Raw genomic sequence first — 57,671 nt, 5'->3', positions numbered from 1 at the left:
CGATGACTCTGGGGCAATACGACGGAAGTTTGTCCCGGGTCGAGCGCGGCCAGCCGTCAGCGGGGCGACGGTGACGGATAGAGGCCGGCCAGCCGTGCGATCAGGACGCCCACGTAGAAGACGCCGGTGAACTCTTCGATCATCACCAGCGAACGGGCGTGATTGGTCAGGGGCACGATATCGCCGTAGCCGGTAGTGGTGAGGGTGGTGAAGCTGAAGTAGATCAGCTTGAAGAAGGTGCCGGTCTGCGTGAAGTCCAGGCGGGTGGGGCCGAAAGCGCCGGGAATGGTCATCTCGAGCTGGGCGTAGAGGAAGGACCAGGCGAAGGCCAGCATGATGTAGCCGGCCAGCGCACCGTGAAGTTTGTCGGCGGTAATCTGCCCGCGCTTGAGCACGTAGCGAAGCACGCCGGAGATCGAGACCAGCAGTGAGAGCGCATAGGTCATGCCGGCAAGGTCGAGCAATATCAGGTTCGAGGTCCACAGCGCCGTCCACTGCAGGCCGATCCCCAGCAGCGCCAGGCCCACCTTGAAGATGAGCGAGCGCCGGGACTGCGGGGCTGCGAAAGCTCCTACCAGCAGCACACTCGAAAACAGGATGCCGAGCAGCATGCGGGGGAACAGCCCTTCCTCCAGGAAGGGGAACACCAGGATCATGCCGATCAGAAGCAGCAACAGATAGGTGCAGGGGCCGAGGCCGATGATCATCTGGGACAGGTCGGCGTCGGATTCTGTCGTGTCTTTCGCTTGCGGCATACCGGTTTCCTGAGGGGGTGAACGATAACCCGCAACAGGGCGTTGCAGGGCGGGCGGATATTGACGGGAGAGCGTTGGGCAAGTCTAGACGGCGCTATGCAGGACGAAGCGCGATTCGGGGTGGACGGACCTCATTGCGCTTTCGGTCGAGCCGTGCGCGTCGATCTCTCAACTTCCATGCAGCCGGCGTTCAGGCTTCAGCCACGCCGAATGAGCCATTGCCGGACGCTGTGCGTCCTGGATGGCGAGGGCTCGGGCGGAATGGCCCCAAGGTGCAGTCGCTGCGCTGTCGGCTGCCGTCCTCAGCCAACGCCCCGGTCCTGTTTTCCCTGTCAATGAGATGTGCGTCACATTTTATTGTTTCCGGGCAGAGTGGTATGGCAGTTCTCTATCGCCTAATGTGTGAACCATTCGCGTCCCTTGTGAGAACAATCAGACAAGGGGGATATCGGAGCTGCCCGAAAAACCAGATCGCCGCGGTGTACAGGGTTCAGGAACATGCCACTCAAAGGGACTTTATCGATGCAAGCCTGCCCGAAAGACAAAGCCATGCTCACCCAGGGCGTGCGCGTCGCTGGCGCGGTGGGTTTGCCCTGTGCGCTTCCCGCGTGCCGGCAGCCAGAGCTATCCGTCGCCCGCCGCCGAAGCCGGCGCCGATGGTTCCACCACGGTCTACTTCGCGCCGGAGCAGCCCAAGGGCGTGGCGCGTGGCAACTGGATCCAGACCATGCCGGGCAAGGGCTGGTTTGTCATCTTGCGTCTGTACAGTCCGCTCGAGCCGTTCTTCACCAAGCAGTGGCGTCCGAGCGAAATCGAGTTGCTCAAATAGCCTTTTCCCGAACCAGCCCCGTTTGTTCTGTATATCAACCAATAGGAAGTGGACGATGAAGTCGAAATTTTTGCTGGCCTCCCTGTGCGCCGGCTCGCTCGTGTTGTCTGGTTGCGCAAGCAAGTATGTCGAGCCGGAGCAGTATTCCGGTTTCCTCAAGGACTACAGCGTTCTGAAGGAGGAGAAGTCTCCCTCTGGCGCGGCCGTGATGCGCTGGGTTCAACCCGGCCTGAATGGCAATAGTTTCACCAGCGTCTACCTCGAACCCAGCCAGCTCTACCCGCAGCCCCAGGCCACGGAGCAGGTTCCCCAGAGTACGCTCCAGGGGGTTACCCAGTACTACGACCAGGCCCTCAAGCGCGAGCTTTCCAATGTACTGCCGCTGGCAACGACCCCCGGCCCGGGCACCCTGGTCGTGCGCCCGGCGATCACCGCTGTCACCGCCTCGACCGAAGGCCTGAAACCCTACGAAGTGATCCCGATCGCCCTGATCGTCGCGGGCATCACCACGGCTACTGGGCATCGTGACATGGACACCACCATCGCCACCGAAGCGGCCTTCATCGATGGCGGCAGCGGCAAGGTGGTGGCCGAGGTCGTGCGCAAGGGCGCCGGCACCGAGCTGGAAAACTCCTCCCAGGTGATGACGGCGAAGGATGCCAAGGCTGTCCTGGATGGCTGGGCATCGGACCTGGGCAAGTCGATCCGGGCGCTGCAGAGCCAGCAGTAAGTCCGCAGGGCACCTGGCCGTTCCGGCCAGGTGCTCGCTTTCACGTCTCTCTCCGCCACTGGCCCGGCTCGATCAGGATCGCTCCTGATGGACCGGGCTGCACCCCTCGGCTCAGGCAACGCCTTGTGACGCGTTTCTCCACTGCTGTGGAGACGATCCCGTCCAGGTCCTGAACGCGCGGGAGAAGGCATTCGGGTCCTGGTATTGCAGCGACTGGGCAATCAGCGAAACCGGCAGGTTGGTATTGCCGAGGAGTTGGAAGGCCAGGCTCTGCCGGGAGGCGGTGACCAGTTGTTGGAGATGGGTACCTTCGGCCTCCAGGCGGCGATGCAGTGTCCGGATGTGCAAGCCGACCCGGCTGGCGATCTGATCGGCTCGGGCCTCGCCCGCCAGTAGCAGGGGGTGAAGCTGATGGCTGATCTGCTCGGCCAGCGTCAGGCCGGCGGCGGTGGCCAAAAAGGCTCCGTGCAGCGAGCGGTGCAACTGCGGATTCGCGGTTGTGAGCTTCTGGCTTAGTTGCGGGTTGGCGATGATGAATCCCGACACGTTTGCATTGAATTGCACCGGGCAGCGGAAGGCGCGCAGATAGGCCGCGGCGTCGGATGGCGTGCGATAGGCCAGTTGTATCCGCACGGGTGTCCAGGTGGGGCTGTGCAGCTCGCGCATGATCTGCAGGCCGATCATCACGGCTGTATCGATGAGTGGCTTGGGGTCTGCGAGGTCGTGGCGGTGAATCACATAGCCGAACAGGCTGAACTGCTCAGTCAGGGGCAGGAGCATCAGCGCCGAGCCCCGGTCATGCAGTTGCGCGTGGGTGACCAGGTCGCGCAGGGCATCGCCCACCGTCTCGGCGGAGCGCATGAGCGCACCGACCTGCCCCAGGTCGTCGAGGCAGACACGCCGGCCTACCAGCATGCCCAGGTGCGGGCATTGCGTATGGCGCATGGCGGTGGAAAGGAGGTGGGACGTCTGGGCGTAGTCCAGGCACTGTTCCCGGTCGGCGACGAAGTCGGCCAGGTCGATGTCCGCGGCCCTGAATACGCGTTGCGGGTCGCCGCCGAGTGCGCTGATGACCTGCGGCAGAACCTTCACAGGGCCGGTGCGTACTTGGTTGGGATTGCAGGCGATCAAGGGGGAGCCCGGGATGTCTTGGCCCGGCTGCTCGGGGGCAGCAGCGGTCAGGAACGCGTCGCCAGGGGTGACGCCGATTGCATGCGGGGCAGCAGGAGGTTGGCAGTTGCGGACCACACGGGTTGCCTCTGTCGGTTCTTATTCGAATTGGCCGGGATGTTACACCACGGGGCCTGGCGGGGTGTCCGAAATTGCAAGATGCCTTTCCGCCGGCTGCAGTAGAGTCCGGCCAAAGTGTTTTCAACAGCGGTTATTCCGTAGCCAAGAAGCTCGGGACTGTTTTCCAGATGTCCGCCGTTTGCGCAGGTGGGGACCAGATGCTGTTCCCGGCAAGCAAATGCCGCAGGAGCAACTATCCTGCCTGCGATGGCCCTTTGCTCCATGGATGGCATCGCTATCCATCGGGCGGCGGGCCACGGCGCATACAGGTCTATCTCATAGCCAAGGAGAATGCATATGAGAGTAATGCCAACAGCCGTACTGGCTTCCGCAATCAGCCTTAGCCACGTCGGCTACTCGTCGGCAGCTGATCAGGATGAACTACTGCAGATTGCCAAGGACGCGTACGTCTACGGCTATTCGCTGATCACCACCGAGGTCACGCGCGTGCAGATGTCCAACGTGGACAAGGTGAGCAACACCCACGCGCCCATGGGGCAGTTCGCCAATGTGAGGCGCTATCCGCCGGCGGATTATCGCGGTGTGTCCGCGCCGAACGCCGATACCCTCTATTCACTCGCCTGGGTGGACCTGAGCGAGCCGCAGGTATTCAGCCACCCGGACATGGGCAAGCGCTATTACCTGCTGCCCATGTACAACCTGTGGATGGACATCTTCGATTCCCCCGGCGCGCGCACTACCGGTGGCGCCGCGGCGAAATACCTGCTGACCGGGCCGGGCTGGGAGGGCAAGGTACCCGAGGGCATGACCCAGGTGAAATCGGCCACTCGCAAGATGCTGATCCTGGGGCGCACCTACGCCGACGGCACCGACAAGGACTACAAGGCGGTCAATGCGCTGCAGGCGCAGCTCAAGATCACCCCGCTTTCGGCCTGGGGCAAGCCCTATACGCCCAAGGCGCCCGCCGTGGACCCGAACCCGGGCTTCAGCATGACGGACAAGCCGCAGGAAGTGATCCTGGCCATGGGTACCGAGGGCTACTTCAACAAGCTCGCCGACCTGATGTGCAAGGACGCGCCGCCGGCCGCCGGGGATGCACCCATGCTGGCGCGCATGGCCAAGCTCGGCATCGAGCCTTGCAAGCCGTTCAAGCTCTCCAGCCTGGATCCGGCCCTGCAGGCCAAGCTGGCTGATCTGCCGCAGGTGGCGCTGAAGGAAATCGGGGCCAGCCAATCCACGCTGGGTCGTGAGGTCAAAGGCTGGACCTTCACCTCGGGCCTGGGCGTGTACGGTACCGACTACATGAAGCGCGCCGTGGTTGCAGCCTTCGGCTGGCCGGCGAACCTGGAGAAGGACGCGGTTTATCCTTACACCCTGATCGACAGCAGCGGCCAGAAACTCGAGGGCAAGAACAAGTACACCCTGACCTTCGCCAAGGACCAGACGCCTCCGGCGAACGGCTTCTGGTCGATCACCATGTACCAGATCGACAAGGGCTGGTGGTTCGTGCCGAACCCGCTGAACAAGTTCACCGTCAGCGCCCGCAACGACCTGCACTACAACGCCGACGGCTCGCTGACCCTGTACTTCCAGCACGAGTCTCCCGGCAAGGACAAGGAAGCCAACTGGCTGCCTGCGCCCAAGGGTGAGTTCATCCCGATGATGCGGATGTACTGGCCGAAGGAAAGCGGCCTCTCCATCCTGGATGGCACCTGGACTCCGCCGCAGGTCCAGAAGGTCGAGTAACCCACCGAAGCGGGCCCCGCTGCGCCATGCAGTGGGGCCTGCGCAACTTCATGTAATCAATTCCCGGATCGCAAGGATGCAGGTCTTTGCGATCCTGTCTTTTCTCCCATCCGCTGCTCGCCAATCCAAAGTTTGCCGCGCCATTGGCTATCCTCCTGGTGTCCCGCGAGAGAACCGCCTGTAGTCAGCGATGACGGCTTGGCGGAGCGTCATTGCCTGGAACAACGCTGAAAGGCACAGGAGTATCTGCCTGTCCGAGACATAACAAGTGGAAAGAATGAAGCCTGAGCTGGTACTCAAGACCACGCCGCCGAGGAGCCACAAGACGGCCTTCCGGCGCGAGCGCCTGAGCCTGGAGGTGGATGAGCTGGCCTCGCGCACGGCCGTCTCGGTGCACGCGCCGGCGGGGTTCGGCAAGACCTGGCTGCTGTCGCAGTGGCGGCGGGAACTCCTCTCGCGCGGCGCAGTGGTCGCCTGGCTGACCGTCGATGGCCGTGACGACAGTTCGAGCTTCGTCCAGGGCCTCGCGGCGGCGATGGTGGTGGCCAGCGGGCGGCAGGCTTTCGTGAGCACCTCCAGTCACGCCGACGCGTTGGGCGAGCTGACGGAGTGGCTGGCGGAGGTGGCCGACCTGGGGGGCGAAGTGGCGCTCATGCTCGACGAGGTCGACACGCTGCCCGATGCCACCGTTCGCCTGGCCCTGACCTACCTCCTGCACAACGCCCCGGCGAACCTGCGCGTGCTGATGGCTTCGCGTCGCCGGCTCAACCTGCAGACCACCGAGTTGCAGGCGCGGGGCATCTTTCTCGGCCTGGGCCTTGAACAGCTGCGTTTCCGCGTCGATGAAACCATCGCCGTGCTGGGCAACCGTTTTGGCGACGGTCTCGACATCGATCTCAAGGTGGTCCTGCATGAGCTGACCGAAGGCTGGCCGCTGGGGCTGCAACTGGCGATTGCCGCCATCGAACGCAGTGCCGCGCCGGAGCTGGCCATCGCTGAACTCAGGGCCTGTACCGGCGACATCCAGCGCTATTTCGTCGACAGCCTGGTGGCGACGCTGCAGCCCGAGCAGGTCGAGTTTCTCACCTGCATCGCCGTGCCGGAAAACCTGCACCCCGACCTGTGCGTGGCGCTGCTCGACGATGCCCGCGCGGGGACGTGGATGGCCGAGCTGTGCGCCAGCATGCCGATCTTCTCCGAGGGCCTGGGCAGCGACTGGGTTCGCATCCATCCGCTGGCCCGCGAGTTTCTTCAACAGCGCGTGGCCATGCTGCCCCAAGCACATCGCTGCGAGTTGCACGAACGGGCCGCCGCATGGCTGGAATCGCGCGGTTTTTTCGAGGAAGCGGCGCGTCACTACCTGAGTGCCGAGCGTCCTGCGCAGGCGTACGGCATGATCGAGCAATGCCTGTATGAGATCGTGCTGCGTGGGGAGTTCGGCCGGGTGATCGAATGGGTGGGGGCTCTCCCCGCCGAGGAAGTGGAATCGCGGCCCCGCATGTGCCTGGCGGCAGCCTGGGCGCTGGCCATGAGCGATCGCTCCGGGGAGGCGAGGCATCTGCTGGCCAGACTGCAGCTCGATCCGGCAACCGATGAGGAAGTCCTGTGCGAAGCCGCGGCCATCGCCTCTGCCGCGGCTTATTTCTCCGACCTGCCCGACGAGTCCCAGGCCATCCTCAGCCGCTGGGACGAGTCGCTGCCCAACCAGACCGTCAAGGTACAGGCCATCGTCGCCAACAGTAAGGCGCGCCTGGCGCTGTGCCGCGGCCAGCCGGAAGTGGCGCGGCGTATCTGTCGCAAGGCGCCGCGCTATAGCTGGGCCGAGGGCCTGGATGCGATCCGGGGTGTGGCCGAATGGGTATTCGGCGTCACGTACCTCTGGGAGGGGCGGATGCTGCCGGCGCTGGAGTCCCTGCGTAGCACCCTGCAGCGCGCCGAGCAGGACATCGGCCGGCGCAGTTCGGTGGCGGCTTTGCTCGCCTGCCCGTTGGCCGCGGTCCTGCTGGAACGCAACGAACCGGGCGAGGCGGCCACGGTGCTGGCGAACCGACTGGATGTGGTCGAGCGTCTGGCCAGCCCGGATGCCATCGTCTTCGGTTTCGTCACGGCGGCCCGGCTGGCCGCGCTGCAGGGGCAGGCGCACCGGGGCAACGATCTGCTCGAGGCGCTCCACGCCCTCGGCGAGGAACGGCAAATTCCCCGCTTCTGCATCGTGTCGCTCGGCGAGCAGATTCGCCTGCATGCGCTGCAGGGCAGGGTGGATACCTGCCTGGTTCTCTGGCGCCGGCTGGAGGGGGTGATTCCCCCGTGCATCGATGATCCCGACAGCCTGCTGGGGCCGGAACTGCGACTGCATGTGGGAGTTGCCCGAGCCTATGTATCGCTGGCGAAAATGGACTGGGCCGAGCTGCAGGCGGAGGCGGAAGCGCTCCATGAGCTGGCGAGCAGGCTGCAGCGCGGCCGGGAGCGCATTCAGGCGCTGCTGTTCAAGGCCCTGGCCCTGCGCGAGAGCGGGGGCGATGGCCAGGCCAGCCTGCGGGAGGCGCACAGCCTGGCGGAGGAGTTCGGCATGCGGCGCATCCTGGCGGACACCCACCCGCAACTGCTGCGTTGGCAGCAGTCCATGGCAAGCCCGGAACCACTGGCGCCCAGGGCTCCGGCAGCGGAACCCGCCGCCCGCACGCCGGTGGCAAAGGTGGCGCCCAGCCGCTTGCTGACACCCAAGGAGCAGGAAGTCCTGCAGCTGCTGGCGCGCAACCTCTCCAACAAGCAGATCGCGCTTGCGCTGAATGTGGGCGAGGAAACGGTCAAGTGGCACCTGAAGAATCTCTTCGGCAAGTTCCAGGCCGGCACGCGCCGGCATGTGGTGGACCGCGCCTACATGCTGGGCATCCTGGAGACGGAACACTAGCCGACTCCCGTCCCCCCCATCCGTAACGCCCCCCCAGGCGATGGGGGGGGCATCCGTGCCGTCCGCGCATACCTTCCCCTCAACAGATTTCGAACCTGACGGGAGCCTCCCGCCGGGTCGTTGACCTGGGGAAGCCAGCATGCCGGAACGAGTTCTGATCATAGGGGTAGGGGTGACGCCGTTCGCTGCGCCGAGCGCCCGCACCCCCTTGCTCGATCTCGTCGGGCAGGCGGCGCACATGGCCCTCGAGGATGCCGGCATCGACGGCGACCTGGTCGACCAGGTCTTCATGTCGAGCGCGAACAGCGGTGTCGGGGTTTGCGAACGGTTGCTGGTGCAGACAGGTCTGGCCGGCGTTCCGATGTTCTGCATCCGTGATGGCGGTGCATCCGCCAGTACCTCGGTGCACCTCGCGCGCAACAGCATTCTGGCGGGCGAGGCGGAGGCGATCCTGGTCCTGGGTTTCGAGGATCTGCAGACCGGTCTGTCGAAGCAGAATCTATTCGGCCTGGACGGATACCCGAACCGGGAGCGGGGCGAGTGGACCCGGCTCGACAATCCGGCGGCCATCATCGCCCAGCGTGAGCACCCGGCGGCCCTGTACGCCGCGCAGATGAGCTGGTTGCAGGCACGCCTGGGACTCACCGACCTCTGTTTCGAACGTGTCCTGGATCGGGCCAGTGCCCAGGCTCGCCTCAACCCGACCGCCTGCGCGGACGCCCCTGAGCGGGGAGTATGGTTCCCGCCCTACCTGAGTCCGCCAGCCCATGGCGCGGCGGCGGTGCTGCTGTGCTCGGAGGCCTTCGCCGCCCGCTATGGCTCGCGTGGTGGCATCGGCATCCTGAGCAGCACCCGGGTGGGTGAGTCGGTTTGCGAACTGGCCGATGGCAACCCGCTCGATGTCCTCGGGCGAGCTGCGACACGTCGCGCTGCCGAGCTGGCCTACGCGGAGGCCGGGATAGGCGTCGAGGATCTCGACGTCGTCGAACTGCATGACCAGAGCGTGGGGGACTTCCTGGTCTTCAGTGCCGCGCTCGGTCTGTGTGAGGAACAGGGGCTTGCCGAGTTTGCGCTTTGCGCCCGGACCAGGCCGGCCGTCTGCCCCTCGGGTGGGCTGCTTGGCTGCGGTTTCGTGCCAGGGGCGAGCCCGCTGGCGCAACTGGCGGAGCTGGTCCGCCAGCTCCGTGGTGAGGCGGGCGACCGGCAGATGCCTGGGGCTCGAACCGGCCTCCAGCACAGTGCCGCGATCGGGCGCTCGGTCACCGTGGCGATTCTCCAGCGCCATTGAAGTCTTGCCTGCAACAACGTCACAACAACTCAACGAGGATGACGATGAAGAATAAGAACAATAAAGCCGGTCACCACCTGGCGCCGAGCCTGCTGGCCTCGGCCGTACTGGTCGGTCTAGGGATCATGCCTGCGCACGCTTTCGATTTCGACACGGGCGTGGAGGACCTCCAGGTACGCTTCGACAACACCGTCAAGCTGAACTATGCGCAACGTGTGGAGAGTGCCAACTCCAAGCTGGCGAACGCCTGGAACAACAACGACGGCAACCGCAACTTCTCGGCCGGCAGCCCGGTGTCCCAGCGCGTCGACGTGCTGCATGAGCTGGATGTGGTCTATCGCCGCCAGTACGGCTTCCGCGTGAGCGGCAACACCTGGTACGACCACGCCTACGACAAGGTCGGCAGCTACAACCCGGCGACCAACCAGCTGCAGGACGGCATGCCCGATTCGCACCACCTGAGCAGCTACGCGGAGCGTTACTACAACGGGCCGTCCTCGGAATTCCTCGATGCCTTCGTGTTCGGCAGCATGGATGTCGGCGAGGAGTCGCTGCTCAGCGTCAAGGCGGGGAGCCACACCCAGTACTGGGGCGAGAGCATCCTGGCGTTCGCCCATGGCAACAGCTACGGGCAGTCCGGCCTGGACATCGCCAAAGCCCTGGCCGTGCCGGGAACCGAGGCCAAGGAGCTGTTCATTCCGCGTGACCAGATTTCCATGAACTTCACGCTGAACCCGGAACTGTCCTTCGGCGCCCAGTACTTCCTCGGCTGGGACGCCTCGCGCCTGCCCGAGTCCGGTACCTACCTGGGCTTCAACGATGCCATCCAGCATGGCAGCGACGATCTCTCGCTGATCGCCCAGCCCAACCCCATCTACGGCCTGCTGCCCGGCGCGCCGCAGTACCTGCGTCTGACCGGCGGGCATACCTTCACGCCCGACAACAGCGGCGATTACGGGGTGATGCTCAAGTGGAGCCCGGAGTGGCTCGACGGCACCTTCGGCCTCTACTACCGCAAGACCTCCGACATCCTGCCGAACATTGCCTTGCAGCCGACGGCCGTGGGCCTTCCGCAGCTGATGTCGGGCGTCGTCGGCAGCTACAACCAGTTCTATGTCGATGACATCGACATCTATGGCCTCAGCCTGTCGAAGAGCATCGGCGGCGTCAGCGTCGGCATGGACCTGAACTACCGCGAGAACATGCCGTTGCTCAGCGTGCCGGCCACCGTCAATCCGAAGGCGCCCGCGGGTACTCCCGGCACCATCGCCAGCTTCGACGGCGAGAACGGCGTGGCCCGCGGCAAGACCGTCCACGCGGTGGTCAACGGCCTGACCACCTTCGCCAACACCCCGGCCTGGGACAGCGCCTCGCTGCTGGTGGAACTCGCCTACAGCCGCTGGCTGGACGTGACCGACAACAAGCAGCTGTTCAAGGGCGAGGACTGGTACCGCGGCGTGGACAAGGTCACCCGCGACAACTATGTGCTCGGCGTCAACTTCACGCCCACCTGGTACCAGGTCTTCCCCAGCGTCGACCTCTATCTGCCGGCCACCTACAACGTCGGCCTCAACGGCAACTCCGCCGTGCAGCTGGGCGGCAACGAGGACACCGGCAGCTATTCCGTCGGCATCGGCGCCGACGTGCGCAACCAGTACCGCTTCGACCTGAAGTACGTGGACAACTTCGGTCCGTTCGACACCTGCGGCTCGCCGGTCGACGGCGCCACCCCGGGCGCCAATGGCAAGTACAACTGCACCCCGGGCCAGACCACCGCATTCGCGGGTGTGCCGGCCCAGCTCAAGGACCGTGGCATGGTCACGTTCACCTTCAAGACAACCTTCTGACCTGCGTACCCAGGAGAACAGAAATGGCCCTTATCAAATCCCTGATGGCCAGCGCGATGTCGCTTGCCATGGTCGCGGTCGCCCAGGCCGCCGTCTCGCCGGACCAGGCCGCCAAGCTCGGCCAGAGCCTTACCCCGGTGGGCGCCGAACAGGCCGGTAGTGCCGATGGCGAAATTCCCGCCTACAGCGGTGGCCTGACCACGCCGCCGGCAGGCTACCAGGCCGGCAGCTCCATGCGCGTCGACCCCTTCGCGGACGAAAAGCCGCGCCTGGTGATCGATGGCAAGAACGCCGACCAGTATGCGGACAAGCTCACCGCCTCGACCCGTGAGCTGCTCAAGCGCTACCCGACCTTCCGCATGGACGTCTACCCCACGCACCGCACCGTGGCGCTGCCCCAGCGCCTGCTGGACAACACCCGCAAGAATGCCGTCTCGGCCAGCACCGCGGGCGAGGGGCTGGCGCTGCAGAACGTCCTGCCGGGCGTGCCGTTCCCGATTCCCGGCAGTGGCTTCGAAGCCATGTGGAACCACCTGCTGCGCTACCAGGGTGTCGCGATCAACTCCAAGTACGATTCCTGGAACGTCGACTCGTCCGGTAACGCCACCCTGGCGACCACCGGCGACGCCTACCTGGAGTACCCGCTGTTCGATCCCAAGCGCAACGACGTTGCCGCGTCACCCGAGGACGTCTACTTCAGGACCAAGCTCTACTACCAGGGCCCGGCACGGCGCGCGGGCGAGGCAATCCTGCTGGTCGACGGCGTCAACCCGCTGGAGAAGGCGCGCCGCGGCTGGCAATACCTGCCCGGCCAGCGTCGCGTGAAGCTGGCCCCGGACATCGCCTACGACACCCCGAACCCTGGCTCGGCGGGCAGCTCCACCTATGACGACGCCTGGGTCTTCAACGGCGCCATGGACCGCTTCGACTTCAAGCTGGTGGGCAAGAAGGAGATGTACGTTCCGTACAACACCTACAAGCTGAACTACCACGCCAAGGCGGCGGACATCACCACGCCCAACCACGTCAACCCCGACCTGATGCGCTGGGAGCTGCACCGCGTGTGGGTGGTCGAGGCCACGCTCAAGCCCGGCAAGCGCCACATCTACAGCAAGCGCACCTTCTACATCGACGAGGACAGCTGGATCGCCCTGGCTTCGGACGAGTACGACGCCCGTGGCCAGCTCTACCGTGGCGGCTTCGCCCACATGGCCTACAGCTACGACGCCAAGGCGCCGAACTCCGACAACCACATGATCTACGACTTCGCCTCCGGCAGTTACAACATCACGGGTGTCTACGGTCCCTACGGCGGCGTGAAGTACATCGAGCCGCTCTCCAAGGCTCAGTGGGCCCCCGAATCCCTGGCTGGAGCCGGTATCCGCTGATAGCAGCGCCGCGCCATCGGAGTGCCTCGCGGCGCTCCGATGGCCACGTACGAGATCAACGCATGAGCATTTCCAAATGGGTCCTGTTGGCCGCCCTCGCGGCGGCGCTGTGTGCGCCGTTCTGCCGTCCGGTGGCGGCGCAGGGCTTCGTCGATGTCCTGGATACCCCCGCGCAGATGAGTCCCCTCGCGCAGCATGGCCTGCTGGTGGGGGTGACCCGTGCCGGCGAGCGCCTGGTGGCGGTCGGACAGCGCGGGCACATTCTCTACTCCGACAACGGCGGTGAAAGTTGGCAGCAAGCCAGCGTGCCGGTCAGCTCGGACCTGGCGGCGGTGCACTTCCCCACGGCCAGCCAGGGCTGGGCGGTGGGCCATGACGGTGTGGTGCTGCACAGCAGCGATGGCGGCGTGACCTGGGAGCGGCAGTTCGACGGTCGCCAGGTCGGCCCGGCCATGCTCCGCCACTACCAGGCCCTGGCGCAGCGCGCGCCGGACGACGAGCGCCTGGCGACCCTGGTGGGCGAAGCCCAGCGCATGACGGAGGAGGGCGCCGACAAGCCGTTCCTCGATGTGTGGTTCCAGGACGAGCGGGTCGGCTACATCGTCGGCGCGTTCAACCTGATCTTCCGCACCGAGGATGGCGGGCGCACCTGGACCCCGTGGATGGAACACACCGACAACCCCAGTGCGCTCAACCTCTATGCCATCCGCCCGGTTGGCGATGAGCTCTACGTCGTCGGCGAACAGGGCCTGCTGCTCAAGCTCAATCACGCCACGGGACGTTTCGAGGCCCGGCCGACGCCCTACAGCGGCAGCTTCTTCGGCATCCTCGGCAAGCCCGGCGTGGCGCTGGTCTACGGCCTGCGCGGCAACGTCTACCGCAGCGTGGATGGCGGCGAGAATTGGAGCCAGGTCAAGACCGGCCTGCCGGTGAGCATCACCGCCGGCACCGAACTGGCCGATGGCCGACTCGCGCTGTTCAGCCAGGCGGGCCACATGCTGGTCAGCAGCGATGGCGGCAGCAGCTTCCAGTTGCAGCCGCAGCCGGCCATGGCGCCGGTCGCCGGCGCCCAGTCCGCCGGAGCGAAAGGCCTGGTGCTGGTCGGCACCCGTGGTGCGCGTCAGTTGCCCGTCCACTGATACCGAACTCAGAGAGAGACCGAAATGGGTAACTACGAGCACAACAGCATGCCGGTGGTACGGGAGCTGCGGGGCTTCGACTCGCGCTCCGGCAACCTGCTGGAACGCATCATCTTCAACAACCGCCTGGTGGTGGTGCTGGTCTGCGCGCTGATCACCCTGGTGCTCGGCTACGCGGCGGCCACCCGCCTGAGCCTGACCGCCAGCTTCGAGAAGATGCTGCCGCAGAGCCAACCCTTCATCCGCAACTACCTGGACAACCGCGATTCCCTGCGCGGCCTGGGCAATGCCGTGCGGGTGGTGGTGGAGAACACCCGCGGCGACATCTTCGACCCGGCCTACCTGCAGGCGCTGCGGGAGATCAACGACGAACTGTTCGTGACCCCCGGCGTCGACCGTGCCTGGATGAAGTCGCTGTGGACCCCGGCGGTGCGCTGGACCGAAGTGACCGAGGAGGGCTTCCAGGGCGGTCCGGTGATGCCGGACTCCTACGATGGCTCGTCGGCCGGCGTCGAACAGCTGCGCACGAACATCGCCCGCTCCGGCATCGTCGGCAGCCTGGTCGGCAACAACTTCCGCTCCAGCATGATCTTCGTGCCCCTGCTGGAAAAGGATCCGGTCACCGGCAAGGCCATCGACTACCACGCCTTCTCCAAGGTCCTGGAGGAGAAGCTCAGGAGCAAGTACGAAGCCGCACCCGACGGGGCGCTCAAGGTCCGCGTGATCGGCTTCGCCAAGCTGATCGGCGACCTGCTCGACGGCCTGCTGCAGGTCATGGCGTACTTCGCCGCCGCGGCGGTGATCGCCGCGATCATCATCTATGCCTACACCCGCTGCGTGCGCAGCACCACGCTGGTGATCTGCTGTTCCCTGGTGGCGGTGGTCTGGCAGCTGGGGCTGGTCACGCTGCTGGGCTATTCGCTCGACCCGTTCTCGATCCTGGTGCCGTTCCTGGTGTTCGCCATCGGTGTGTCCCACGGCGCGCAGAAAATGAACGGCATCATGCAGGACGTGGGGCGCGGCACTCACCAGCTGGTGGCCGCGCGCTACACCTTCCGCCGCCTGTTCCTCGCCGGGCTCACCGCACTGATGGCCGATGCCGTGGGCTTCGCGGTACTGATGCTGATCGACATCCCGGTCATCCAGGACCTGGCCATCACCGCCAGCGTCGGCGTGGCGGTGCTGATCTTCACTAACCTGGTGTTGCTGCCGGTGCTGCTCTCCTACTGCGGCGTCAGCCCGCGTGCCGCTGCGCGCAGCCTGCAGCACGAGCGCGAGGAAGTGCGCGGCAAGGGCCTGGGCGCAGTCTGGAGCTTGCTGGACCGCTTCACCGAGCGGCGCTGGGCGACCGTGACCCTCCTGGTGGCCGGCGCGCTGGCCGTGGGCGGGTTCCTTGTCAGCCTGCACCTGAAGGTCGGCGACCTCGACCCCGGTGCTCCGGAGCTGCGGGCGGACTCGCGCTACAACCTGGACAACGCCTACATCACCGCCAACTACTCGCTGTCCAGCGACCTGTTCGCGGTGATGCTGAAGACCCCCAAGGAAGGCTGCCTGAAGTATGAAAGCCTGATCGAGGCCGACCGGCTGGGCTGGCTGCTGCAGCAGCAGACGGGCGTGCAGACCACCGTCTCGCTGGTCAACGCGGTGCGGCAGATCACGGCGGGCTCCTACGAGGGCAACCCGAAGTGGCTGACCATCGCGCGCAACCAGAACGTGCTGAACTACGGCGCCCAGCAGGCATCGGTGAACAACCCGGAGCTGTTCAACACCGACTGCTCGATGATGCCCATCGTGGCCTACCTGGCCGATCACAAGGCCGAGACCCTGGACCACATGGTCAAGGTCGCCGAAGGCTTCGTGCGCGAGCACAGCACCGACCAGCGGCAGTTCATGCTGGTCGCCGGCAGCGCGGGGATCGAGGCCGCCACCAATATCGTGGTGCGCGAGGCCAACCGGATCATGCTGCTGTACGTCTACGCCGCGGTGATCCTGCTGTGCTTCGTGACCTTCCGCAGCTGGCGCGCCGTACTGGTGGCGGTGTTGCCGCTGATGCTCACCTCGATCCTCTGCGAAGCCCTGATGGTCTGGCTGGGCATGGGGGTGAAGGTCGCCACGCTGCCGGTGATCGCCCTCGGCGTCGGTATCGGCGTCGACTATGCCCTCTACCTGCTCAGCGTGCAGCTCGCCCAGCAACGCGCCGGCGTGCCGCTGGCCGCCGCCTACCGCAATGCGGTGGCCTTCACCGGCAAGGTGGTCGCGCTGGTGGGTGTGACCCTGGCCGCCGGCGTGGTGACCTGGGCCTGGTCGCCGATCAAGTTCCAGGCCGACATGGGCATCCTGCTGACCTTCATGTTCCTCTGGAACATGATCGGCGCCCTGGTGCTGATTCCGGCGCTGTCGCATTTCCTGCTGAGAAAGGCGCCCTGACGCAGGGCCTGCCAATGACTCCGGGGAGCGCGAGACCTTCGTCGGCTCCCCGGTGATTTCGAGGAACCGGAGCATGCACCGGGAATCGAATCTGGTGGATACTCCCCGGCATAACCTCGAGTGAGTACCTATGGCCGAAGAGATCGCATCCCTGTTGTCAGTTGCCGCCACATCCACGCTTGCGCAGGCGGAGGGCGTTGGTACAGCGGCTCTCACCGGCACGGCCTTGCCGTTGGAGAACATCCATAACCTGCGCGACCTCGGTGGCCTGCAAAGCCGGGATGGCCGGCGTGTACGTGCGGGCCGGCTGTTTCGCAGCGCCAATCCGGGCCTGGCCAGCCAGGCCGATATCGCACGACTGCAAACCCTTGGCCTCGACCGGGTGATCGATTTTCGCGCCCCTCAGGAAAAGTCCGCTGAAGAGGGCGGGTTCGCCGACAGCTTCGATTGGCTGGCCCTGCCCGTGCTCGAAGGCAGCATCAGCTTCCAGGAGCTGCTGCCACGACTGCAAGGCGGTACGCGGCAGGACATGGACGACTTCATGTTGCAGGCCTATCGCGATTTCCCGGTCAGGTACCAGGCCGCGTTCGCCGCCTTCATGAAGGAGGCCGAAACAGGCCGGACCTTGCTCTACCACTGCAGTACCGGCAAGGATCGGACGGGTTTTGCGACCCTGCTGCTGTTGTCGGCGTTCGAGGTGCCTGCGGAGGTGATCCTGGCCAACTACCTGGAATCCAATCACTGGAACCAGCGCCTCATCCAGGGCCTGCTGGCGCGCCTGGCGCCGCTGGGGATTGCCGCCGAGGTGGCGATGCCCTTGCTGGAAGTGCGCGCCGGCTACCTGGAGGCGTCGCTGCAGACCATCGAGCAGGAATGGGGCAGCACCGCCGATTACCTGCGCAAGGTGCTGTCGGTGGATGTCGAGCGCCTGCAGGCCAATTATCTGGAGGAATTCGCCGGCTGACGGGTTCGCCAGCCGGCGCGCCCTTGCAGCGACCTACAGCTTGATCAGCAGCGGGCCGTTGAAGGCCTGCATGATCAGCTCGGCCGGCTGGCCGTGGGCGATCAGCTTGGCCATGGCGTTGAGGTAGGGCGTGATGTGGCGGAAGTAGCGCTTGTAGCTTGCGCACAGGTAGTTCAGTCCGGGCGCGCCGTCCGGCGTTTCGATGAAGCGGTTCTTCGGGCATTCGCCATTGCAGGCGAACAGGTAGTCGCAGCGGCGGCAGTAGTCCGGCAGTGCCTCTTCCTTCGCCGCGCCGAATGCCTCCTGGGCGGGGGAGGCCAGGAGCGCCGCCGGGTCCTGCTCCACGATGTTGCCCAGGCGGTACTCCGGGTACATGTAGTGGTCGCACGAGTACAGGCTGCCGTCGTGCTCGACTATCGCCGCCTTGCCGCAGCGCGGCGCGAACAGGCAGACGCTGGCCGGTAGCTGGCACCAGGCGGCCAGCGCCCACTCGAAGTTCATCACATGGATGCGGCCGACGTCGTGGCGCACCCATTCATCGAAGATGGCCACCAGGAACTCCCCGTAGACCTCGGCCTCGACGCTTTGCGGCGTCACCTGGGCGGCGTGCGCCTGAACATCGCGCAGGCGCAGCTCGGGAGGGGTGGCGAAGTGTTGCCCACGGGCCTGGTCGGGCGCAGTCGGAGCGCGCTCGACGACCGGGTTGAACTGGATATGCCGGGCGCCGGCCTCCTTGAGGAAGCGATAGACCTCCAGCGGCGCGCGGGTGGTCTCGCGGGTCACGGTGACCAGGACGTTGTAGGGAATCGCATGCTTCTGCAGCAGCGCCAGACCCTGCATCGTCTTGTCGAAGCTGGAGCGGCCGCGCTTGTCCGGACGGTGCAGGTCGTTCAGCTCCCGTGGTCCATCCAGGCTGATGCCGACCGTGAACTTCTCCTTCGCCAGGAAGCTGCACCAGGCATCGTCCAGCAGCGTGCCGTTGGTCTGCAGGGTGTTGCGGATCACCTTGCCGCTGGCGAATTCCCGCTGGTAGACCATGGCGCGCTGGAAGAACTCCACACCCAGCAGCGTGGGCTCGCCACCTTGCCAGGTGAACTCCACTTCGGGGCTGCTCTGGCTGGCGATGTAGCGCTGCACATAGGCGCGCAGCACCTCGTCCGACATGCGAAAGCGATTGTCCCGGGGATGGAACTGCTCCTTCTCCAGGTAGAAGCAGTAATCGCAGTCGAGGTTGCACACCGGCCCGACGGGCTTGGCCATCAGGTGCATGCCTTGAAGCTGGGTCTCGTTCATCGCGTGCACCACCGGCCGAAGGAGTCAGAGATAGCCGATCTTGCGCGCATCGTTGAGCACGATGCGCCGCAGCAGGCCGACCGAGATGCGCCGGAGCTGGAAGATCAGGCGGGCGAAGGGGCCGACCAGGATCAGGTCGCGTCCTTCCTGCACCGCTCGCACCATGCTCTGAGCTACCTCGTCCGGGTCGCAGCCCTTGCGCTGGTAGTAGTCCTGCAGGCGGGCGATCTGCTCCTTGCCCACCGATGCGGCGATGTTGCCGTGATTGGCCACGATGGGCGTGTTGATCACGCCGGGGCAGACGGTGGTGACCTGGACCTCGGAATCGCTCAGCTCCATCTTCAGCACCTCGCTCAGGCCGTACACGGCGTGCTTGGACGCGGCGTAGGCGGCCATGCTGGGGGAGGGGAAGAGGGCTGCGGCGGAGGCCACGTTGATCACCTGGCGCGGGCCGCCAGCCTCGATCATGTGCGGGATGAAGCTGTAGCAGCCATGCACCACGCCCATCAGGTTGATGTTCATGACGCGCTGCCAGTGCTTCAGGTCGCTGTCCAGGAAGCGTCCCAGGTAACCGACGCCGGCGTTGTTGATCAGCACGTCGAGCGCGCCGTGGTTGAAACGCACCTGGGCTGCCAGTTCCGCCATGGCGGCGGCATCGGTGACGTCCGTGCAGTAGGTGACGCAGGTTCCGCCGGCGCTCACCAGCTGTTGACGCAGCGCTTCCAGGCCGCGCGAGTCGATGTCGCACAGCAGCAGCGTGGCGCCGTGGCGGGCGAACGCCAGCGCCGTGGCGCGGCCGATGCCGGAGGCGGCGCCGGTGATCAGGACTGTCTTGTTGCTCAGGTCGGCAATAGCCATGGTCGTCTCCGCGGGCCGCACGGCGTGCGGCCCTTGAGTCTGGTCAGGGGAGGTAGCTGATGTGCAGGTCCTGCACCTTGCCGTTGAGGGCGAAGGGCGCGCGGTCGAAGTAGTCCAGCGATACCGGCGAGCCCAGGTCCTGCGCGACATCGAAGGTTTCGCTGGCGGTGAAGGTCAGCGGCGGCGAGAAGGGCGTGACGCCGGTGGCCACTTCCTCACCGTTGACTTTCAGCGTCAGCTTCACCGGCGACCCGGGCTTGGCGGCAGTCGGCTCCGTGAGCACTTCTATCTGCGCGTCCCCGGCGGCCAGGGGGCGTTCGGAGCGCAACTTGACGCGGGCGATGGCCAGGTCGTTGTACTCGTAGTTCACATGCCCCTCGTCCAGGTAGAGCGTCACCCCACCGCCGATGCCGCCGAGCGCGTAGATCACGCCGCTGGCCTTGTCGGGCAGCTGGACGTCGGCGCGGACGCTGCTGTGGCGGCTGCGCAGGTTGGGCGCGGCAAATTCCGGCAGACGGTTGACCCGCTCGTTGAAATGCCATTCCTTGCGGTCGCCACGGGCGAGCACGGACGGGTTGAGGAAGGGATACAGGCCCGCGCCGATGGGGTAGACGTGGTTGGCCTTGGCCTGCGCATCGAACTCGGTCTTGAGTTCGGCGAGCTTCTCCGGGAATTTCTCCGAGAGGTCGTTCGCCTGGGAGTAGTCGTTGCTGAGGTCGTACAGGGCCCAGTGGTCATTCTGCGGATTCCAGCCCACGAACTGGGAGAACCCCTGCACCCAGGGCTTGCGCGGGCCGAACACCGAGGCGATCCAGCCGTCCTTGTAGATGCCACGGCTGCCGAGCACCTCGAAGTACTGCGCCGGCTTATGCGACTTGGCCTCGGCATCGGTGAAGGTGTAGCGCATGCTGACCCCGTCCAGCGGGTCTTGGGCTACGCCGTTGACCGATTTGGGCGGGGTGATGCCGAGGATGTCGTAGACGGTCGGGGCGATATCGTTCACGTGGTGGAATTGCTTGCGCACCTCTTTGTCCGCGCCGATGCCCTTGGGCCAGGAAATGGCCAGCGGGGTGCGCGTGCCGCCGAAGTAGCCGGCCACCAGCTTGGTGCCGGGGAAGGGACCGGAGCCCGCCCAGGCCCAGGCGGCGTTGTACATGCTTTCGAGCTTGGCGCCACCCAGTGCCGGCAGCCCGCCGTACATGCCGTTGAGCACCTTCAACTGCTGTTCCTTGGGAACCGGGATGCCGTTCTGCGCGAGCAGCTCGTTGATGGTGCCCTCCATGCCTTCGGCGGAGGCGCCGTTGTCGCCGAACACGTAGAAGATCAGGGTGTTGTCACGTTTCCCCTCGCGCTCGAGCTCATCCAGGATCTTGCCGGCCTGGGTGTCGGCATGCTCCATGAAGCCGGCATAGACCTCCATCAGGCGGGCCTGGTAGCGCTGCTGCTCGGGGCTGAGGCTATCCCACGCGGGGAGTTCCGCCGGGCGCGGCGTGAGCTGGGCGTTCTGCGGAATGAAGCCGAGCGCCTTCTGGCGCTTGAAGGTTTCTTCGCGGTAGCTGTCCCAGCCGGAATCGAACTTGCCCTTGTACTTGTCCGCCCACTGCGCGTTGACCTGATGCGGGCCGTGCACGGCGCCCGGCGCCCAGTAGACGAAGAAGGGCTTGGAGGGGGCGAAGTTCTGGTGATCCTGCAGCCAGTCGATGGCCTGCTCGGCGAGGTCTTCGCTCAGGTGGTAGCCGGGCTTGCGCGGCGGCTCGATCGGCGTGGTGTTGCGGTAGAGGCGCGGCTCGTACTGGGAGGTTTCGCCGGCGAGGAAGCCATAGAAGTATTCGAAGCCGTAGCCGGTGGGCCAGGTGTCGAAAGGCCCGGCCGCGGTGGTGTCGCGGGTGGGCGTGTTGTGCCACTTGCCGAAGGCCGCGGTGCTGTAGCCATAGTCCTTGAGCACCTCGGCCATGGTCGCCGAGCTCTTGGGGATTTCCCCGGTGTAGCCGTCCCAGTCGGTGGCCAGCTCGGCGATGACGCCGTTGCCCACGCGGTGGTGGTTGCGCCCGGTGAGCAGCGCCGCGCGCGTGGCGGAGCTGATGGCGGTGGTGTGGAAGGCGTTGTAACGGATGCCGCTGTCGGCGACCCGGCTCAGGGTCGGCGTATGGATGCCGCCGCCGACGGTGTCGGATTGGGCGAAGCCGGCGTCATCGAGCATGATCACCAGGATGTTCGGCGCGTCCTTGGGCAGGTGCGACGGCGCCTGCCGTTGCTGGTGCCTGGATTCCTGCAGGGTCGGCTTGGCATCGCTGGCCGAGGGGGTAGGGGGGAAAGGCAGGCTGTCCTGGGCTGTCGCGACTGGGCTGCCGAGCAGCGCCCCAACAGCGAGGGCAAGCTCCCCGACACCGGGTTTCTTGATCATGTGGGCTGTCCGTTCTTGTTCTGGGTAAGGAGCCCGCGGGCGCGGAGACCCGCGGGCAGGGCAGTGCCGGATCAGGCGGCGAAGCTGGTGATGTCCTTGGCTTCGATACCGTTGGCCTCGCAGTAGGCCAGGTAGCGCTGGACACCGGTCTTCCAGTTTTCGATGGCGCAGACGTTGTCGTTTTCGTCGAAGTACAGGAGGTCGCCCTGGGTGATGTTCAGGGTGATGATCTCGTCGCCGTACTCGGTCAGGGCAATGGGGGTATGGCTGGTGCCGGCGGTCTCGAAGACCACGCCGCCCTCGCGGGAAATCCAGTCATGCTCGATGTATTTCCAGGCGCCCTTGATGGTGTAGACGATCACGGTGCCGGAGTGATGGTGCTTGGGCAGCGAGGCCCCGGCCGGCACCTTGAGCAGGGTGATGGTCTCGCCCCGTACCGGGTCGCACTTGATGTACTTGAGGAATACCTCGTTGCTGTAGGGCGTGAAGGGAATCCAGGGCAGATCCTCGTCATTGATGGCGGCAGTGTCGATCGATTCGTAAAGCATGGGCAACGCTCCTTGGCACAAGCACGACGTGGGTTTTGAACTCGTTTTCGATTGTGCTGGGGGGCTTGGCGGGGCACCCCCCTCTCGCTCGGGGGGCTTCGCCGTTCGGTCAATGTCACCGTGTAGCGTCGTGCTCGCGTGCGGGGGGAGTCTCGTGGGGAATGCATGGCCGGCCCGGTCACTGGTCAGGACCCGGCCGGCGCACTCAGCTCAGGCGGCGCACCAGGGCCGGGTAGCTGTTGGGCAGTAGGCGCACCAGCCAGTAGATGGTGCGCGACAGGTGGCCGGTGAGAATGCGCTTCCGGCCCTTGCGCAGGCCGCGGATGATGTCGGCCGCGCAGGTTTCCGGCGGTGTCACCAGCATCTTTTCCGCCTGGCCGGCGAATTTGTCCTCTTCGGCGCCCGCCGCCGCCACCCGCCTTCCGGCGCGCTCGATGTTCGTCCTGATGCCGCCGGGGTGCACGCAGACCGCACGTACACCGGTGCCGTCCAGCTCCTGCCACAGGCACTCGGTGAGGCCGCGTACGGCGAACTTGGACATGTTGTAGGCGCTCTGGCAGGGGAACGCGAGCAGGCCGAACACGCTGGAGATGTTGACGATGCAGCCTTCGCGCTGCTTCAGCATCATCGGCAGGAAGGCCTTGGTGCCGTAGAGCACGCCGTAGAGGTTGAGGTTCAGCTGCCACTCGTACTCGTCGACGGAGGTATTGGCCACCGTGCCGACCACCGTGGCCCCCGCGTTGTTGATCACATAGTGGACGCCGCCGAAATCGCGCTGCACGTCGTCCGCGTGGGCGAACACCTCGCTGCGCGAGCTGGCATCGAGCTTGTAGCCGCGGGCAAGCGCGCCGGCTGGCAGCGACTTCAGGGTGTCCTGCAGGGCGCCTTCGTTGATGTCGGACAGCGCCAGGCGCGCGCCCGCTTCGGCGAGTTGCTGGGCCAGCGCGCGGCCGATACCGGAGCCGGCGCCGGTGATCACCACCACCTTGTTCTCGAACATGTTCATTTCCTCTGCAGCGGGGAGTGGGCCAGCGGCGCATCCGCATTGCGGCGCAGGGGCCACCAATGCAGGAAGCCGAACAGCAGGGTCAGCAGCAGGCTCGCCGCCAGCGGGCCCGGGTAGCGGCGCAGGGTGCGGAACATCAGCAGCGCCTCGAGCGCGTGAGCGGCCAGGAGGAGCACGGCGGCATACAGCAGCGGCGTCTGCAGTCCGAACGGCAGCGCAGTGAACAGGCCGGCGAGGGCCAGTGCGTAAATGGCCAGGCAACCGGCCTTCAACATCGTGCTTATCATCTGAATTCCCTTGTCATTTGCTCAGGATGTGGATGGCCAGGGCGGCTTCCTCGATGCCCTGCAGGCCACCGCCGTTTTCCTGGATCGCATGGCGCGCGCCTTCCACCTGGCGTGCGCCGGCTTCCCCGCGCAATTGCGTCACCAGCTCGTACAGCTGGCCGATGCCGGTGGCGCCCAATGGGTGCCCCTTGGATTCCAGCCCGCCGGAGGTGTTGATCGGGATGCGCCCGCCGAGGGTGAAGTCGCCGTGCTCTGCCGCCGGTCCGCCTTCGCCCAGGGGCGCCAGGCGCAGGTTCTCCGCCTGGATGATTTCGCCCATGGCCGAGGCGTCGTGCACCTCGGCGACATGCATGTCCTCCGGCCCCAGACCGGCCAGCTCGTAGGCAAGGTCGGCGGCACGCCGGCCGACATGCAGCTCCGGCTTGTCCAGCGAGCGGTGGCTGAAGCTCTGGATCACGCTGGCGGCCACGCGGATGCAGCGACTTTTGTCCGCGCCGATGCGCTTGAGGCCCTCTTCGGTGCAGAGGATGACCGCCGCGGCACCGTCGGAGAGCGGGGCGCACATCGGCAGGGTGATCGGGTAGGTGATCGGCGGCGCGGCGAGGATTTCCTCGACCGAGAACGGCTGGCGGAACTGGGAGTAGGGGTTGTGCACCGAGTGGCCGTGGTTCTTGGCCGATACCGCCGCGATCTGTCGCTGGGTGGTGCCGAAGGTCTTCATGTGGAAGCGGCACATGGCGGCGTAGATGGCCATGAACTTGCTGTACGGCCGATCCGATTCCGAGCCTTCGGGGATCTCCACCCCTTCGCCCATCTTCACCAGGGTCTGGTAGTTCTCCTGCGCGCGCGCAACATCCCAGCCGCCCTCGAAAATGGCGAAGGCCTTGGCCTTGTCGGGGATGTTCATCTTCTCCGCGCCCAGGGCCAGGGCAACGTCGGTGACGCCGGCCTTCAGGCTCTGCACGGCCAGGTTGACCGCCGAGCTGCCCGAGGCACAGGCGTTCTCCACGTTGAAGATCGGGATGCTGTGGATGCCGATCTTGCTGAAGACCACCTGGCCGGGGATGGAAATCTGCCCCTGCAGCGTGCCGTTGGTCATGCCTGAGTAGTAGGCGACGCCGATGTCGTCGCTGCCGCAGCCGGCATCCTTCAGGGCGCCGCGCAGGGCCTCCTGGGCCAGGTCTTCGATGCTGCGCTCCGGATGCCGGCCGAATACGGTCATGGCGATGCCGGCGATATAGATAGTGCTCATCCTGTTTTTACCTCGGGTTCCGGGCTTGGCTGTACCGCTTCAGATGCTGCGGCGGGTATCGGCCCAGTAGCGGGCGCGGAGGTCCTTTTTCAGCACCTTGCCGACCGGGCTGCGCGGCAGTGCCTGGACGAAGTCCACCGACTTGGGCGCCTTCACCGAGCCGAGCTTTTCCTTGCACAGGGCGATCAGCTCCTGCGCGTCGATCTCCTGGCCGGCATTGAGCTCGACCACCGCCTTCACGGCTTCGCCCCAGTGCTCGTCGGGTACCCCGATCACGGCGCAGTCCTGCACCGCCGGATGGCTCCACAGCACCTGCTCGACCTCGCTGGGGTAAACGTTGAAACCGCCGGAGATGATCATGTCCTTCTTGCGGTCGGTGATGTGCAGGTAGCCTTCGGCGTCGATATGGCCGATGTCGCCGGTGTGCAGCCAGCCATTGCAGAGGGTCTCGGCGGTCTTGTCCGGGGCCTTGTAATAACCCTTCATCACCAGGTCGCCGCGCACGCAGATCTCGCCGCTCTCGCCCTGGGGCAGTATCTCGCCCGCGTCGTTCATGATTTCGCAGCGGATCAGCGGGCTGGGGCGGCCCACGGAGGACAGGCGCTCGTCGGAGGCGACATTGCCGCTGGCGTCGAGGTGCTCGACCGGACGCAGGAAGGCAATGGAGCCTGGGGCCTCGGTCTGGCCGTAGCCGCCGGCCATGACCGGGCCGAAGGTTTCGATGGCCTGCTTGAGCTTCTCCACCGACATGGGCGCGGCGCCGTACATGAAGTACCTGAGCGAGGAGAAGTCGACCTTGTCCTTCAGCTGCGGGATGTCCAGCAGGCGGTAGATCACCGTGGGCGGCAGGAAGAATTCCGTCACCCGGTATTGGGGAATCGCGGCCAGCAGCAGCGCGGGGTCGGGCTTGGTCACCACCACCACGGTGCCGCCCAGCGAGGTGCAGGGCAGGGACAACAGGCCGGCGGTGTGGGTCATGGGCGCGGCGGCCAGGTTGACCGGCCGCTCGTTGGCGGCGTAGGCGTTGCCCAGCAGGAAGTGCGCGCAGAAGGTCTGCACGCTGCGGTGGGTGTTCATCACGCCCTTGGGCGCACCGGTGGTGCCGCCGGTGGCGGAGACCATGATCACGTCGTCCAGGTCGACCGCCAGTTGGGGGCGATCGGCCGGCTGGTTCTCCACCCAGCGGTTCAGCGAAACGCTGCCGGCAACTCCGGTCGCCTCGCCATCGATGCAGATCCAGCGCTTGATGCCGGGAAGCTGCGGCTGCAGTTGGGCGATGGTGTCGGCGAAGGCCTGCTGGAAGAACAGGACCTCGCAGTCGAAGGCATCCAGTACGTAGCGATTTTCCTCGGCCGAGTTGCGCGCGCCGACGGGAATCCAGCACATGTTCGCGCGCCACAGGCCGAGGGTGCAGGTCCATGCGTTTACGTCATTGCCGGCCCAGATGGCGCTCTTGGTTTCCTTGGGGAAACCCTCCGCCAGCAGGGCATTGGCGATGCGGCAGGACTGCTGGCCCACCTCGTCGAAGCTGTAGTGACGGTCGTCCTGGATGTAGGCGCTGCCCTGGGGGTTGCCCCGCCAGCCGCGGTCAAAGAAATCGATGATGGCCATGCTTTGTTCCTGATCTGTGCCGATGGCGTTGGAGCCGGAGCGGCAGGGTTGTCCGCAAAGGGTGAGAACCCCTTGCGGACCCTGAGTCCCGGTCTCTGGCGTATCACTACATGCGGGTGACGGTGGCGCGGGCCAGGCCGCGCTCTTCGAGGAAGCCCAGCAGGTAGCGATGGCCGAAGGCCTTGGACCCGGAGGCGAAACCGACCTTGTTGGTCTCGCCGTCGAGCAGCTTGATTGCCGCGGCAGCCTGCAGGGCGCCGGTGGCGATGTAGGCGGTGGTGCCGAAGACTTCGGCGCGCACGGCGGACAATTGGCCGCGGCCGATGGCGGTATCCACCATGCGTACCTGGGTGGTGCGCTCGCGCGGCGGCATGCTCGGGGTGGTGGATTCGACCACCTGCTTGATCACCGCATCCTGGTGCGTCGGGGGCAGGTCCTTGTACTCCTGCTCCCACTTGTAGCCCAGCTGGTGCACGCTCTGCATGACGTTGTTGTCGTAGAAGCCGACGCAGGAAACGCAGCTGCGCACGCGCGGGTCGTTCTCGAAATAGATCGGCAGGGAGGTGCCGCCCCACGGCAGGGCGAACACCGGCTGCATGAAGTGCGGCGAGGTGATCTGGAAGGAGGTGTGGGCCGGGTGCTCCTTCAGCTTGCCGTCCCACAGGTAGTGCTGCCTGGCGCGCAGCATCTCGAAGATGGATGCGGTCGAGCCCACGGTGACGCCGGCGACGCCCTCACGCGGTCCGCGGCACAGGGTGCTGGTTTCCAGGGCGTCGATGCCTGGGTGTTCCAGCGCGAGTTCGGCGGCGATTTCGGCGAAGCTGTACATGTAGGCCAGCGACGGCGAGACCAGCAGGCCGGCCTGGCGGTAGAGCTCGCCGAACTCGTCGCGCACCGCGCGGATGTATTCCTGCTCGCCGGTGGTGTCGATGTGGTGGCAGCCGGCCTTGAGCGCGGCCTCGACGGTGGTCAGGCCGTAATTGACGAAGGGGCCGACGGTGTTGCAGACCACCTTGGCACCGGTGAAGGCCTTGGTCAGTGCGTCCACATTGTGTTCGCACTCGATGATCTCGTAGGTGGCCGACTCCAGGCGCACCACCCGTTGCGCCATCATTTCCTGCACGCGGCGGGCACTGCGAGCAACGGCGGTGAAGGGGATGTTCTGGTCGATCAGCCAGTCCATGATCAGCATGCCGGTGTAGCCACTGGCGCCATATACGACTACGGGATAGTTGGCCATCTGTTGTTTCCTCGAAGCTTTGTTGTTGTAGGAACTTCCCAGGCCGGAGCCGAACTCAGGCGGCCAGCGTCGGCGTGCGACGCTGGCGTCACCGACGGGTTTCCGGGAGCAGGGGAGTTGGGGCGGTCAGACGGGGGCGGTCAGTTCTGCGCCCAGCCTTCGGCATGGAGTTGCTGGGCGAGCACGCCCAGGCGCATGGTCAGCACGCGGTTCTCGCCGTCCTCGATCAGCGCGGCACGCGCGTCACGGAAGACTTTCTCGATGGGGTACTCGCGGGAGGTGCCCGCACCGCCGAACAACTGCAGCGCCTCGTCCGCCACGCGCATGGCGGCCTCGGTGACCGTGACCTTGGCCGAGCCGGTGACGTAAGGGTGGGTGTTGGCGGACAGGCGTGCGTAGGCCAGCGAACGACGCGCCGTGGCGCGCGCCAGTTCGACCTGGCGCAGCATGTCGCCGAGGCGATAACGGGTGAGCTGGTGGTCGATCAGCAGGCGGCCGCCCTGTTTGCGCTCATGGCAGTACGCCAGCGCCATCTCGAAGGCAGAGCGCGCCAGCCCGGTGAACACCTGGGACATGTGCGTGCCGGCATAGGACCAGGCGGAGGCCATGTTGCCGTAGTACTCGTCCTGCAGGGCAACCGCGTAGCGCCTGGGTACCCGTACGTTGTCGAAGTAGATTTCGCCCTGGGGCAGCGGGCGCTGGCCGATCTTGTCCAGGGGCTTGCCACGGCTCACGCCCGGCAGGTCCAGCGGCACGATCACGGCCATGCCGTGGGGGCGGCCGTCCGCCTCGAAGAAACCGTTGCCGTAATCCGCGCCGATGTAGCAGAGGGCGACCTGGGCCACCGCGCCGTTGGAGACCCAGGCGGAGCACTGGCCGTTGATCACGATGTCGTCGCCGCGCAACTGGCCCCAGACGTTGCCCTTGTTGCCGTTCTGGCCGGGGACCCACTCGCGGGCCATGTCGAACACCTGCACGTCGCTGCCCTTGTCGGGCTGGGTGATCATCCAGCAGCCGATCTTGCCGGTGCACAGTTCAACCAGTTCCTGGTTGCCCGTGGCCACGGCCATCTGCAGCGGGAAGCCGGCGGCGCCGAGGGATACGCCAAGCCCGGTGTCGCCCCAGCCCAGCTCCTCGCCGATCATGGATTCCACGCGGATCGCCGTGGCCGGCGGCAGCTCCTTGAGCAGCTCCGGGCTCAGGCCCAGCTTGGCGTACTCGGCGAACACGCTGTAGTAGGGGGAGCCGGGCGCGACCACGTCGCTCGCGCTCATCTTGTCCAGCTCGGTTCCCAGAGGGCGCAGCACCTCGCGGGCGAAGCGATGCACCGAAGCCTGGATGGCAGACTCTTCCTCGCCAAGCGGGGTTTCGAAGCCGGTCAGGCCGACGTCGGGCAGGGTCAGGTGAGATTTCAGTTGCATGGTTTCCGCGCCTCGCGCTGTTCTTGTCGTGGCTGGAATACTGCTCCTGATCGGCGCTGGTTCCTTTCAGCAATTGAGCGTATTTTTGTCAAAATCCGCTCATCATGGAGGACGCCATATGCTGCAATCCAGCTGGCTGCAGGTGCGCGAGGAACTGGGGCAGATGCCCATTCTCGAAGGCACCATCGGCGGCGCGACGCCCCTGTTCGTCGAGCGCTACATGTACCAGACCATCGAGCGCACCGTGTCTGGACTGGGCTGCACCGGCCTGGTGAGCCAGTTCGGCGGCGGGCAGGTGCTGGAGGGCGAGCAGGACCACTGGCGGAGCCAGAACATCCCCACCAATACGCTGCTGGTTCCGCGCGGCGCGGCCACCCACTGGCACTATTCAGGCACGGTGGATTTCGCTGTCTTCTATTTTCTCGAAGACGGCAACGACACCATGGCCAACCTGGAGTCGCTGGCGGATGCGCGAGGCCAGCCGACGTCGTTCAGTGACCCCCTGGTGGGCGCCGCCGCGCAGCAGCTGGTGAGCGAATTGCACAAGGGCATGATGGCGGACCAGGCCTTCATGGCGCAGTTGGCGGCGGTGATGCTGGAGCAGACCTATCGCGTGCTGACGACGCCCGCCTGCGGCGGCATCAACCCGCGTCACGCGCATTTCTCGCGCTTGCAGGCGGTGCTCAACCACATCCACCAGAACCCGGCGGAGGATTTGTCCGCAGATGCCCTGGCGCGCCTGGTCGGCGTCAGCCAGGCGCATTTCCGCCGCCTGTTCCTGGAGGCGGTGGGCATGCCGCCGCATCGCTATGTGCTGGCGGCGCGGCTGGAACAGGTACGCAAGTTGTTGAGCCTGTCGGAGATGCCGCTGGTGCGCATCGCCCAGGAATGTGGCTTCAGCAGCCAGAGCCACCTGACCGCCTGTTTCCGTGCCGCTCACGCGGTGACGCCGGCACAGTTCCGCGCCAGGCTGTCGCGCAACGCCAAGCCAACGGCATAGCGAAAACAAAAAGCCCCGCCTGGTGTGGCGGGGCTTCCAGACATCGGGTTCGCGGCGATGTCGGCAGGGATCAGCCCTGCGGTACGACGCGTGCGTCGCCGCCGGTGCCCTCGATGTAGACCGCCATGCCCTGGCTCAGGTTCTGATTGACCGGCTGGGTGACGGACACCAGTACGCCGCTCTTCATGCGGACGATGATCTGCTGCGCTTCCTGGGGCTGGTCATACTTCTTCTTCTCCGCATAGTTGCCGGCCAGGGCGCCGCCCAGCACTCCGGCGACCATGGCGACGTCACGGCCGGTGCCCTGGCCGATCAGGCTGCCCAGTGCCGCGCCACCGACGCCGCCCAGTACAGCGCCGATACCGCTGTCATGGTTGGTCTGCATCTGCGTCAGGGTGATCTGCTCGATGCGTCCGGTACGAATTTCCATCTCACCCGGCCCGCCATTGCCCGGGCCCACGTTTGCGCAACCGGTCAGGGCTGCGGCGACGAAGAGAGCAGCGATCCACGAAGTCATGGGTTTCATCAATAAATTCCTCACATAGGGCTGTTGCACTGCCGATCATTTTTCTGGTGATTTTCGAGTGCGGTTTCCATGCCATCCGGATGCTCAGTCCTGGCTGATCCGGATTTCTGCTCCATTGAAATGGGCGCAGGCAGCTGGAGCGTAGCGATGCGGCGTGGGCGTGGCTAGTCCATTCCACCTGGCAACGTTAATTTCGTCACCCGTTTTGCTGCGGCAGCTCTGTGGCAAGAGCTTGGCGAGTCAGTGCGCTGAAGTTGGCTCGAATGTGTTGTGCATCACAAAATCGTCAAGGCAAGTGGCGTTCAACGGGTCCTGCCTCAAGCAGACGATGTTGATTGACGGGGGTTGTCAGTATCGTTGCCCCTCACGCCAGGATGCGGAATTGCGATGGGCGTCGTGCGCGAGTCCGTACGAATTTTCCGGTTTGCACTATGCTGGCAGGGCGTGAGCCGCCGAATTGCTCGGGTGGGGCCGATGCACCAGTACCGCAGAAACCGCGTAGGGGAACGGTACGGAGGGCGGAGCGAATTGAATGAGGTGGAGGTCAGGGCCAGGGACTTGATCTCCCTGTTCGTCGAACGTCGCCGTCTCATTGCGCCACATCCAATTAGAAGTCCGAATAATCTGGAAGGGATACCACCATGAAGTTTGCCTTTGCCCCAGTCCTCGCGGTAGGCGTGTTCGCTTTGCCATTGTCGGCAATGGCCGGGGGAATCATGCTGTACGAGGTCGGCACCGATAACGTCGGGCTGGCCAACGCCGGTGCTGCGGCCAGGGCCCAGGGGCCGAGCACCCTGGCCAGCAACGTGGCGGGCATGGCGCTGTTGAAAGGCACCCAGATCACCGCCGCCGGGCAGCTGTTGCACAGCAACCTGGAGTTCCACACCGATTCCGATACCAACATCGACGGCGGCGACAGCGGCAACGCACTGGAGTGGCTGCCGGGCGGGAGTTTCTTCGTCACCCAGGAGTTGAACGATGGCTGGTCGGTCGGCTTCGCCGCGTACGGGGACTTCGGCCTCAGCCTGAACTATGACAACGACTGGCAGGGCCGTTACTTCCTGCAGAACGGCTCTATCCTCGGCATGACGCTGATGCCCTCGGTGGCCTATCGCATCAACGATCAATGGGCTGTGGGCCTGGGCGCGCGCGCCTTCTATGCCGCGCTCGACTCGAAGATGGCGGTGGACAACGATCCCCTTGGCGTCCTGGATCGCCCCGATGGGCGCATGAAATACAAGGACAACGACTGGGCCCTCGGCGGCAACCTCGGGGTGATCTACGAGCCTCGCGAAGGCACCCGGCTGGGCCTGAGCTATACCAGCGAGATCCACGTCAAGTTCGAGGATCGCATGGACCTCGAAGGGCTGGGCCCGGTCGCCACGACGGCGCTGGGCAACCGCGGTGTGCTCGATGCAAACACCAAGATCGACATGAACGTCCCGCAGACGCTGACGCTGAGTCTCTTCCAGCAGCTCGATTCGCAATGGGCCTTGCTGGGCAGCCTCGGCTGGCAGGACTGGTCGCGTTTCGATGAGATCGGCGTCGATCTGGACAGCGCCAATCCCCATTCGGCGACGTTGAATACCCATTACAAGGATACCTGGCATGCCTCCGTGGGCGCCCAGTACCGCTTCGATCCGCAGTGGCTGTGGAACATGGGCCTGGGCTACGACAGCTCCGCCGTCAGCGATCACAACCGTTCCCTGACCGTCCCCACGAACGAAAACTGGCGCCTGGGTACCGGCTTTACCTATTCGCTGGACAAGAATACCGACATCAACTTCAGCTACGAACTGGTATGGATGGGCGACATGTCCGTCGACCAGCAGAAGCCGTTGCCGCTCAACGATCCCAAGCGCGTCTCGGGCGAGTTCGACAATGCCTGGATCCAGGCCTTTGCCGCGAGCGCGACCTGGCGCTTCTGAGGGCGCACAGGCAGGTTGACTGAACGCTCGGGCGGCCTTGGGGCCGTTCGAGCACGGACGTGGTGTTTGCACGGGAAATACGCCCCATTGGCGTCCCGCCCGCGCATTGCGAGCCACACGGATTGCCAAGGACGCTGAAGGTAGCGGTTCCGACGTCCTCGTGGGCCGCTGGAATCTCTGCACGGACACCTGAATGTCCCAGACCGATGAACTGATCATCTGCGAATACTGCGATGCCGTTTACCAGCGCGCGCCGCTGCAAACCCGTCAGCGTGCGCTGTGCGTGCGCTGCGGCGGCGTGTTGCAGCGGCACGTCGCGCTGACGATCGAGCAGCGCCTGGCGCTGAGCCTGACTGGCGCGGTGTTGCTGGCTTTCGCCAACTTCTATCCGGTAATGACCATCGGCATGCAGGGGATTCACAATTCGGCGACCCTCTGGGACTCGGTGCTGATCCTCAGTTCCGGCACCATCACCTTCATCGCCCTGGTGATGGCCCTGGCCATCATCATTGCGCCCGTGCTGCAGGTGACCTTGCTCATCTGGCTGCTGGGCTTCGCCCTGTGCGGGCGCCGCGCACCGGCCTTCGCCCTGTGCATGCGGGCGCTGGAGGGCGTGCGGCCGTGGAGCATGCTGGAGGTCTGCCTGCTGGGAACCCTGGTGGCGGTGATCAAGCTGGCCGGGCTGCTGGAAGTGATCCCCGGCATCGGCCTGGTCGCCCTGGCCGCCCTGAGCATGCTGCTGATCTACGTAGCAGGACGCGATATCCGCGACCTCTGGGGGCAGGTGTGAGTCAGCCCCCACTGGCGGCGGAGCTGAATCTGCGCCTGTGCCATGGCTGCGGCCATGCCTGCGACCTCGCGCGGGACTCGCATCGTTGCGAGCGCTGTGGCGCCCCGTTGCACGCGCGCAAGACCGACGCCATTACCCGCGGCTGGGCGTTCCTGCTGTCAGCGTTGGTGTTCTACGTGCCGGCCAACCTGCTGCCGGTGATGCGTACGGAGATGCTCGGGCATGGCTCCGACAGCACCATCGGCGGCGGCGTGCTGGAGTTCTGGGAGGCGGGCGCCTGGGACATCGCGCTGATCATCTTCATCGCCAGCGTCGGCGTGCCGGCGATCAAGTTCTTTTCCCTGGGGCTGCTGCTGTTCACCGCCCAGCGCCGCAGCGCCTGGGCACGCCGGCAGCGCTCGCAGCTGTACCGCTTCGTCGAGCTGATCGGCTACTGGTCGATGCTCGATGTGATGGTGGTGGCACTGGTCGCCGCCCTGGTGCAGATGCAGGGCTTGGGCACCATCGAGCCGCGCCCCGGCATTCTGTTCTTCGGCCTGGTGGTGGTGCTCACCATGCTTTCGGCCATGAGTTTCGATCCACGTTTGATCTGGGACAGCGATCCGCAGAAGGGAGACAAGGTCAATGGTGCAGGACACCGATAAGCAGTCGCAGCCAGGACAAGGCGAGGTGCAGACCCGCCGCTGGAGCGTATCGCTGGTCTGGATAGTGCCGATCGTGGCGATGCTGATCGGTGCGTCCCTGGTGGTTCGCAGCTGGATGCAGGAAGGGCCGGTCATCTCGATCTCCTTCCATACCGGCGAAGGCCTGGTGCCGAACAAGACCCAGGTGAAGTATCGCAGCGTGGTGATCGGCGAGGTGCTTTCGGTCGAACTCGCGCCCGATCGCAAGAGCGTGATCACCAAGGTCCAGCTGTCCAAGGAGGCCGAGTCGTTCGCCCGACGTGGCGCCCAGTTCTGGGTGGTGCGGCCGCGTATCGGCATCGGTGGCGTGTCCGGGGTGGATACGCTGCTGTCGGGCAACTTCATCGGCGCCGATTCGGGGGATTCGAAGGTCTCGGAAAAGAACTTCATCGGCCTCGAATCGCCGCCGCCGATCACCTATGGCGAGAAGGGCAAGCGCTTCATGCTCAGTGCCGACGACCTCGGCTCGCTGGATATCGGCTCATCGATCTATTACCGGAAGATCCCGGTGGGGCAGGTGGTCTCCTATGCCCTGAAGGCCGATGGCAAGGGCGTGGACATCGGAATCTTCGTCGAAGCTCCTTACGATGCCTTCGTCACCCAGGACACGCGCTTCTGGAACGCCAGCGGGGTCGATGTGGCCGTGGACGCCAACGGCCTGCGGGTCAATACCGAATCCATGTCCTCGATCCTGGTGGGTGGCCTGGCCTTCGGCAGCCCGCCGCATGCGGGCGAGTCGGCGCCGGCGGCTGACCTGCAGGTGTTCGAGCTGTTCGGCGATCGCGACACGGCACTGGCGCCGCCCTCCGGAAGGCCGGTCTACCTGAGCCTGCGTTTCGACCAGTCCACGCGGGGCCTGTCGGTGGGCGCGCCGGTGGAATTCCTGGGGGTGGAGTTCGGCAAGGTCACCTCGGTACAGCTGGACTACGATCCGGCCAAGCAGAGCTTCCCGTTCATGGTCGAGACGGTGGTCTATCCGAAGCGACTGGGACCGATCCACCAGAAGATGCTGCAGCTCTTCCATCACACGCCTGAAGATGAAGCGGGTACCCGGGACATGGTCCGTACCTTCATCGAACGGGGCCTGCGTGCCCAGGCCCGCAGCGGCAACCTGATCACCGGGCAGAAATACATCGCCCTGGACTTCTACCCCGATGCCGCGCCAGTGGCGTTCAAGGACACACCCCAGCCGTACTCCATCCCCACCATCCCCAGCAACCTGGAGCGGTTGCAGGAGCAGTTGCAACAGGTGGTGGAACGCATCAGCAAGCTGCCGCTGGATCGCATCGCCAACAACCTGGATGGCAATCTGCGCGAGTTGCAGAGCAGCCTGAAACAGTTCAATACCCAGACGCTTCCCGGTGTGACCAGCACGCTGGCCGAGGTACGGCAGACCCTGCAGTCGGCCAATGCGGCGCTGGCGTCGGGCTCTCCGCAGCGCGAGCAACTCAGCGAAACCCTGGACGATCTGGATCGTACGTCGCGTTCGTTGCGTGACCTCTCCGACTACCTCAGCAGGCACCCCGAATCGCTGATTCGCGGCCGCCCGAAGTCCGCGGACCCGAACGACCTGCAGCCCTGATAGCGCATTGCCAAAGGAGTGAACTCAGATGCCGAAGCTGCAAAAACTGTTTATTGCCGGACTGCTCCCCTTGTTCTGGGGATGCAGCAGCGCGCCCCTGCATTACCACACGCTGGTACCGTCGCAGCCGGCGCCGCAGAGCAGTGCGAACATTCGTATCGAGCGGGTGAGCCTGCCGCCGCAGGTGGACCGCACGCAACTGGTCATCCGCCAGGGGAGCAACGGATTGCTCATTCTGGAAACTGAATGGTGGGGCGCCAATCTGACGGACGAGTTCCAGAGCGCGCTGCAGGATCAGCTCGGCACGCCCACCGGCGGTGCCGCGCCCACCCTGTTGCGGGTGGACGTGCAGCGCTTCGACTCGGTGCCCGGCAGCTACGCATTGCTGGACGCCACCTGGCGCCTGAAGCGCCCGGGCGAACAGAAGGAGCTCACCTGCCGCACCACCGTACAGACCCCCGCGGACAACCGGGTGGAGAGTCTGGTGAGTGCGCACCAGGTCAATCTGCGCAAGCTGGCCGGCGCCATCGGCCAGGCCGGGAGCGGTACCGGGCTGGGGCGTTGTCCCGCGCCGGTGAACTGACAGGCCGGGCTCATCGCCGCTATCGCGCTCTGCCAAGTCTGATAGTCTCAACCGCACCCAGTTCGATGGCGAGTGATGGAAAAAATGCTCAACGATTCTCCTGTACCCCAAGCGGTCGATAGCCCGATCACCCGTAGCGCGATCTTCCTCGTCGCAACCTTGACGCCCGGTGAGGAACATCTGGATTCGGTGCGTTCGCTGTGCGGTGACGTAGCAGCCCTGGTCCGCTCGGTGGGCAAGCGCGTACCCGCTGGCAACCTTTCCTGCGTCGTGGGCTTTGGCTCCCAGGCGTGGGACGTCCTCTTCGGCGCTCCGCGTCCCGCATCGCTGCACAGCTTCCGCGAAATCGGCACGGGCGAGCGCGTTGCCGTCTCCACGCCCGGCGACCTCCTGCTGCATATCCGCGCGGAGCAGATGGACCTCTGTTTCGAACTGGCGACCCTGCTGCTCGCAAGGCTGGGCGATGCCGTCCGCGTGGTCGATGAAGTCCACGGCTTCCGCTATTTCGACATGCGCAGCATGGTCGGCTTCGTCGACGGCACCGAGAACCCGGTCGGCCGTGAGGCGGAGCACTTCACCCTGATTGGCGAGGAGGATGCGGACTTCGCCGGTGGCAGCTATGTCCTGGTGCAGAAGTACCTGCATGACATGGCGGGCTGGAACGAGCTTTCCACCGAGGCCCAGGAACGCATCATCGGGCGCACCAAGCTCTCGGATATCGAGCTCGACGAGTCGGTGAAGCCGAGCTGTTCCCACAGCTCGCTGACCACCCTGGAGAAGAACGGCCAGGAAGTGAAGATCTTGCGCGACAACATGCCCTTCGGCCGCCCCGGCTCGGGGGAGTTCGGCACCTATTTCATCGGCTATGCCCGCTCGCCGGAGCCGGTCGAGGAGATGCTGGAAAACATGTTCATCGGCCGCCCTGCGGGCAATTACGATCGCCTGCTGGACTACAGCAAGGCGGTGACGGGGAGCCTGTTCTTCGTGCCGTCCGCCGATCTCCTGGAGTCGCTGGCCGACAAGGCGCCATAACCCAGAGGCCACGACTCAGGCCCAGGGCGCCCCGGCGCGGAACTGCTCCCCGATCCTGCGCCGGAAGGCCTCGGCGGTGGCTGTGTCGTAGCGCGACTGTGCGTGGAAAGTCGCCCCGCAGAGTGTGAAGCGCCCCAAGTGGCCCACAGGAATTTGATCTAGCTTGAATGGAGGGGAGCCGGCGGCGCAGTGGTGTCTGGCTCCACGAGCACTGGGCGTCGCCGCGGATTGCGCGTTCGCTCCCCTTGTCCCTGCCCCATGGGTGACGACAGCAAGATGGCCTCCCACAAGAAAACTTCCGCCAAGAAAGCCAGCAAGACCGAATCCACAACCCGTTTTCTTTCCCGTGAGGAACGCCTGGCCAACGGACAACGCCTGCGCTCCCAGATACCCCGCGAAGCGCACGCCAAATGGAAAACGCCCGGCCGCCAGCGCGACGTGATCGCCATCCTGGAGAAGTCCAACCGCGACCGAGTCAAGGAACTGGTGCCGATCCGTTACGGACGCATGCTGCGTTCGCCCTTTACCTTCCTGCGCGGCTCGGCGGCGCTGATGGCTCGTGACCTGGCCACGGCGCCACACATCGGCGTGAACGTACAGGCCTGCGGTGACTGCCACCTGCTCAACTTCGGCCTGTTCGCCACGCCCGAACGCAACCTGGTCTTCGATCTCAACGATTTCGACGAAACCTTGCCCGCCCCCTGGGAGTGGGACATCAAGCGCCTGGTGGCGAGCTTCGCCGTGGCGGCGCGCGATGGCGGCCTGTCCGATGCCCGTGCGCGTGATGCGGTCGTCGCCTGTGCGCGTTCCTACCGCGAGAACCTGCGCGCGTATTCGAAGATGAGCCCGCTGGAGGTCTGGTACTCGCGCCTGGATACCGACGCGCTGCTGGCGATGGCGCCCGACGCCAAGACGCGCAAGTTCCGCCAGCAACTGTTCGATCGTGCTCGCGAACGGGTGATGGAAAGCGCCTTCCCGAAGATCGCCGCGCAGGTCGGTGGTCAGCCGCGCATCATCGACCAGCCGCCGATCATCTATCACGTCGCCGAACACGACTTCATGCAGCGCGTGGAGCGCAGCCTGATCGATTACCGACTCAGCCTGTCGGATGACCGGCGGGTGCTGTTCGATCGTTATCGCGTGGTGGACGCAGCGGTGAAAGTCGTCGGCATCGGCAGTGTCGGTACCCGCTGCTTCATCGTGCTGATGTTCTCCGAAGAGAACCATCCACTGATCCTGCAATTCAAGGAATCCTGCCACTCGGTGCTCGAACCCTACGCCGGCAAGAGCCAGTACGGCCACCAGGGGCAGCGGGTGGTGATGGGGCAGCGTCTGATGCAGTCCTCCAGCGACATCTTCCTCGGCTGGATGCGCAGCCCGGCAGGGCGCGACTTCTTCGTCAGGCAATTGCGCGACATGAAGCTGTCGGTGCCGGTGGACAATTTCACCGCGCCGCAACTGGAGCGTTATGCCGACATCTGCGGCCTGACCCTGGCCCGCGCCCACGCCAAGTCCGGCGATGCGGCGACCATCAGTGGTTACCTGGGCAAAGGCGATGCCTTCGACGAGGCCCTGGGAGATTTCTCCTTGCTCTATGCCGACCAGACCGAGCGCGATCACGCGGTGCTGGTGAAGGCTGCGCGTGCCGGGCGGGTGAACGTGCTGATCGAGGAGGAGTAGCTGGCACCACGGATGGCGTTGGTGACGGAGGATTTGCATTGGGGGCGCTGCTGAGCGCGATTGCGCCGCGGATGTCGGCGCACTGATCGGCGCCGATCCTGATGGGGGCCTGTCATGAAAGATGCCGCTGGCGGCAGTGGTTTCTGTGCCGCAGGCAACAGTAAAAATAGCGAACTGCCACTATCTTCTGACGATAATGACTAAATAGAAGGGCTCCACATGGACGGTTCCGGCAAGAAAATGACGCTGACAGGGCTGACCACCCTGGTGGCGGTGAACATGATGGGCTCGGGCATCATCATGCTGCCGACGAGCATGGCGCAGCTCGGGGCGATTTCGCTGCTGTCCTGGGCCGTCACCGCCGTGGGGTCGATGGCCATCGCCTACTGCTTCGCCCAGTGCGGCATCTACTGCACGCGCTCGGGCGGGATGTCGGCGTACACCGAGGAGGCCCACGGCAAGTCGGCGTTCTTCCTCTGCTCCTATCTCTATTTCCTGTCGCTGGCCATCGGCAACGTGGCCATCGCCATCTCGGCGGTGGGCTACCTGACGCCCTTCATTCCCTGGCTGGGCACCGGCGCGATGCCGCTGTTCATCGGTTCGGTGGTACTGATCTGGCTGACCACCCTGGCCAATTTCGGCGGTCCCAAGGTGACCGGGCAGATCGGCTCGCTCACCGTCTGGGGCGTGATCATTCCCGTGGCGGGCTTGTCGGTGATCGGCTGGTTCTGGTTCGACAGCTCGGTATTTGCCGCCGCCTGGAACCCCAACGGCATCGCTACCCACGAGGCGATCACCCAGAGCATTCCGCTGACCCTCTGGGCCTTCCTCGGCATGGAGTCGGCGGCGCAGAACTCCGATGCCGTGGAGAACCCCAAGCGCAACGTGCCGCTGGCCTGCCTGCTGGGTACCCTTGGCGCGGCGGTGGTCTACGTGCTGTCCACCTCGGTGATCATGGGCATCGTGCCGAACGCCGAGCTGGCCAACTCCAGCGCGCCCTTCGCCTATGTCTACGCGAAGATGTTCAACCCGGTGATCGGCAACATCATCATGGGGCTGGCGGTGATGGCCTGCGTCGGCTCGCTGCTGGGCTGGCAGTTCACCCTGGCGCAGACGGCCAAGATCACCGCCGACCAGCGCATGTTCCCCAGACTGTACAGCCGCGTGACCCTGATCGGCGCACCTATCGCCGGGCTGGTGGCGAATGCCGCGCTGCAAAGCGCGATGGCGGTTTCGACCATTTCGCCCAATGCATCCGAGCAGTTCGGCAAGCTGGTCAGCCTGGCGGCGGTGACCAACATCGTGCCGTACATCACCGCGCTCTCGGCACTGCTGGTGATCATGCAGAAGGCCGGCGTGGTCGGGTTCCCTCGTTACCGCAACGTCATCGCGCTGCTGGTCGCCATGGTCTACAGCTTCTATGCGCTCTATGCCTCGGGCATGGAAGCGGTGTTCGGCGGCATGATCGTCACGGCAGTGGGCTACCTGATGTTCGGCTACATCGCCGACCGGCTGCTCGAACCGCAGTCGCCCGCCCGCGCGGAGGGCCGGCCATGAAGCGCATGCTCCCGCGTATCGCGGTCCTGCTGGCGGCCATGCTGCCGTTGCTGGCGCCGGCCCAGACCCTCGAACGAATCCGCAGCAGCGGCACCCTGACCCTGGGCTATCTGCCGGACCTCCCGCCATTCTCGGTCGGCGAAGGCGAGGGCGCCTCGGGTTACGGCATCGACCTGTGCCAGAAGGTGGCTGACCAGCTCAGGATCCAGCCGGGGCTGGCGCAGATGAAGGTGCGCTTCGTGCCGCTGACACCGGACAAGGCCACGGAGGTGGTGCAGGGCGGCGGCGTCGACCTGCTCTGCAGCCCGATGGTGGAAACCCTGAAGCTGCGCCAGAGCCTCGACTTTTCCCTGCCGGTGTACACCGCCGGACTGGGTGTGGTGGTGCGCAAGGATGCACCGCCGTTCCTGATCAAGGCGCTCAACGGCGAAGTGGACCAGAACGGGCCGACCTGGCGCGCGACGCTCAATCGCGGCCTGGCCGCCTACAGCTTCGCGGTGCAGGGTGGCTCGGCGGTGGAAACCTGGGCCCGTGAGCGGATGCGCTTGCTGAAGATACTGGTGACCCTGCGCACCGTGGCCAGTCCGGGCGAGGGCGTGGGGCAGGTGGCGGACGGCAAGGTGAATGCGTTCTTCGCCGACCAGATGACCCTGCGCAGCCTGGTGGCGCGGGGCGGCGCCAATGCCAACCTGAAGGTGCTCGACCGCCGCTTCGAGTTCGCGCCGGTGGCACTGGCCATGCCTCGCGGCGACGAGGACTTCCGCCTGCAGGTGGATACGGCGCTGAGCCAGGTCTATCGCTCCGGCGCCATCGGGCCGCTGTACGGCAAGTACTTCGGCGCGCCCGGCGAGCTGGACCAGACCCTGTTCAAGGTCTATTCGCGGCCCTAGCTCGCCCGGCTCACGGCAGCTGTCGCAGGCAGTTGCCGGCGCCGCACGGGGCGGTCGGGGTCCGCCGCTCCTCCAGGCTGGCCTGCTTCGCCGAGGCTTCGTACAGGTCCAGCATGTGCCGCGCGGCCAGCAGGCAGCCGCAGATGATGAGGGTGATCAGCAGCGGAATGAACCTGGACATCGCAATGGCCTCGTCGACTAACCCCGGGTTTCGCACGTTAGTCGGTGAGGCCGAAGGCCAAATCGTCCGCCAGGACTAGCCCAGGGAGGCCACGCTGCGCAGGATCAGGCGCACCAGCATGGTCTGCCGGGTTACCCCGGTCTTGGAGAAGGTCGAGCGCAGGTGGGCGCGCGCGGTGTTGCGGCTGATGCCCAGCTCGTCGGAGGCCTCGTCCAGAGTCAGGCCGTTGGCCAGCAGCAGCGCCAGCTGAGACTCGGCGGGCGTCAGGTCGAACAGCGCCTTGACGATCTCCTGGGGCGCGCGGGCTTCCTGCTCCGGGTCGCTGACGAAGATCACCACGGACGGGCAATGCTTGCCTTCGTTCCATTCGCTCAGCGGCACCGAGCGCACGATGACCCCCAGGTCCGCGCGGCCGGAGGGGCGTTGCACGCGCATCGCCTCGACCACCGACGGTTGCGAGCCTTTCTGCGATTGCAGGGCCTGCTTTACCAGGCGGCGGAATGCCTGGTTGTCGCGCGGGGTGCCGACCTGCAGGGTATCGCCGCTGATCTTCAGGCCATCCTTTTCGCGCAGCAGGCTTTCAGCCACCTGGTTGGTCTGCAGGATCTTGCCGGCCTCGTCGAGGATGATGGTGCCGACGGCGAACTGGTCCACCGCGCCGGCGTAGAGGTTGCGTTCGGTCTCGATGCGGTTGATCTGCGTGTGCAGCATCACCGAACGCTCCAGGTGCGGTACGAAATGGGCCAGCACGGCCTTCTCGTCATTCGTGAAAGCCGGGGATTCGATACCGCGGCAGACGCGGATGCGGCACAGGGCGCCGTTGCTGCTGCGGATGTCGGCGCCGAGGATATGGAACACTCCCGCCGGTTCGAGGAAGTTGCGATAGAACTCCGAGGCCAGCCAGTCCTCGCGGGAGACGAACTCGTCGAGGGTCACCACCTGGCCGTTGGGCAGGTCGACGAAGGGATCGAGGTTGAAATAGTACCGGTTGTAGGAGGTCTCGAGTGCGGCCGAACTGCCGTTGGCGTTGACGATCAGGCCGTCATTCTGGTCGCTGGGCGGACGCAGGATGAGGGTCGTGTACTTGGCATCGAGGAACTGGTTGAGCTGGTTGAGAAAGGACGTCCACGGTGTCGGTTCCAGGGGGCCCTGGTAGAGATTGCCGAGCATCCCGCTGAACTGGTCGAGGGAAAGCGAGTAGGGCATTGGTGAACCATTTCTTATTTTTGTTGTAGGAAAGCGCCGAAGAGATTAGGCGGCGCTCCCCGTCAAAGGCAATCCTTCTCATTAAGCCGGGCCCGCTGTGGCGCAGCGCGTCCTGCTAGTTCAAACGGACGAGGGCCGTCGTTCCCGCTGTCGATAAGGTGGGGCGGTCCCTGCTCGCCGAGCGGTGCGGAGCTGGCCCTGCGCCGGCGCCCGTTTTACTCCCGATTTCCGCTGCTTCTGTTCGATCACGGCCGGCAGGTTCGTTTGCCAGAACAACAACAAGAAGGAGCATCTGCATGTCATCCCCGTTCTCCGTGAATCGTCCCTGCCGTCTGCAGGATGTCCCCGGGTGGGACCAGGAAACCGAAGTGCTGGTAATTGGCTTCGGCGCCGCCGGCGCCAGCGCCGCGATCGAAGCGGCCAGTGCCGGGGTGCGCGTCCTTCTGCTGGAAGCGAGCTCCGGCAGCGGCGGCACCAGTGCCCTCTCGGGAGGCGAGATCTATCTGGGCGGCAATGGCGGTACCCCGGCCCAGCGCAATGCCGGGTTCAGCGACGACAGCGAAGACCTGTTCCGTTACCTGATGATGGCCGGCGGGCCGGACGCCGACGAAGCCAAGGCGCGCCTCTACGCCGACAACAGCCTGGATCACTACCACTGGCTGGTCGCCCAGGGGGTGCCGTACAAGAACACCTATCTGCCGCAGAAGATGGTGGAGCCGGTCACCGACGACTGCCTGATCTGGTCCGGCAGCGAGGAGGCCTGGCCCTTCTCCGAGCAGGCCAAACCCTGTCCGCGGGGCCATACGCCGCAGTGGGAAGGCTGGGGCGGCGGCCGCCTGCTGATGGACATCCTGGCCGCGCGCGTCGTCGAGCTCGGCGTCGAGGTGCACTACGACAGCCGCGTGCTGGCCCTGGTCGTCGATGACGCGGGTCGGGTCCACGGCGTGGTGGCGCGCTGCGATGGCCAGCCGCGCTATGTGCGCGCCGGCAGGGGCGTGGTCCTGTGCGCCGGCGGCTTCGTGATGAACCGCGAGATGGTGCGTCGCCACGCCCCGCAACTGATGCACAACGAAAATCCGATCGGCACACCGGGCGATGACGGCAGCGGCATCCAGTTGGGCATGAGCGTCGGTGGCGCGGCGATCCATATGGACGAGGCCTTCGTCAGCCTGCCGTTCTACGCGCCGGAGTCGCTGGTCAGGGGCATCTTCGTCAACGAGCGCGGCCAGCGCTTCATCAATGAAGACTGCTACCACGGCCGGACCGGCTATCACATCCTGCGCCAGGGTGGGGACCGGGTATTCCTGCTGGCCGACAATGCCTGCTTCGAGCGTCCGCCGGAGTTCACCCGCATCGACATCGCCGCCGTCGGCGAAACCTGGGAAGAGGTGGAGCAGGAGCTGGGCCTGCCGTCGGGCTCCCTGGCCGAAAGCGTGGACTTCTTCAACCGGCATGCCGCGCAAGGCCAGGACCCACTGTTCCACAAGGCGGCGAAATGGCTCAACCCGCTGGACGAGCCGCCCTTCGTTGCCCTGGACTGTCGCTTCGACTACGCCTTCTACCCGCACTTCACCCTGGGTGGGCTCGACACGTTGCCCACCGGCCAGGTGCTGACCCAGCAGCGCGAACCCATCGCCGGGCTCTACGCCGCCGGCCGTACCACCTGCGGCCTGCCGCGCTGGGGTGGCGGCTACAGCTCGGGCCTGTCGCTGGCCGATGCCAGCTTCTTCGGTCGCCAGGCCGGTCGGCACGTCGCAACGCAGGGCTGAGCGTGCGCAACGCCCCGGTGATCGACACCGGGACGTTTGCCTCGCTGACTGGGGGAAAAGGACGGGGAATCGAGAGCGAGCGGCCTCAGCCGGTCCGCTGGTCGCCGCAGAGGAAGGCCACGCTGCCGTGCAGTGCGCAGGCCAGCTGCGCGGCCAGCTCCGCCTCGGTGGGAGTGAAGCTGAACAACTGGCGCAGCGGTTGCTGCGGCACGCTGGCGGTCTGTTCGGGATCGCGCAGGAACACCGCCACCCGCGCTTCGCCGCCTTCGCTCTGCTCGCGTCCCGGCGGCGACGTACAGACCGTGGCCAGCAGTACGCCCCTGGTTTCAGGCCAGGGGGCGTAATCCGAGGGATCGAGCCGGGCAGTTGCGACGGGCGGAGCTGAGGCCTAATCCCGATCCATGCGTCGCAGTCTCCTTGCATGCAGTCGCTGGGAGATGCCCTTGAACACACTGCCCTCGTGAGGATCGCCAAAATGCAGCAATACCGTGGAGCGTACGCTGGTGGGCAGACAGGGCTGATTTGCATGCAGCGAGCGCATGCCCCAGAAGAAGTAGAGATTACCGGGAGTCAGCGGCACGATTTTCGCCGATAGCCATTGCTGCACGCGCGGCCTGCTCCATATCCGTTTCAGCAGTTTCTCTACCAGCAGTTTTTCAAGAATATTGACGACCGCGAAGCGCCTCTCCTCGCGGAAATTCGGAAACATGACCAGATGCCCTGGCAGCTCGCCCGGGCCGTTGGGGATCAGAACCGGCAGCAGTATGGTGACGACGTACGAGTCGTAGTGAAAGTTGTTCGCGTGCCGCAGTCCGTGCGTGCCGGTCAGCACGCGCAGGACCGGAAAAATCCGGTCGCTGGGCGGCGCCTTGCGCATCTTCCGTTCATAAAGACATCGAAACAACGCGCGCAGGCCAACGTCCTCAAATAGCGGGCGGAGGCAGGTGCCGGCGGTCCACTCCATGCCCTCAAAACTGAAATATTGGCCATCGTGCTGCTCAATCTGATGAGCAATGAAACTTCGCATTTGCGCGAGAATCGCATCCGGCACGCTATGGTGCAGGATACCTACCCCGGATTCGTCCATTGAGTTGGCCAGGGCATGCATGCTTGCATCGCTGAGCGTTACGAATCCATCGGGCGACGTAGAGTCGTTCAACTGGGTCATTGACGTACCTCGGCCCGGATTCGCAATGAATACGAACCCAAGCACCGCGAAAGGAGGATCGTGGCGGAAAACTGTGTTGTCTTCCGCACGAATTCGCTCAGATCGAGGTGTCATCGTGGACCGTGCCCGCCAACGTCTTCGATCGCGCCAATCATGTGTTCGATACCGAGCACGGAAAACTTGCCAGTGCCGCCTGCCCGGCAGCCCACACTACAACGTCCCTTGAACGAATCCCGTGGAGTCAGGACGAATCGCAGTACGTAGAGCAACAAGTCCGTGGTACGCGAGATAACAGACAGCACCGTCGAACGCGACTGCCACCATGCGCGGACTACCTATCAGCACGGCACCAGGGCCGTACGCTCCGAGCACGATCAGCAGCGCATCACTTGCAGCGCAGGTAACAGACATCAACAGCAGATGGCGGCTTGTAGTCGATCGTCCGATGACGAACGTGTCTTTCGGGCCAGCCAGATTGAAAAGACCTGTGCAGAGAAGCAAGCCTTCGAGGAAGGCAGCAGAGGCGTCAAGCACTGATAGCTTGACAACCTCTTGAACTGAACCTACGGAAGCTACGATCTTAAGGAAAGTAGTCACCGCATTTCCCAGTGTCAACATCGCTCGTGGGTAGTCGAATCTCCGGTTTCAGAAGACATCCAGCCGAAGATCACGTCTGCTTCCGTGGGATGGCGAGCGGCTGTTCAGGGAACCTCCGGAGAAGTCCCGGTCGATCTGCTGAAGGGGCGTCCCCGCTGGGTCCGGGGCCTGCCACATGCCTCAGATGGGCTTTCCGTCGGCAAACGCAGACAAGGCTGGCAATGGCCGTCCGCCGTATCCGTTGGAAACCATGCTGCGCATCCACCTGCTGCAAAACGGGTTCGCCCTCAGCGACCCGGCGATGGAGGAAGCACTCCGTGTCTGGTCGGCCGCTGACGGCAGAGCCAAACGATTGCGATCGGCGCGTCGCGAAGCCCGTCATTTTCGAAAAAGTATTTGCACGGCAGGGGGTTACGGGCCACAGGGGCTGATCTACTCTGTACGCGGAAGGACTCCAATCGCACGGTGCCCTTCGGAGCAGCGTTCAATTGCCCTGGAGCCATTCATCCATGTCCGACACGTCCCACTCGGGATCTTCCGCGCGCCAACGGTCAGGTTTCGACTGGCAGCGCTGGCTGCCAGGGCTGGTCACCCTGCGGCATTACCAGATGGCCTGGCTGCCCAGGGACATCGCCGCCGGGCTGGTGCTGACCACCATGCTGGTGCCGGTGGGCATCGCTTACGCCGAGGCTTCCGGCGTGCCGGGCATCTACGGCTTGTACGCGACCATCATCCCGCTGCTGGCCTATGCGTTGTTCGGCCCCAGCCGGATTCTGGTGCTCGGCCCGGACTCGGCGCTGGCCGCGCCCATTCTGGCGGTGGTGGTGCAGTACGCGGCGAGCGATCCGCAGCGCGCCATTGCCATCGCCAGCATGATGGCGCTGGTCTCCGGGGTGGTCTGCATGGTTGCCGGTCTGCTGCGCCTGGGCTTCATCACCGAGCTGTTGTCCAAGCCGATCCGCTACGGCTACATGAACGGCATCGCCCTGACGGTGCTGATCAGCCAGCTGCCCAAGCTGTTCGGCTTGTCCGTCGACAGCCAGGGGCCGCTGCGAGACCTCTGGAGCCTGGGCCAGGCACTGCTCGATGGCCGCGCCAACTGGCCGAGCTTCGCCGTCGGCGCCGGCAGCCTGGTGCTGATCCTGCTGCTCAAACCCTACCAGCGCCTGCCGGGCATTCTCATCGCGGTGGTCCTGGCTACCCTCTCGGTGAGCCTGTTCGACCTCGGCAGCCTGGGCGTCAAGGTGCTCGGCGAGCTACCCCAGGGGCTGCCGGCCTTCTCCTTCCCCTGGTTGAGCGGGATCGACCTGACGGAAATCGTCCTCGGCGGCATCGCCGTGGCGCTGGTGTCTTTCGCTGACACCAGCGTGCTGTCGCGGACCTACGCCGCGCGCATGAAAGCGCCGGTCAACCCGAACCAGGAAATGTTCGGTCTGGGCGTGGCGAACCTCGCGTCCGGCCTGTTCCAGGGCATTCCGATCAGCAGCAGCTCCTCGCGTACGCCGGTGGCCGAGGCGGCCGGCTCCAAGACCCAGCTCACCGGCATCATCGGCGCGCTGGCGGTCACCCTGCTGCTCCTGGTGGCGCCCAACCTGATGCAGCACCTGCCCAACAGCGCGCTGGCGGCGGTGGTGATCGCGGCGGCGCTGGGCCTGTTCGAGTTTGCCGACCTCAAGCGCATCTTCCGCATGCAGCAATGGGAGTTCTGGCTTTCCTTCACCTGCTTCGTCGGCGTGGCGGTGTTCGGCGCCATTCCGGGTATCTGCATCGCGGTGGCGGTGTCGGTGATCGAGTTTCTCTGGGACGGCTGGCGCCCGCACTTCGCGATACTCGGCCGGGTCGAGGGCACCCGTGGCTACCATGACGTGACGCGCTACCCGCAGGCCCGGCGAATCCCCGGCCTGGTGCTGTTCCGCTGGGACGCGCCGCTGTTCTTCGCCAACGCCGAGCAGTTCCAGAACACGGTGCTGGAGTCCGTCGACCAGTCGCCCACGCCGGTGCAGCGCCTGGTGATCGCCGCCGAGCCGGTGACCAGCATCGACATCACCTCCGCCGACATGCTCGCCGAGCTGGACAAGGCGCTGGAAGAGCGCGGCGTGGAGCTGCAGTTCGCGGAAATGAAGGACCCGGTGAAGGACAAGATGAAGCGCTTCGAACTCTTCGAGCGCATGGGGGAGAGCGCATTCCACCCCACGGTGGGCGCGGCGGTCGATGCTTATCTCAGCGAGTCGGGTGTCGACTGGCAGCCCTAGGTGGAAAATATCCGCGCATCGGTGATGCGCGAAGAAGGATCGGTGAGGACGGCCTCGTCCTCACCGATTTTTTTGCGCGAGGGTTCGGGAGCTAGGCCGTGTGCGCCCGCGCGCGGCGGCTGTCGATCCATATCAGCATGCCGCTGGCGTACAGCGACACGGCGAGGAACAGCGCCATGCGCACGGCGAAGGCGCGGTAGACGTCCTGGCCGCCGGCGCTGTCCTGCACCGACTGGCCGAGCAGGATCAGCATCGTCGTCAGGCAACTGACCCAGTACGCCGGGCTCTTGCGGGTGGCCACCGCCGCGTACAGCCGGCGGCCCTGCCAGAGGGTGAACAGCAGCACCCAGAGGAAGAACATCCAGAGGTGCACGAACAGGCTCAGGGCGCTCCAGACCAGGATCGCCAGCACCCCGGCCAGCAGGGTGGAACCGATCAGTTCGCGGCTGGCGTGGCGCGCACGGGTTTCGCCGGCCTGCTGGCCGAGGCTGACCGACTTCATGATCAGCGGCATGAAGCGGTCCGGGGCGATGATCGCCAGCAGGAAGGCCGGCATCACGATCAGCACGGCGCGCAGGGCGATCCAGCCGACATCTTCCTCGCTGGGTCGCGGCGGGGCAGGGGGTGAGGGCGCATCGGCCGGTTCCGGGAACAGCGCATGGGCCACGGCGGTGCTGAGCACGGCCAGCAACATACCCTTGGCCAGCGCTTCCACCACCGACAGCGCCAGGGTGAAGTCACTGGTGCCGGCGGCGGCGATCATGGTCAGTCCGATCACCAGCAGGTTCGCCAGCAGGCCGTTGCCGCCGCGCAGGGCGTAGCGGAACACCAGGTACAGTCCCACGCCGACCAGCAGTACGCCGCTCAGCGGGGCATGGCGCAGCAGTGGGATCAGCAGCAGGCCGATGCCGCAGCTGAGCAGCACCAGTATCGCCAGGGCCGGCGCCGCCTTGAGCGGCAGGGCCTGCGCGCGCATGGCCAGCAGGAGGACGGCAAGCACCGGCGCAAGAAAGGGAATCGGCAGCCCGATGCCGTAGCTGGCCGCCAGGCACAAGGCGACGCCCCAGGCCAGCCTCAGCGCGCGCCGGCGCCTCAGCTCCATGGGGAAGGGCTCAATAGGCATAGCTCAGCCAGCTCATCAGCCACATGAACAGGCGGCCGATCAGGTTCAGCGGGTTGCCTTCGCTGGGCAGCGCCATGACTTCCGCCTGGCCGCCGACGCGCAGGCCGGCGGTGTTCAGCGGCTGGTCGCGGTCCAGCTCGACGATCACCGGGAAGCGCTGTGCCGAACGCAGCCACTCGCGGCTGTTCTGCACCGTCGGCAGCGAGCCCGGCGGGGCGCTCTGGCCGACGCTGACGCCGTAGCCGATGCTGCGGATGCGCCCGCGCCGCAGTTCGCCGGGCAGCGCATCGAGCACCACCAGGACCGGCGTGCCGGGGCTCAGGTGGCCGAGGTTGTTCTCGGTCATGTCGGCGCTGATCCAGACGTCGTGGATGGCGATCAGGGTCATCACCGGGCTGCCGGGGCCGACGTAGTGGCCGACGTCGGTGCGCAGGTCGGTGATCAGGCCGTTGGAGTCGGCGCGCACCACGGTGCGGGCCAGGTCGAGGCGGGCCTTCGCCACATTCGCCGTGGCGCTGCGCAACTGGGCGTTGTCCTCGTCGTGGCCGCCCTGTTGCTCACGGGCGCGCTCGACTTCGGCGCGGGCCGCCGCCACCTGGCTGGCTGCCTGCTCGCGGGTCGCCTGGGCGCTTTCCAGGCGGCGTACCGAGACAGTGCCGGGGTCTTCCTGGAACAGTCGCTGCAGGCGCTCGGAGTCCTGCCGGGCCTTGCGCTCGTTGGCCTGCGCGGCGGCCAGGGCGGCCTGGGCCGAATCGATGCCGGCGGTGTTGGCGCCGATCTGCCGGCGTACGGTGTCGAGGTCGGCTTCGGCCCGCGACAGGGCGATCTGGTATTGCTCCTGGTCCAGCTCGAAGAGCACGTCGCCCTTGCGCACTTCCTGGTTGTTGCCCACCGCCACGCGCTTCACCTGGCCAGCGACTTCGGCGCTGACCGGGACCACGTAGGCCTGCAGCCGCGCCTGCTGGGTATAGGGCGTGAAGCGGTCGGCGAGCAGGTACCAGACCAGGCTGACGAGAATCAGCAGCAACACCACGCGCATCCCGCGGTCCGGGGAGGCTTTGCTGGGGGCTGCGGGCGGCGTATTGGGGGCGTCGCTCATTTCTGCTTACCTTGTCCTGAGGTACTGGGGGCCTGGGTTGCCGGAGCCGGCTCATCGAGCAGGTCGCCCCAGTCGGTGCGTTGTTCCATGGTTTTGCGGGTCGCCGGATCGATGGGCGGGCGGCGGCTGTCCCAGCCGCCGCCGAGGGCCTTGTACAGCGCCACCAGGCTGCTGACCGCATTGCCCCGGCTGACCAGATAGCCGTCCTGCTGTTGCAGCAGCAGTTGCTGGGCATCGAGCACGCGCTGGAAGTCGGCGAAGCCTTCGCGGTACTGCGAGCTGGCCAGGTTCAGGGAGCGTTGCGCCGCCTGCGAGGCCTGCTCGCGAATGTTCGCGCTCTGCAGCGAGCGCACCAGCCCGCTGGCGGCGTCGTCGGCTTCGCGCGCGGCGTTGCGCACGTCCTGGTGATAGAGCTCGATCAACTGCTGCAGGCGCGCGTCCTGCACGCGCACGGCGTTCTCGCGCTTGCCGTAGTCGAAGGGGTTCCAGATCAGGCTCGGCCCGGCGGCGAGGTTGAAGCTGTCGGGCAGGTTGTTGGCCGACACGAAGCTCCAGCCGATGCTGCCCAGCAGGCTGATCGACGGGTACAGGTCGGCCTCGGCGACGCCCACCAGCGCCGACTGCGCCGCCACCGCCTGTTCGGCGGCGCGGATGTCCGGACGGCGTTGCAGCAGGCTGGCCGGCACGTCCTGGAGCACCGCGCGGTCCGGCATCGGCAGTTGTCCGTGGCGCGTGGCCAGTTCCGGCATCGCTCCCGGCGGCCGCGCGAGCAGCGCGCAGAGGATGTTGCGCAGGGCGTTCACCTGGTTCTCGAACTCGGGAATGGTCGCCAGGGTCGCCAGGTACTGGGTGCGCGCCTGTTGCCAGTCGAGCTCGTCGTTCTCGCCGTGGCGGAACAGCCGTTCGGTGATCTCCAGGCTGCGTTCCTGGCGCTTGGCGTTCTCGCGGGCGATGTCCAGGCGCGCCTCGGCGGTGCGCAGGCCGAAGTAGGTGTCGGCGACCTGGGCGCGCAGCAGCACCATGGCGTCGGCGTAGTTGGCCTGGGAGGCGAAGTAGGCCGCGTCGGCGGACTCGATGGCGCGGCTGAACCGGCCCCAGAAGTCGATTTCCCAGCCGATGTCGAAACCGGCGCTGGACTGCCAGAACACCGAGTCGCGGGCGGTTGGCGCGCCGGACTGGTTCTGCTTGAGGTAAAGGCTTTCGCCTCGGATCTGCTGGAGCTGCGGATAACGCCCGGTTTCCGCGATCTCCAGCTGCGCACGTGCCTCGGCGATGCGCAGACCCGCTACCCGCAGGTTGGTGTTGTGTGCGTCGGCTTCGGCGATCAGCGCGTCGAGGGTCGGGTCGGCGAACACCGTCCACCACTGGCGCAGGTCGGGGGCGCTGGCGTTACGACCGGCCTGTTCCAGCAGCGGAGTGTTCCAGCCGGCCAGCCAGGGATCCTGCGGCGGCTGGAAGTCCGGGCCGACTTGGGTGCAGCCGGCCAGGAGGGTGGTGAAGACGATGGTGCAGCGTCTGACGCGCTTTGGCATGGCAATCCTTGCTTATTCGGACGGTTTGGCGGTGCTGTCCGCTTCCTGCTGGTCGACCCATTGCCAGAACAGGTTGTAGGCCACGGCCAGGATCACCGGGCCGATGAACAGGCCGATGATGCCCTTGACCACCATCCCCCCGATAGCCCCGATCAACACCACCGGCATAGGCACGTCCACGCCGCGTCCCAGCAGCAGCGGCTTGAGCACGTTGTCCGAGAGGCCGGCGACGAAGGAGTAGATGGCGAAGGCGATGGTCGCGGCGGTGAAGCCTTCGGTGGAGAAGACATAGGCGATCACCGGGATGGTGATCAGGGTCGCCGGCGCCTGGGCGATACCCAGGATCAGGATGGCGACTGCCAGGATGCCCGCGCCCGGTACGCCCTTGACCACGAAGCCGATGCCGATCAGCAGCATCTGGATGAAGGCGATGCCGATCACCCCCTGGGCGACCGCACGGATGGTGGCGGTGCACAGGACGGCCATGCTCTTGCCGCGATCCACGCCGGCCACCCGGTTGGCGATGCGTTGCGCGGCACGGGTACCGGTTTCACCGAAGGCCATGATGATGCCGGAGACGATGATCGCCGCGATGAACAGCAGGAAGGCGCCGCCGGCGCTGGCTGCGGCGCCGAGCAGCACGCGACCGGTGCCCTTGAGATAGGGCAGCAGGTGTTGCGCCACGTCGCTCAGGCCGCCGGAGGCCATCTGCCAGGCCGCGTAGACGCGCGGGCCGATCAGCGGCCAGGTGGACACCGATTCCGGCGGCGGCGGAATGCTCAGGGTGTCGCTCTTGAGCAGCGTCACCACCTTGTCCATGGAGTCGCCGACGTTGGTCGCCAGGAGATAGATCGGCGCGATCAGCACCAGCAGGACGAAGAGTACGATCAGCGTCGCGACGTAGCCGTCCTTGAGGCCGGTGCGCGCCTTGAGCCAGCGCTGCAGCGGATAGAGGGTGACGGCGAGGATCACCGACCAGATCATCAGCTCCTGGAAGGGCTGGAAGACCTGGAAGGAAAACATCACCAGGACGGCGATCAGTCCGGCCTTGATGAGAACATCGAGCAAGCCCCGGGACAGGGTGCTATCGAACTTGAAACTGGGTTGCATGGTTTTCCTCCAGACCGACCCCTCAGGCCGGACGATCCTCGCGCCCTGGGGCGCTTTCCAATGGCTGTTCCTTGACTTGCGGTGTAACGCCGGCGACGCGATCACGGTCGTCGCCGAATCGACCGTCCGGCTCGTCGTCACGACCCTGCCGATGCAGCTCCAGCAGCCATTGCGCCTCCTGCTGCTGGTAGCGGCGCACCCAGGTCGCGGCCTGTTCCTCGCTCACGCCAAGCTCAATGAAGGCACGGCGTCCCATTTCCAGGCTGGAATGGAAGGTTTCGCGCACCGGGTTGGCACCCCGGTCGAGCAATTGCAGTACCTGCTGGCGGTTGCTGGCCCTGGCGATCACCCGTGTATGCGGATAGAGACGCGAGAGGGCTTCCACCGTATTGAAGTTGATCTCCGGGTCGTCGGTGGCGACTATCACCAGCTCGGCCTCGCCGACCTTGGCGGCATGGAGGATTTCCGGGCGCGTCGGATCGCCGTAGAAGACCGGTACGCCACTTTCCTTGCCTTGGCGGCGCAGGGCGTCCACCGAGGTATCCAGCGCCACCACGGGTACGTTCTGGGCTTGCAGGAGGTTGGCGACCACGCGCCCCATCCGGCCCATGCCCGCGATCACGACCCGCGGCTGGTCCTCTACCTCCGGCGTGCCCTGCGGAGCATCGGCTTCGCTCGTCTCGTCGGTCATCCAGCGAGCCAACGCCATCATCACCAGCGGCACCACGGCCATCGACAGGGTGATGGCGAGTACCAGCACATCGTGCACCTGCTGATCCAGCAGACGGTGATCCAGTGCCAGCTTGAACACCACGAAGGCGAACTCGCCACCGGACGCCAGCACCACGCCCAGGCAAATCGCTCCGGCACGGTTCAGGCCGCCGAAGAGACGGCCGAGGCCGATCAGCAGCGGCAGCTTGATGCCCACCAGCAAAACGGTCAGTCCCAGCACCAGGACCGGTGCATTGATCAGCAGGCGCAGGTCGGCAGTCATGCCCACGCCGACGAAGAACAACCCCAGCAGCAGGCCCTTGAGCGGCTCGATCTGCGATTCCAGCTCATGGCGGAACTGCGACTCGGCCATCAGCATGCCGGCGAGGAAGGCGCCCAGCGCCATGGACACGCCGACGTGCTCCATGATCCAGGCCGTGCCCAGGACCACCAGCAGGGCGGTGGCGGTAGACAGTTCGCGTAGGCCCGAGCCGACCGCCCAGCTGAACACCGGGCGCAGCAGGTAACGCCCGCCGACGATCACCACGCCGATGCCGACCGCAACGGCCAGCAACGGCCGCACGCCGCTGTCGGTTGCGCTTTCGCCGCCGCCGCTCAGCAGCGGCACGATGGCGATCAGCGGAATGGCGGCGATGTCCTGGAACAGCAGGATGCCCACGGCGGTGCGGCCGTGCGGCTTGTTCAATTCCTTGCGCTCGGCCAGCACCTGCAGGCCGAAGGCGGTGGACGACAGCGCCAGGCCCACGCCCAGCACCACGGCAGCTGCCGGCGACTGGCCGAACAGCAGGTATGCCAGCGCCCCGATGACGACCGCGGTCAGCCCTACTTGCAGCGAGCCGACGCCGAACAGCGAACGGCGCATCATCCACAGGCGGCGCGGGGAGAGCTCGAGGCCGATGATGAAGAGCAGCATCACCACGCCCATTTCGGAGAGCTTGCCGACGTTCTGTGGATTGCTGATCAGACCGAGCACCGAGGGGCCGATCAGGATGCCGGCCAGCAGATAGCCGGGCACCGCACCGAGTTTCAGGCGTTGGGCCAGCGGTACGAGAAACACCACCGCCAGCAGGAAAATCACCGTCGCCTGTAACAGGCTTCCGTCATGTGGCATTCATCAGCCCCTTTGTGGCTCCGTCCGGGCTCGCTGTCCCGAGTGCCGATCGTGTTCGCGAAACCGGCCGGGAAGTCCTCCGACCGGATGGTTCAGGTCCTGCTTACTTCTGTGCGCGAAGCTTGGTGTACGACAGGCGCATGTCCTTGGCCCAGCCGTCCAGTACGCCTTTCACATCGTTGGCGGTCATCGCCTGCTTGTCGTTTTCCAGCGGTTGCCCGGTGCCCTTGCGCACGACCTGGGCAACTTCCTTGCTGGTACGGCCGTCGAGGAAGTCGGCTTCGGTGGCAATTACGGTGTCCTGGTCGCGGATGCCGGCGGCGGTGCTCACGCCGGCGGAGATCAGGGCGATCGGGATCACCTCGTAGGCACGCAGGGATTGAGTATGGCTGCTCACGCCGGTGATCGCGGCGCGGACCACCAGCGAGTCGCTGGCGGGCTGGTTGACCACCGGCAGCACCTGGCCGAACTCACGCTTGAGCACCTGGGTGTAGTAGGCGGAGATCTGGTCGAGGGTCTGCTGGGAAACCTTGTCGGTCGGCGCAGGCTTGGGGAAGTACTGGGTCGGTTCGATGTAGACGCTGGTGTAGCGGCCAAGATTCAGGTTCGGCTCGACCCAGGACATGACCTTGGCGCCGGAGGCATTCTCCTGCTCGCTGAGGTGCGAATAGTTGCTCAGGAAGCCGGAATAATCTTCGCTGGAGACCTTGTTGCTCGAGCAGCCGAACAGCAGCGGAAGCACCAGCAAGGGAAGCAGGACTGCGTGTTTCTTCAATTTCGTCTCCTAATAAAGAGTGGATATCGCCGTCGTGATAACGACGGGCCCAGCACAGCATCTCGGCCCCATGAAATAGGCAAGGTCTTGTATTGACCGTGGGCAATTCCACGCCCTCGACATTGGCGAACTCCTTGTGGGGCCCGCGGCGGGAGAGGCTGGTGACGTTCAGACGAGTGTGGCGCTTCTCGTGGATGCGCCATGAATTACGGATAGATCGAGTATGGATGAGCGGCGGCAATTTGCCGGCGCAAAAGAGTAAGGGGAGCCCCTGTTTTTGGGCAATAGCGCAATAAAATATTCAAAGAATTGCGAGTCTGTTCTGATATTTGTGAACAACTCGATGATTCGAAGTTGTTCGATAGGTTAATGGCAGCGCCCTATTGGCTCGTTCTCCAGAGGGCATTGCCGCTAGATCCTCCAGATCGGGCCGTACGAGCCGAAGCAGGCGTTCGAGAGGGCGTCGGGCCTGACGCCATGGGTTTCAACGGCGCCCCATTCATTGATTTCCAGGGTCAGTTGCGGGGTGAGTTCCCTTCCGCTCTTCAGGCGAACGCTGTCGAAGACTTGAATGTTCTTTCCTGAACTGACCACGCTGGTTTCCATCCAGGCATCGGGGGTGCTGGCTTCATGCAGTCGCGCGAGCAGTGCGTTGTACAGTGGCAGGTAGCGGCCATCCGGCGCTCTGCAGTCGATGTTGATCTTCTTGATGGTCGCCTCGGCCTTGGGCGAACTGAAATAGATGCGCTGTCCGAAGTCTCGTTGCAGTTGGTCGACGTACGTTGAGCTCTGTGCAACGGTCTGTGTTGTCGCCGGGGCTGAAGGGGACAGGGTGGACGGAATCGATCCCGGCTTTCTGGCGAGGTCCTGCTGGCAGGCTTCCCGGCTTTTATAGAAAGAGTGGGAAATCACTTCGCCGGTGGGTTTGTAAGTTGCCGATGCAATCAGGACGGCACCATTGCCCAGGAGTTTTTCGGTCTTCTGGCCATAATCCCTTGCATTGCCCCAGACGCCATTTGGCAGGCCAGTCGCCCATTCGTAGCAAAAGGCCGGCGAGGTATCCCGGCGAAGTTCGTAAACGCGGCCTTGAAGGAATGTCTGAGGGCTTTCGGCAAACGCCAGGAGTGAAGTCGCTGACAAGCAGGATGCGATGAGCAACTGAATCCGATTCACACAGGGTCTCCTTCTAGACCATACGGCCCTGAATCAGGCGGGCGCCGCCATCATCATAGCTCGGCTGGTCATACAAGCTGCTCGAAGTTCCAGCGGTCGTGGCGGTGCTTTTGCGGGCGGTGAGGATTCGGCCGTTCAGGCAAGTAAGTGTGAGCAGGCGAATGTCGCCAGGTAGGCCTTGGGGTTGTGATGGCCGGCATCGATGTTGTTTCCCTCCTTATATAGAGGGGGGGAGGGGAGACACCCTTTGTCATCTTTCTGCAAAAAGCCGTTGACGGGGATTTTTCAGTCCCTATAATGCGCACCAATCCCGGCGACGAAGCGATGAAAGGGCTTGAAAATCAAGTACTTACAGTGAGTCGAAGTTGAGAGTGGTGATCAGGCGGGTGATTCACTT

General features: G+C 65.3%; 47 protein-coding genes and 1 pseudogene. 23 read left to right on the top strand and 25 right to left on the bottom strand.

Features of this window, described 5'->3' with window-relative positions; translation table 11 throughout:
* Positions 1–56: 56 nt before the first annotated feature.
* Positions 57–755 carry a potassium channel family protein gene (locus tag J5M67_RS21395; RefSeq protein ID WP_207887329.1) on the bottom strand — a complete coding sequence of 233 codons (699 nt, stop codon included), beginning with the start codon at positions 753–755 and terminating at the stop codon, positions 57–59.
* A 595-nt stretch (positions 756–1,350) separates the two neighbouring features.
* On the opposite strand from J5M67_RS21395, the gene J5M67_RS29960 reads away from it, so the two are divergent.
* Together J5M67_RS29960 and J5M67_RS21385 are read left to right on the top strand one after the other, a co-directional pair.
* The gene (locus J5M67_RS29960; protein WP_368735947.1) at positions 1,351–1,584 is read left to right on the top strand and encodes a DUF1214 domain-containing protein; all 234 of its coding nucleotides are present in this window, start codon (positions 1,351–1,353) and stop codon (positions 1,582–1,584) included.
* A 55-nt stretch (positions 1,585–1,639) separates the two neighbouring features.
* Positions 1,640–2,314, top strand: a complete 675-nt coding sequence (locus J5M67_RS21385) for a DUF3313 domain-containing protein (protein ID WP_207887328.1) — start codon at positions 1,640–1,642, stop codon at positions 2,312–2,314.
* 111 nt (positions 2,315–2,425) lie between these two features.
* Here the strand turns inward: J5M67_RS21385 and J5M67_RS21380 are convergent, their stop codons facing one another.
* Positions 2,426–3,562, bottom strand: coding sequence for an AraC family transcriptional regulator (locus J5M67_RS21380; protein ID WP_207887327.1), 1,137 nt, complete (start codon positions 3,560–3,562; stop codon positions 2,426–2,428).
* Positions 3,563–3,901: 339 nt separating this feature from the next.
* Here J5M67_RS21380 and J5M67_RS21375 point away from each other — a divergent pair, with 339 nt between their 5' ends.
* The 8 genes from J5M67_RS21375 (at position 3,902) to J5M67_RS21340 (ending at position 17,275) form a co-directional block, all read left to right on the top strand.
* A complete protein-coding gene (locus tag J5M67_RS21375) occupies positions 3,902–5,311 on the top strand; it encodes a DUF1254 domain-containing protein (protein WP_207887326.1) in 1,410 nt (469 codons plus the stop codon).
* Between the two features lie 277 nt (positions 5,312–5,588).
* The gene (locus J5M67_RS21370; protein WP_243434797.1) at positions 5,589–8,222 is read left to right on the top strand and encodes a LuxR C-terminal-related transcriptional regulator; all 2,634 of its coding nucleotides are present in this window, start codon (positions 5,589–5,591) and stop codon (positions 8,220–8,222) included.
* Between the two features lie 139 nt (positions 8,223–8,361).
* Complete coding sequence (locus tag J5M67_RS21365) at positions 8,362–9,510, top strand: acetyl-CoA acetyltransferase (RefSeq protein ID WP_207887324.1); 1,149 nt, start codon at positions 8,362–8,364, stop codon at positions 9,508–9,510.
* 44 nt (positions 9,511–9,554) lie between these two features.
* Positions 9,555–11,357, top strand: a complete 1,803-nt coding sequence (locus J5M67_RS21360; protein WP_207887323.1) for a DUF1302 domain-containing protein — start codon at positions 9,555–9,557, stop codon at positions 11,355–11,357.
* A gap of 23 nt (positions 11,358–11,380) precedes the next feature.
* Positions 11,381–12,745 carry a DUF1329 domain-containing protein gene (locus J5M67_RS21355; protein ID WP_207887322.1) on the top strand — a complete coding sequence of 455 codons (1,365 nt, stop codon included), beginning with the start codon at positions 11,381–11,383 and terminating at the stop codon, positions 12,743–12,745.
* A gap of 62 nt (positions 12,746–12,807) precedes the next feature.
* The gene (locus J5M67_RS21350; RefSeq protein WP_207887321.1) at positions 12,808–13,884 is read left to right on the top strand and encodes a YCF48-related protein; all 1,077 of its coding nucleotides are present in this window, start codon (positions 12,808–12,810) and stop codon (positions 13,882–13,884) included.
* A gap of 24 nt (positions 13,885–13,908) precedes the next feature.
* On the top strand, positions 13,909–16,311 hold the full coding sequence (locus J5M67_RS21345) for an RND family transporter (RefSeq protein WP_207887320.1): 2,403 nt from the start codon (positions 13,909–13,911) through the stop codon (positions 16,309–16,311).
* 130 nt (positions 16,312–16,441) lie between these two features.
* Positions 16,442–17,275, top strand: a complete 834-nt coding sequence (locus tag J5M67_RS21340) for a tyrosine-protein phosphatase (RefSeq protein ID WP_207887319.1) — start codon at positions 16,442–16,444, stop codon at positions 17,273–17,275.
* Between the two features lie 33 nt (positions 17,276–17,308).
* Here J5M67_RS21340 and J5M67_RS21335 read toward each other — a convergent pair whose 3' ends face one another.
* The 10 genes from J5M67_RS21335 to J5M67_RS21290 form a co-directional block, all read right to left on the bottom strand.
* A complete protein-coding gene (locus J5M67_RS21335; RefSeq protein ID WP_207887318.1) occupies positions 17,309–18,568 on the bottom strand; it encodes an anaerobic sulfatase maturase in 1,260 nt (419 codons plus the stop codon).
* A gap of 24 nt (positions 18,569–18,592) precedes the next feature.
* Positions 18,593–19,426 carry an SDR family NAD(P)-dependent oxidoreductase gene (locus J5M67_RS21330; RefSeq protein ID WP_207887317.1) on the bottom strand — a complete coding sequence of 278 codons (834 nt, stop codon included), beginning with the start codon at positions 19,424–19,426 and terminating at the stop codon, positions 18,593–18,595.
* A gap of 43 nt (positions 19,427–19,469) precedes the next feature.
* Positions 19,470–21,830, bottom strand: a complete 2,361-nt coding sequence (locus J5M67_RS21325) for an arylsulfatase (RefSeq protein ID WP_207887316.1) — start codon at positions 21,828–21,830, stop codon at positions 19,470–19,472.
* Between the two features lie 71 nt (positions 21,831–21,901).
* Positions 21,902–22,378: a 2,4'-dihydroxyacetophenone dioxygenase family protein gene (locus J5M67_RS21320; protein ID WP_207887315.1), complete on the bottom strand. Its 477-nt coding sequence runs from the start codon at positions 22,376–22,378 to the stop codon at positions 21,902–21,904.
* A gap of 205 nt (positions 22,379–22,583) precedes the next feature.
* Complete coding sequence (locus tag J5M67_RS21315; RefSeq protein WP_207887314.1) at positions 22,584–23,378, bottom strand: SDR family oxidoreductase; 795 nt, start codon at positions 23,376–23,378, stop codon at positions 22,584–22,586.
* Between the two features lie 2 nt (positions 23,379–23,380).
* Positions 23,381–23,671, bottom strand: coding sequence for a hypothetical protein (locus J5M67_RS21310; RefSeq protein WP_207887313.1), 291 nt, complete (start codon positions 23,669–23,671; stop codon positions 23,381–23,383).
* Positions 23,672–23,684: 13 nt separating this feature from the next.
* Positions 23,685–24,923, bottom strand: coding sequence for a thiolase family protein (locus J5M67_RS21305; RefSeq protein WP_207887312.1), 1,239 nt, complete (start codon positions 24,921–24,923; stop codon positions 23,685–23,687).
* A gap of 39 nt (positions 24,924–24,962) precedes the next feature.
* A complete protein-coding gene (locus J5M67_RS21300; protein WP_207887311.1) occupies positions 24,963–26,534 on the bottom strand; it encodes a class I adenylate-forming enzyme family protein in 1,572 nt (523 codons plus the stop codon).
* A 106-nt stretch (positions 26,535–26,640) separates the two neighbouring features.
* Complete coding sequence (locus J5M67_RS21295) at positions 26,641–27,774, bottom strand: trans-acting enoyl reductase family protein (RefSeq protein ID WP_207887310.1); 1,134 nt, start codon at positions 27,772–27,774, stop codon at positions 26,641–26,643.
* 140 nt (positions 27,775–27,914) lie between these two features.
* Positions 27,915–29,195, bottom strand: coding sequence for an acyl-CoA dehydrogenase family protein (locus tag J5M67_RS21290; protein ID WP_207887309.1), 1,281 nt, complete (start codon positions 29,193–29,195; stop codon positions 27,915–27,917).
* Between the two features lie 118 nt (positions 29,196–29,313).
* On the opposite strand from J5M67_RS21290, the gene J5M67_RS21285 reads away from it, so the two are divergent.
* Complete coding sequence (locus J5M67_RS21285) at positions 29,314–30,195, top strand: helix-turn-helix domain-containing protein (protein WP_207887308.1); 882 nt, start codon at positions 29,314–29,316, stop codon at positions 30,193–30,195.
* Between the two features lie 70 nt (positions 30,196–30,265).
* Here the strand turns inward: J5M67_RS21285 and J5M67_RS21280 are convergent, their stop codons facing one another.
* Positions 30,266–30,721, bottom strand: coding sequence for a glycine zipper 2TM domain-containing protein (locus J5M67_RS21280; RefSeq protein ID WP_207887307.1), 456 nt, complete (start codon positions 30,719–30,721; stop codon positions 30,266–30,268).
* A 641-nt stretch (positions 30,722–31,362) separates the two neighbouring features.
* Here J5M67_RS21280 and J5M67_RS21275 point away from each other — a divergent pair.
* From J5M67_RS21275 to J5M67_RS21235, 9 genes are all read left to right on the top strand, one after another.
* Positions 31,363–32,649 (top strand): OmpP1/FadL family transporter, encoded by a 1,287-nt coding sequence (locus tag J5M67_RS21275; protein WP_207887306.1) that lies wholly within the window; start codon positions 31,363–31,365, stop codon positions 32,647–32,649.
* Between the two features lie 193 nt (positions 32,650–32,842).
* A complete protein-coding gene (locus J5M67_RS21270) occupies positions 32,843–33,439 on the top strand; it encodes a paraquat-inducible protein A (protein WP_207887305.1) in 597 nt (198 codons plus the stop codon).
* The gene (locus J5M67_RS21265; protein WP_207887304.1) at positions 33,436–34,083 is read left to right on the top strand and encodes a paraquat-inducible protein A; all 648 of its coding nucleotides are present in this window, start codon (positions 33,436–33,438) and stop codon (positions 34,081–34,083) included. Before J5M67_RS21270 ends, J5M67_RS21265 begins: the two co-directional genes overlap by 4 nt.
* Complete coding sequence (locus tag J5M67_RS21260; RefSeq protein ID WP_207887303.1) at positions 34,064–35,704, top strand: intermembrane transport protein PqiB; 1,641 nt, start codon at positions 34,064–34,066, stop codon at positions 35,702–35,704. The genes J5M67_RS21265 and J5M67_RS21260 overlap by 20 nt, the downstream gene beginning before the upstream one ends.
* Before the next feature lie 28 nt (positions 35,705–35,732).
* A complete protein-coding gene (locus J5M67_RS21255; RefSeq protein ID WP_207887302.1) occupies positions 35,733–36,287 on the top strand; it encodes a membrane integrity-associated transporter subunit PqiC in 555 nt (184 codons plus the stop codon).
* 84 nt (positions 36,288–36,371) lie between these two features.
* Positions 36,372–37,319: a Dyp-type peroxidase gene (locus J5M67_RS21250; RefSeq protein WP_207887301.1), complete on the top strand. Its 948-nt coding sequence runs from the start codon at positions 36,372–36,374 to the stop codon at positions 37,317–37,319.
* 276 nt (positions 37,320–37,595) lie between these two features.
* Positions 37,596–38,999, top strand: coding sequence for a DUF2252 domain-containing protein (locus J5M67_RS21245; protein WP_207887300.1), 1,404 nt, complete (start codon positions 37,596–37,598; stop codon positions 38,997–38,999).
* A gap of 219 nt (positions 39,000–39,218) precedes the next feature.
* Positions 39,219–40,556 (top strand): putrescine-ornithine antiporter, encoded by a 1,338-nt coding sequence (gene potE, locus J5M67_RS21240; RefSeq protein WP_207887299.1) that lies wholly within the window; start codon positions 39,219–39,221, stop codon positions 40,554–40,556.
* Complete coding sequence (locus tag J5M67_RS21235) at positions 40,553–41,446, top strand: amino acid ABC transporter substrate-binding protein (RefSeq protein ID WP_207887298.1); 894 nt, start codon at positions 40,553–40,555, stop codon at positions 41,444–41,446. The genes potE and J5M67_RS21235 overlap by 4 nt, the downstream gene beginning before the upstream one ends.
* 10 nt (positions 41,447–41,456) lie before the next feature.
* On the opposite strand, the gene J5M67_RS21230 is transcribed toward J5M67_RS21235, so the two are convergent.
* Together J5M67_RS21230 and J5M67_RS21225 are read right to left on the bottom strand one after the other, a co-directional pair.
* A complete protein-coding gene (locus tag J5M67_RS21230) occupies positions 41,457–41,627 on the bottom strand; it encodes a hypothetical protein (protein ID WP_207887297.1) in 171 nt (56 codons plus the stop codon).
* Between the two features lie 75 nt (positions 41,628–41,702).
* Positions 41,703–42,833, bottom strand: a complete 1,131-nt coding sequence (locus J5M67_RS21225) for a helix-turn-helix transcriptional regulator (protein ID WP_207887296.1) — start codon at positions 42,831–42,833, stop codon at positions 41,703–41,705.
* A 296-nt stretch (positions 42,834–43,129) separates the two neighbouring features.
* On the opposite strand from J5M67_RS21225, the gene J5M67_RS21220 reads away from it, so the two are divergent.
* Complete coding sequence (locus J5M67_RS21220; RefSeq protein WP_207887295.1) at positions 43,130–44,602, top strand: FAD-dependent oxidoreductase; 1,473 nt, start codon at positions 43,130–43,132, stop codon at positions 44,600–44,602.
* Positions 44,603–44,687: 85 nt separating this feature from the next.
* Here the strand turns inward: J5M67_RS21220 and J5M67_RS21215 are convergent, their stop codons facing one another.
* The 3 genes from J5M67_RS21215 to J5M67_RS29955 form a co-directional block, all read right to left on the bottom strand.
* Entirely contained in the window at positions 44,688–44,852 is a 165-nt protein-coding gene (locus J5M67_RS21215; protein WP_207887294.1) for a hypothetical protein, read from the bottom strand.
* A gap of 138 nt (positions 44,853–44,990) precedes the next feature.
* Positions 44,991–45,770 carry a hypothetical protein gene (locus tag J5M67_RS21210; RefSeq protein ID WP_207887293.1) on the bottom strand — a complete coding sequence of 260 codons (780 nt, stop codon included), beginning with the start codon at positions 45,768–45,770 and terminating at the stop codon, positions 44,991–44,993.
* Positions 45,771–45,980: 210 nt separating this feature from the next.
* Positions 45,981–46,388, bottom strand: coding sequence for a LysE family transporter (locus tag J5M67_RS29955; RefSeq protein WP_368735946.1), 408 nt, complete (start codon positions 46,386–46,388; stop codon positions 45,981–45,983).
* Positions 46,389–46,578: 190 nt separating this feature from the next.
* On the opposite strand from J5M67_RS29955, the pseudogene J5M67_RS21200 reads away from it, so the two are divergent.
* Both J5M67_RS21200 and J5M67_RS21195 read left to right on the top strand, forming a co-directional pair.
* Positions 46,579–46,683 (top strand): annotated as a pseudogene (locus tag J5M67_RS21200) (transposase); the annotation flags it as partial.
* 193 nt (positions 46,684–46,876) lie between these two features.
* Positions 46,877–48,619: a SulP family inorganic anion transporter gene (locus tag J5M67_RS21195; protein WP_207887291.1), complete on the top strand. Its 1,743-nt coding sequence runs from the start codon at positions 46,877–46,879 to the stop codon at positions 48,617–48,619.
* 91 nt (positions 48,620–48,710) lie between these two features.
* On the opposite strand, the gene J5M67_RS21190 is transcribed toward J5M67_RS21195, so the two are convergent.
* The 7 genes from J5M67_RS21190 to J5M67_RS21160 all read right to left on the bottom strand — a co-directional run bounded on the left by J5M67_RS21190 (position 48,711) and on the right by J5M67_RS21160 (position 57,274).
* Positions 48,711–49,742: a DUF2955 domain-containing protein gene (locus J5M67_RS21190; protein WP_207887290.1), complete on the bottom strand. Its 1,032-nt coding sequence runs from the start codon at positions 49,740–49,742 to the stop codon at positions 48,711–48,713.
* Entirely contained in the window at positions 49,732–50,841 is a 1,110-nt protein-coding gene (locus tag J5M67_RS21185) for an HlyD family secretion protein (protein WP_207887289.1), read from the bottom strand. The genes J5M67_RS21190 and J5M67_RS21185 overlap by 11 nt, the downstream gene beginning before the upstream one ends.
* Positions 50,838–52,373 (bottom strand): efflux transporter outer membrane subunit, encoded by a 1,536-nt coding sequence (locus J5M67_RS21180; RefSeq protein ID WP_207887288.1) that lies wholly within the window; start codon positions 52,371–52,373, stop codon positions 50,838–50,840. The genes J5M67_RS21185 and J5M67_RS21180 overlap by 4 nt, the downstream gene beginning before the upstream one ends.
* A gap of 12 nt (positions 52,374–52,385) precedes the next feature.
* Positions 52,386–53,483 (bottom strand): AI-2E family transporter, encoded by a 1,098-nt coding sequence (locus J5M67_RS21175; protein WP_207887287.1) that lies wholly within the window; start codon positions 53,481–53,483, stop codon positions 52,386–52,388.
* Between the two features lie 22 nt (positions 53,484–53,505).
* Positions 53,506–55,326 carry a monovalent cation:proton antiporter-2 (CPA2) family protein gene (locus J5M67_RS21170; protein ID WP_207887286.1) on the bottom strand — a complete coding sequence of 607 codons (1,821 nt, stop codon included), beginning with the start codon at positions 55,324–55,326 and terminating at the stop codon, positions 53,506–53,508.
* A 103-nt stretch (positions 55,327–55,429) separates the two neighbouring features.
* The gene (locus J5M67_RS21165; protein ID WP_207887285.1) at positions 55,430–56,101 is read right to left on the bottom strand and encodes a DUF3313 domain-containing protein; all 672 of its coding nucleotides are present in this window, start codon (positions 56,099–56,101) and stop codon (positions 55,430–55,432) included.
* Between the two features lie 411 nt (positions 56,102–56,512).
* On the bottom strand, positions 56,513–57,274 hold the full coding sequence (locus tag J5M67_RS21160) for a hypothetical protein (RefSeq protein WP_207887284.1): 762 nt from the start codon (positions 57,272–57,274) through the stop codon (positions 56,513–56,515).
* Positions 57,275–57,671: the final 397 nt, after the last annotated feature.

This window comes from Pseudomonas sp. 30_B (assembly GCF_017491605.1).
Classification (GTDB): domain Bacteria; phylum Pseudomonadota; class Gammaproteobacteria; order Pseudomonadales; family Pseudomonadaceae; genus Pseudomonas.
Note: the sequence above shows the minus strand (reverse complement) of the source record. Positions and strands in the feature narration are given on the sequence as shown.

Excerpts from the sequence above, each read along its gene's own strand:
- J5M67_RS21395 (WP_207887329.1), bottom strand. The coding sequence starts at position 755 with ATGCCGCAAGCGAAAGACACGACAGAATCCGACGCCGACCTGTCCCAG.
- J5M67_RS21385 (WP_207887328.1), top strand. The coding sequence starts at position 1,640 with ATGAAGTCGAAATTTTTGCTGGCCTCCCTGTGCGCCGGCTCGCTCGTG.
- J5M67_RS21375 (WP_207887326.1), top strand. The coding sequence starts at position 3,902 with ATGAGAGTAATGCCAACAGCCGTACTGGCTTCCGCAATCAGCCTTAGC.
- J5M67_RS21370 (WP_243434797.1), top strand. The coding sequence starts at position 5,589 with ATGAAGCCTGAGCTGGTACTCAAGACCACGCCGCCGAGGAGCCACAAG.
- J5M67_RS21365 (WP_207887324.1), top strand. The coding sequence starts at position 8,362 with ATGCCGGAACGAGTTCTGATCATAGGGGTAGGGGTGACGCCGTTCGCT.
- J5M67_RS21360 (WP_207887323.1), top strand. The coding sequence starts at position 9,555 with ATGAAGAATAAGAACAATAAAGCCGGTCACCACCTGGCGCCGAGCCTG.
- J5M67_RS21355 (WP_207887322.1), top strand. The coding sequence starts at position 11,381 with ATGGCCCTTATCAAATCCCTGATGGCCAGCGCGATGTCGCTTGCCATG.
- J5M67_RS21350 (WP_207887321.1), top strand. The coding sequence starts at position 12,808 with ATGAGCATTTCCAAATGGGTCCTGTTGGCCGCCCTCGCGGCGGCGCTG.
- J5M67_RS21345 (WP_207887320.1), top strand. The coding sequence starts at position 13,909 with ATGGGTAACTACGAGCACAACAGCATGCCGGTGGTACGGGAGCTGCGG.
- J5M67_RS21340 (WP_207887319.1), top strand. The coding sequence starts at position 16,442 with ATGGCCGAAGAGATCGCATCCCTGTTGTCAGTTGCCGCCACATCCACG.
- J5M67_RS21335 (WP_207887318.1), bottom strand. The coding sequence starts at position 18,568 with ATGAACGAGACCCAGCTTCAAGGCATGCACCTGATGGCCAAGCCCGTC.
- J5M67_RS21330 (WP_207887317.1), bottom strand. The coding sequence starts at position 19,426 with ATGGCTATTGCCGACCTGAGCAACAAGACAGTCCTGATCACCGGCGCC.
- J5M67_RS21325 (WP_207887316.1), bottom strand. The coding sequence starts at position 21,830 with ATGATCAAGAAACCCGGTGTCGGGGAGCTTGCCCTCGCTGTTGGGGCG.
- J5M67_RS21320 (WP_207887315.1), bottom strand. The coding sequence starts at position 22,378 with ATGCTTTACGAATCGATCGACACTGCCGCCATCAATGACGAGGATCTG.
- J5M67_RS21315 (WP_207887314.1), bottom strand. The coding sequence starts at position 23,378 with ATGTTCGAGAACAAGGTGGTGGTGATCACCGGCGCCGGCTCCGGTATC.
- J5M67_RS21310 (WP_207887313.1), bottom strand. The coding sequence starts at position 23,671 with ATGATAAGCACGATGTTGAAGGCCGGTTGCCTGGCCATTTACGCACTG.
- J5M67_RS21305 (WP_207887312.1), bottom strand. The coding sequence starts at position 24,923 with ATGAGCACTATCTATATCGCCGGCATCGCCATGACCGTATTCGGCCGG.
- J5M67_RS21300 (WP_207887311.1), bottom strand. The coding sequence starts at position 26,534 with ATGGCCATCATCGATTTCTTTGACCGCGGCTGGCGGGGCAACCCCCAG.
- J5M67_RS21295 (WP_207887310.1), bottom strand. The coding sequence starts at position 27,774 with ATGGCCAACTATCCCGTAGTCGTATATGGCGCCAGTGGCTACACCGGC.
- J5M67_RS21290 (WP_207887309.1), bottom strand. The coding sequence starts at position 29,195 with ATGCAACTGAAATCTCACCTGACCCTGCCCGACGTCGGCCTGACCGGC.
- J5M67_RS21285 (WP_207887308.1), top strand. The coding sequence starts at position 29,314 with ATGCTGCAATCCAGCTGGCTGCAGGTGCGCGAGGAACTGGGGCAGATG.
- J5M67_RS21280 (WP_207887307.1), bottom strand. The coding sequence starts at position 30,721 with ATGAAACCCATGACTTCGTGGATCGCTGCTCTCTTCGTCGCCGCAGCC.
- J5M67_RS21275 (WP_207887306.1), top strand. The coding sequence starts at position 31,363 with ATGAAGTTTGCCTTTGCCCCAGTCCTCGCGGTAGGCGTGTTCGCTTTG.
- J5M67_RS21270 (WP_207887305.1), top strand. The coding sequence starts at position 32,843 with ATGTCCCAGACCGATGAACTGATCATCTGCGAATACTGCGATGCCGTT.
- J5M67_RS21260 (WP_207887303.1), top strand. The coding sequence starts at position 34,064 with ATGGTGCAGGACACCGATAAGCAGTCGCAGCCAGGACAAGGCGAGGTG.
- J5M67_RS21255 (WP_207887302.1), top strand. The coding sequence starts at position 35,733 with ATGCCGAAGCTGCAAAAACTGTTTATTGCCGGACTGCTCCCCTTGTTC.
- J5M67_RS21250 (WP_207887301.1), top strand. The coding sequence starts at position 36,372 with ATGCTCAACGATTCTCCTGTACCCCAAGCGGTCGATAGCCCGATCACC.
- J5M67_RS21245 (WP_207887300.1), top strand. The coding sequence starts at position 37,596 with ATGGCCTCCCACAAGAAAACTTCCGCCAAGAAAGCCAGCAAGACCGAA.
- potE (WP_207887299.1), top strand. The coding sequence starts at position 39,219 with ATGGACGGTTCCGGCAAGAAAATGACGCTGACAGGGCTGACCACCCTG.
- J5M67_RS21235 (WP_207887298.1), top strand. The coding sequence starts at position 40,553 with ATGAAGCGCATGCTCCCGCGTATCGCGGTCCTGCTGGCGGCCATGCTG.
- J5M67_RS21230 (WP_207887297.1), bottom strand. The coding sequence starts at position 41,627 with ATGTCCAGGTTCATTCCGCTGCTGATCACCCTCATCATCTGCGGCTGC.
- J5M67_RS21225 (WP_207887296.1), bottom strand. The coding sequence starts at position 42,833 with ATGCCCTACTCGCTTTCCCTCGACCAGTTCAGCGGGATGCTCGGCAAT.
- J5M67_RS21220 (WP_207887295.1), top strand. The coding sequence starts at position 43,130 with ATGTCATCCCCGTTCTCCGTGAATCGTCCCTGCCGTCTGCAGGATGTC.
- J5M67_RS21210 (WP_207887293.1), bottom strand. The coding sequence starts at position 45,770 with ATGACCCAGTTGAACGACTCTACGTCGCCCGATGGATTCGTAACGCTC.
- J5M67_RS29955 (WP_368735946.1), bottom strand. The coding sequence starts at position 46,388 with ATGTTGACACTGGGAAATGCGGTGACTACTTTCCTTAAGATCGTAGCT.
- J5M67_RS21195 (WP_207887291.1), top strand. The coding sequence starts at position 46,877 with ATGTCCGACACGTCCCACTCGGGATCTTCCGCGCGCCAACGGTCAGGT.
- J5M67_RS21190 (WP_207887290.1), bottom strand. The coding sequence starts at position 49,742 with ATGCCTATTGAGCCCTTCCCCATGGAGCTGAGGCGCCGGCGCGCGCTG.
- J5M67_RS21185 (WP_207887289.1), bottom strand. The coding sequence starts at position 50,841 with ATGAGCGACGCCCCCAATACGCCGCCCGCAGCCCCCAGCAAAGCCTCC.
- J5M67_RS21180 (WP_207887288.1), bottom strand. The coding sequence starts at position 52,373 with ATGCCAAAGCGCGTCAGACGCTGCACCATCGTCTTCACCACCCTCCTG.
- J5M67_RS21175 (WP_207887287.1), bottom strand. The coding sequence starts at position 53,483 with ATGCAACCCAGTTTCAAGTTCGATAGCACCCTGTCCCGGGGCTTGCTC.
- J5M67_RS21170 (WP_207887286.1), bottom strand. The coding sequence starts at position 55,326 with ATGCCACATGACGGAAGCCTGTTACAGGCGACGGTGATTTTCCTGCTG.